The organism is Mycobacterium sp. (assembly GCF_035633495.1).
In the GTDB taxonomy this organism is placed as follows: domain Bacteria; phylum Actinomycetota; class Actinomycetes; order Mycobacteriales; family Mycobacteriaceae; genus Mycobacterium.
The window spans coordinates 1-57083 of record NZ_DASQEU010000058.1; the positions used below are offsets into that span (position 1 = coordinate 1).

Genomic DNA, 57083 nt, shown 5'->3' on the forward strand with positions numbered 1-57083 from the left:
CCCTGTGGGGTACCGGCGTTGTTCTCCCGCAAGACGCGGTCCTCACCGAGGATGCCCGCCTTGAGGAACGCCTTGACCAGGCCCATGACCCGCTTATCCCCGATACGATCCCGCACCCGATCCAGAAGGACGGAATGTGAGATCTCATCGAAGCAGGCTTTGATGTCGCCCTCGACGATCCACTCATAGGAGTGGGACGCCAGGAAACGCACCTCGGCCACCGCGTCATGAGCCCGCCGGTTCGGACGGAACCCGTAGGAACACGGCAGGAAATCCGCCTCGAAAATCGGCTCCAACACCAGTTTCAACGATGCTTGCACCACCCGGTCGGTGACCGTGGCGATTCCCAGACGACGCAGCTTGCCGCCCGCCTTGGGAATCATCCGCTCCCGCACCGGAAGTGGACGGAAGCTGCGGTCCTTCAGCGAGCCCCGCAGCTCGTCGAGAAACTTCTCGACACCCGTGGACTGTGCGATGGACGACGAAGTACGACCGTCGATCCCCGCTGTCCGAGCACCCTTGTTACCCCGTACCCGATCCCACGCGACGAGAAGGAACGCGGGATCGACGACAAGATTGAACAGATCATCGAACCTGCGATGAGGATCATCACCGGCCCAAAGGTGCAGTTTGGTCTGGATCTGCAGTACCCGACGTTCCGCCTCGAACAAGGCGAACGCCAGCTCGTCGGTATTCACCGGCGACACCTCCTGATATTCCAGTTCTTCCACTGCCGACTTGCTGGCCCCCTTCGCCATGCACGTGCCTCTCGCACGCTCGGACTACTACGGGGCCTCCGCCCCATCCCGCGGCCATCAGTCGGCAACGGACCTGCCCACCGTCGGGCTGGATGCCCGACGGGAGGGCGACCGCGGATGGTTCCCACGTTCACCAGAGATCGATCGATGAGGGAGGCGCCCGCCTTTACTCCGACAGCATCGCCACGACTACGCCGCAGGCTTTCGCCGTGACCTCCCCACCGGACCGATGCAACCGGCTTCGGAGTAGGCCGCCCCGCCGAAACGAGACAGCCCCGCGCTGCACACCGGCCCATATCCGTCAGGTTTGAGCCGGCACTGGACTTACGGAGCGTCAGACAGCGGTTCCTTACGTACGCCTTCTCATCACTGCTTGCCGGGCCCGGGCTGTCTGACAGTGCCAACCCGTCCCGTACGTTGTCGGAGGCTGCTCCCGCCTTCCCCGGCGCTCCCCGGATCAGACTGCCTCCCAGCTTCACCGGCCAGCTGCGACTGACCAGCGGCGTGGGCCTTTCACCCCCACTCGATCTCAAGCGCCTCGTGGCGCACGAAGGGCTTCCAGTAATCGCTGGTGGCTTCCATCACGACACACGTGATCTTCTGGGCCACCAAATGCTCACGTAGCGCAAGGATTTGGCGGGTTGTGGCTCCCCAGGTCGTCACGGTCTCGGCCGTTTTACGTCGTCCTGCCCCCGCGATGCGCACACAAACTTTGGCATCCTTTTCGGGCTCTTCCCGGAAGAGCCAAAAAATCTGGTCGAATAATCCGATCGAACGGCTCAACAAGGAGATCAAACGCCGCGCCGATGTCGTGGAGATCTTCCCGAACCCAGCGTCGTTCCTACGGTTGGCGACGGCGGTGGTGATCGAAGCACACGACGAGTGGCAGGTCACCCGCCGCTACGTCTCCGATGTCAGTATGGACGAACTGCGGGTGATCATCGCCGCCAAACAACAAGCAGCTGCAGCCCAGACGACAGTGTCATCGTTGACACCCCAACTCGAAAATGCCTAACATGCAACATGACTCGTTGATCACGAACCAGATGGTTCACCGATCCGAATTACACCACTCCACGGGACGCTATCCGACCTCACCATTACACCCGAGCAGCTCTTCGAGGTACTCGGCGACGCAGAGTCGTGGCCGTGCTGGGCGACCGTGATCACCAACGTGACGTGGACGAGCCCCGAGCCACGCGGAATCGGCACGACGCGCACGGTGGACATGCGCGGCGGCATCACCGGCGCCGAGGAGTTCCTCACCTGGGAGCCCTACTCCCACATGGCCTTCCGCTTCAACGAGAGCACGTCCAATGCCATCATGGCCTTCGCGGAGGACTACCGGGTGGTCGAGACGGCCGACGGCTGTCACCTCACCTGGGTGATGGCGATCAAACCGGCAGGCATCGCAGGCAGGCTCGGCATGGAGATCGGAAGGCCGGTGATGGCCTGGCTGTTTCAGCGATTCCTGCACAACCTCGACCGGTACGCCAAGGAGCGGTTCAGTACAGCCCCTCCCAGGCCGAACGCCTGATTGCGTCGGGGTCGGCGACGGTGTCGTCGCGAGTCGATCTGATGACGCGGGTGCGGCGGGACGCCGCGTCGTACCGCGGCCAGTCGTCGTCGAGGCCCTCCGTCGCGAAGTTCAGCCAAGTTCTCTGCATGCGTCTGCCGACGGCTGGTTGTACCCGCCTGCCCAGCGGGTGAACCTTGCGGCCGAGGTAGGAGCCATAGCTGTGCTGGACGTGCACGATCTCACTGCCGTGCGTGGCACCGAGGCCGAGCAGTCGCAAACTCCAGGCGGCGTGGTCGAAGCGGTAGACGTGGGTCGGCGCATGCACCGAGTAGGCGTCGGCGAACGCCCACGTGGGAGCACCGAACATCGTGTCCGAACCGAAGGCGATGAGGGCACGGCGCCGCGGATAGTCCGGATACGCGGCCAGCACGCGGTCCTTGGCGTCGGGCGCCGTGCGAGCGAAGTACGACTCGACGATCGGCTGCGTGGTCGGCAGCATCGGCGGTTTACCCCACGCGAACATCGACGCCTCGTGGCTGTTGGTGCCGACGATCAACGGAACCGGCGACACCTCGCCGTCCCGCGCGGCGTCGATGGGATGTTTCGGCAGGGAGTCGACGCCGTAGGTCAGGCCGTACGCCAGCGTCGGCGTGTGCGCGGCGCTCTCGCCCTGAAGCTGGCCCGCGGCGCGTCGAAGTGGGCGCTGCGGAAGGGACTTCACCTCGTCGACGGCGACGCCGAGCCGGTCGACGAACGTGCGGGCCTGCCGTGCGCGCGTCTCCCGGTCGGCGATCAGCGGAAGCGCGGGACTCTGCGCGATCGCGCGGCTGAACAACCCGTGGGCGAGCGGGCTGGCCAGCAACGCCAAGACCGAGGTGGCACCCGCTGACTCGCCGAACACGGTGACCTGATCGGGGTCGCCACCGAAGGCGCCGATGTTGTCGCGCACCCACTGCAGGGCCGCCACCTGGTCGCGCAACGCGAGGTTGTCGTCGAAGCCGGCGCCGAGGTCGCCGAGTTCGAAACCACCGAAGACACCGAGCCGGTACGTCACGTTGACGACGACGACGTTGCCGTTGGCGGCCAGCCTGCTGCCGTTGTAGAGCTGCAGCTGACCCGCCCCGTAGACGAAGGCACCGCCGGGCAGCCACACCATCACCGGCAGTGCGCCCCCGGGATCGGGCGACCACACGGTCAGCGTCAGACAGGCTTCGTCGCGGATCTTCGGATCGTCGCGCCCGCCACCGACGAAGGACCGGCCCTGAGGTGGCAGCGGCCCGTGCTCGACGGCATCGCGGACCCCACTCCACGGCGCGGGCGGGGCGGGCGCCCGGAAGCGCCTGTCACCGAGGGGTTGCTCGGCGTAGGCGATCCCGCGCCAGACGTTCACCCCACCTTCGGTGGTGCCTCGCAGCACCCCGTACGCGGTATGCGCGACGGTCGGATCTTCCACGGTTTCGCGCTGGGCGGCCACCGCACGAATCGTAGTGTGGGAAGCTGAACCGGCTGGCGCGGCGCCATCGCCGGTGTCAACGGACGGGGTGAATGATGACCTTCAACGAGGGTATGCGGATCGACACGAGCACCACGTCGACCAGCGGCGGCGGGGGTGGCGGCGGAGGCCGACGCATCGCGGTCGGCGGTGGAATCGGTGGGCTGCTGATCGTCGTGGTCGCCCTGTTCCTCGGCGTCGACCCGGGAACCGTGCTGCCGCAGGACGGCACGGGCCAATACGACTCTCAGGGCGTCGAGGCGCCGGGATTCGACCTGAGCCAGTGCAAGACGGGCAAGGACGCCAACGACGTCGTGGAGTGCCGCGTCGTGGCCACGGGCAACTCGGTGGACGGCGTGTGGTCGCAACTGATGAAGGGTTACACGCGGCCCAACGTGCGGCTCTTCAGCAACCAGGTGCAGACCGGCTGCGGCCCGGCCACCACCGACGTGGGCCCGTTCTACTGCCCGGCCGACGGCACCGCGTACTTCGATACGTCCTTCTTCCAGGTGCTCGTCGACCAGTTCGGTTCCAGCGGTGGCCCGTTGGCGCAGGAGTACGTCGTCGCCCACGAGTTCGGCCATCACGTGCAGAACCTGCAGGGCACCCTGGGCCGCGCGCAGCAGGGGCCCGGCGGCGCTGAAGGCAACTCCGTGCGCACCGAACTGCAAGCCGACTGCTACGGCGGGGTGTGGGCGCACTACGCGGCGATCACCAAGCAGGAGGGCACCGACGTGACGTTCCTGGAGCCGTTGACCGACAAGGACATTCAGGACGCCCTGTCCGCGGCCTCGTCGGTCGGCGATGACCGCATCCAGCAGTCCTCGACGGGGCGGGTGAATCCGGAGTCGTGGACGCACGGTTCATCCGCCGCGCGGCAGTACTGGTTCACCGAGGGCTACCGCACCGGTGACCCGAACAAGTGCGACACCTTCTCCGCGCAGGACCTGCACGAGTAATGACGTCCGGGTCCGACGGCCTCGAAGCCGCCGTCCCACCAGACACCAAGGACTGGACGTGGGTCCTCGGGGAGCCCTGCCCGGACTGCCGCTACGACGCACGGGCGTTGCACCATACGGACCTCGCCGCCCTCATCCGACGCGATGCCGACGACTGGACTGGACGGATGGCGGGACCGTCGGTCACCGTGCCCGGTGCCAGGCGTCTGGTCGGTCCTCGAATACGGCTGCCACGTTCGTGACGTGCACCGAATCTTCGCCCATCGCGTGCAACTCATGCTGAACGAGGACGACCCCCGGTTTCCCAACTGGGACCAGGACGAGACCGCACTCACCGACGACTACCCCTCGCAGAACCCCGTCACCCTCGCCGACGAGTTGCGGCAGGCGGCATCGGCCGTCGCCGACACCTACGAGTCCGTGCCGGCCGACGCCTGGTCGCGACGCGGACTACGCAGCAACGGAAGCGAATTCACCATTGCGACGATTGCGCTGTATCACCTGCACGACATCGTCCACCATGCGTGGGACGTCACGCCGCGCTGAGGGCATTGACCACGTTGAACACATATCGCTAATGTGTGCAAATGCGCGCTGGAGCGGAGACCACCCGTCCCGTGTCCCCGGCGTTACTGGCCGCCACCACGGAGACGTTGCGGCGGCTGGGTGCACGGCAATTCAGCCTCACCGCGGTCGCAGGGGCCGCGGGCGTGTCGCGCGGCACGGTGCACAACGCGCTCGGTCGCCGCGACCACGCCATCAAGGTCGGTCTGGACCATCTCGCGTCGACGTTCTTCGACACGATGGCCGCCGAGGTCGACAAGGCAGACACGCTCGCCGAGCAGGTCGCGGCCGCCGCGGTGCTGATCTGTGCACGCCGCCAGAAGTCCGACGCCGTCGCCCCTCGCGGCATCGACGAGAGCATCCTCCTCCTCCTGCTGCGCAACATCGGCGACGACCTCGTGGGCAGAGCCACCGAGTTGTGGAAGCCGCTGGTGAAGGCCGCACAGAGCAGCGGCGAAGTCGGGCCGACGGTCGATCCCGCGAAAGCCGGCGAGTGGATCGTGCGCATCCTGTTCAGCTTCGAACTGCTGCCGCCGATGGGCGTCAACATCGAGAGTCCACGAGCAGTGAAGCGTTTCGTGACCGCCCACGTCGTGGCCGGTCTGACCGGAGGTGGCACGTGACCGAACCCGACGTCGAAGTCGTCATCATCGGCGCAGGTCCTGGCGGCATTGCCGCAGCACACCTGTTGCAGCGCAAGGGTATCGACGACTTCGTCATCCTCGAACGAGGCGATGACTTCGGCGGCACCTGGCGCGACAACCAATACCCGGGCCTGGCCGTCGACATCCCCACGCTGTGGTACCAACTCTCTTTCGCGCCGAACCCCGACTGGACCCGTCTGTTCGCCCCCGGCCCCGAGATCCATCGGTACCTCCGAGACACTGCGACACGGCTGAACCTCTACCCTCGCCTCCGGACCGGCGCCGAAGTCGTCCGTCAGCAGTGGGACGACGACGCGGGCCTGTGGCGCCTGGACGTCCGTGACCGGCCACAGCTGACGGCGCGCTTCGTGATCAGCTCGGTGGGCGGCTACGTCAACGCCAAGAACACCGTCGACATCGACGGTGTCGAGGACTTCGCGGGCACGATCCTGCGCCCCAACGCCTGGGACGACTCCTACGAGACCCGCGGCAAGCGGGTCGCCGTGATCGGCACCGGGTCCAGCGGCGTACAGATCGCCGCCGCGCTGTCCGCCGAGGCCGCCAATCTCGATGTCTATCAACGCACTCCGGCGTGGGTACTACCCAAGGTCGACTTCGACATCCCACCGTTGATGCGGCGCGCCCTGCGCGTGCCAGGCGTCGTCGCCGCCGTCAACGCCGCAGGCAGGGGCCTGATGGACGTTGCGATGGTCGCACCGATCGTGCATCTGTTCTCCCGACTCCCCGACCGACTACTCGTGCGCCTCATGCCGTGGTACGACGCGTACTGCCGTGCGCTCTACCGGTTGCTCCTGCGCGCCACCGTGCGCGACCCTCGGACTCGCCGGGCGCTGGTGCCCGGCTACGGCATCATGGCCAAGAGACCCGTCATCTCGAGTGCGTTCCTCACCGCGCTCAACGATCCGACCACCCAGCTGATCACCACGCCGATCGAGCGCATCACCCGCGATGGCGTCCGCACCGTCGACGGCGTCGAGCACCCCGCTGACCTGCTGGTGTTGGCGACGGGATACGAACTGTGGACCGATCCCGAGACCTACCGCACCGGAACGGTGTTGGGTGCCAACGGGTTCGACCTCGCAGACTACTACCGGAGCCACGGGCTCCGCGCCTACGCCGGGACGTCGCACCCCCGCCTGCCCAACCGCTGGGAGATCGTCGGGCCACTCGGCTTCGTCGGCTTCGCGTGGCCGGACTTCGTCGAGACCATCGCCGCCCATGCCGTGCGCATCATCGACGAAACGCGTCGGAGCGGCAACCAGGTGGCCGAAGTCAGCCAGGATGCGTTCAACCGGTGGAACACCCTTATGGAGCGCCGCGGGAAGACGGCCCGGCTGTACTTCACCGAGTGCAACCCCACCCTGAATACGTACTTCGTGAACTCGCAACGGGACACCGTCTACCACCGCCCCCAAACCATCACCGCCTCGAGGCGATTCGCACGCCGGTCTCCGCTGACCGATTACGAGATGAGTAGGCGCTCAACGCACTCCGCCACGATTCTGCTACCGAAGGAGCAACCGGCATGACGAGCACCGACCAACCGTTGGCCGGCAAGGTCGCCTACGTCACGGGCGCCGCGCGCGGTCAGGGACGTTCACACTGCGTGCGATTGGCGCGCGCCGGAGCCGACGTCATCGCGATCGACGCGTGCGGTCCCGTCGCCGCGAGCAACGGCTACGAGCCCGCGACACCGGAGGATCTCGCCGAGACCACCAGCCTGGTCGAAGGCGAGGGCCGCAAGATCCTGGCCAAGGAGGTCGACGTCCGCGACGCCGAGGGGCAGCAGCGCGTCGTCGCGGAGGGCATCGAGCAGTTCGGCCGCCTCGACGTCGTGGTGGCGAATGCCGGGGTGCTGAATTGGGGTCGGCTGTGGGAGATCTCGGCGCAACAGTGGCAGGAGACCATCGACACCAACCTCACCGGCGTCTTCAACACCATCAGGGCCGCGGTGCCCGCGATGATCGAGGCGGGCAACGGCGGGTCGATCATCAACGTCAGCTCTGCGGCGGGCATCAAGGCGGTCCCGGGTTGCGGGCACTACTGCGCGTCGAAGTTCGGTGTCGTCGGCCTGACCAATTCGCTTGCAGTCGAGTTGGGCGAGTTCGGGATTCGCGTCAACTCCGTGCATCCCTACGGCACCGACACACCCATGGGCAACGACGTCTCGATGTACGAGATGTTCGCCGCACACCCGAACTTCATCCACAGCTACTCCCCCGGCGCGTTGCCGACCGACTCGCTGGCCGCGCCGAACCTCATCTCCGACGTCGTGGTGTGGTTGGCGAGCGACGCCTCGTCGCTGGTGACGGCCGCCCAGATCCCCGCCGACAAGGGGTATCTGAAGATCTAGAGCCTGGACTCCGCAGCGATCGACGTGTCGGTGGTGCGCAGGGGTCGAATCAGCGCGTCCTGGGCGAACGACGCGAGCAGCTCGCCCTCTTCGGTGTGCACTGTGCCACGAACGTAGGACATCCCCGAGCCCACCTGGGTGCTCTCGTGGGTGTAGAGAATCCAGCCGCCCCAGGTGAACGGTTCGTGAAAGCTCACCGAGATGGTCATCGGCGCCGTGGACACCGTGAGGTGGGCCTGCGCAGTGCCGATCCCTTCGTGCGCGCGCATCGTCGTCGAAATGCCAAGGTGACCGGTGAAGTACGCGATCAACGCCTTGGCCAGCTCGTCGCGACCGGGAATCGGGTCGTAGTGCAACCACGCGTGCAGCTCGGGCGGCCCGACCTCGTCGGGACTGTTGACGTCGACGACGTCGACGAGTCGCAACTGGCGTCCGGCCATCGGCATCTCCGACACGTTCGCCTCGATAGGCGCGGCGACGTCGGGCTTGGGAAGGTGATGACGGATGACGTCCGCCGACGGCACTCGGCGAGCACCGTCACCGTGATGCAACGCCTACCGTTCTGCGACGCCGAGATCACCGCGGTCGCCGTGGTGCGGCCCTCGGCCACGACGTCGACGGTCAACTCCACCGGCGGCCCCACCACGACGGCACGGGCGAATACCGCGTACGCCGACCGCACCGACTTCTCGGGGAACCGCTTGCCCGCCGCGACGATCGCCTGGGCCATCACCTGAGTGCCCTCCACCACCTGACGCTCGTCGGCGCCTACGATGCCCGTCTGACCGATGAAGCGGTCCGCGCCATCGGGTTGCACGTCGAACAGGTCGAGCAGTCCCTCGACCGTCCACTCGGCCTGATCTGAATCAATCGACATGTCATACCTCTCGGACTGAATTGTTATGTGTGACTTGCGATGACGTTCTCGGCGAAGTCGGCGAGGGTGGACGGTTGGGCGAAGTCGGCGAACCAGACATAGAAGCGCTCGACGCCTTGGGCCGACAACCCCGAGAAGTGCTCGGCGAGTTCGCTTGCGTCCCCGCACACCAGACCGCTGCCCAGGTGGCCGAATCGACGGGTGCTGGTCGCCGTCATCTCGTCACGGTCGGCGTCCCGACCGACGAAGCCGACCATCTGCTGCACGGACACGCGAACGTCGCCCACCGTCGGCAGCAGGCCGGGCAGCCGGTCGAGTTGGTGAGACGGCACGTTCCACCAGTCGGCGTACCTGCGCACCAGGTCCATCGTCTTCTTGCCGGTTCCGCCGAGCACCAGCGGAATTCGTCGTTCCGGGCGTGGCTCCTGGATCACGCCGTCGGCGTCTGATTCGCCCCAGTACTGGCGGATCAGCCCGAGGTTGCGGTCCAGGCGCGCGACGCGGGCAGGCGCATCGTCGCCATCGGCCAAGCCGAACCTGTCGAACTCCTGCGGCCAGGAACCCCAGCCGAGCCCGAGCTCGAAGCGGTTTCCCGAGGCCGCCGCCAGCGTCACCACTTCCTTGGCCAGCACGGCGGGCTGGCGAAACGCGTCGCACAGCACCAGGTGCCCGATCGTCAACCGCTCGGTGTGCGCGGCCACCCAGGTCGCGACGGTCATCGCCTCCCAGATTCCCTGGTGCGCAGCCCCGGGCGGCTCGAGGTGGTCGATGAGTGCGATGCCGTCGAAACCAGCCGATTCGGCCGCCCGCGCACGCTCGACGATGTCGGCAATCTCCAGCCGCACCTGGGGCAGGAACAGGAACCATTCGGCCATCGGAGCGTCACCCTATCGGCAATCGCACCGATGCCTCTACCCAACCGGTAACGTCATTCTCGTGACGAAGGCGACTGAACGGCCGTCAGCAGACGCAACGGACGCAGGCACGGTCGACGAGGAATCCCGAGCCAGCCGCTTCATGCGCTCCGCTCTGGCCATCCTTGGCGAGACCGGGCGAACCGACTTCACGGTGCTCGAAGTGGTCGAGCGGTCCAAGACCTCGCTGCGATCCTTCTACCAGCACTTCTCCACCAAGGACGAACTCCTCCTGGCCCTGGTCGACAGGATCACGAGCGAGTCCACGCTTCGCTGGCGGGCCGAGACCGACGCGCTGGACGCCCCGGAGGCGTTGCGCCTGCTGATCGCCAAGATCAGCGCACCGGCCGCGTCCACCACACAGGACAGCATCAACCGCGGCCTGACGTTCTACAACGACCACCTGGCCGAGACGATGCCACGCGAGTACGCCAGGGTGCTCTCACCCGTGAACGTGCTGATCAAGGACATCATCGAGCGCGGGGTGACCGAGGGCTCCTTCGATCCGCGCCTCGACGTCGACCCCACCGCCACGCTGATCATGCAGTCGGCACTCGGTGCGATGCGACTGCGCGTCCTCGGGGCCGAACTCAACGACGCGCCTTTGGAGGGTCACCACATCTACGAGTTCTGCATCAGGGCGCTCAAAGCCTAGGCGCAACGCTCTGAACTGCACGTTCAGCGATTGCCACACAGTTCTCGAACGCTGGTTCACTCTCCGTGGCCAAAGTGGAAACGTCATTACCACTTCCGACATACCAGACTTCTAGGAGACGGATATGCCTTCGCGCACCCTGTCCTATCCCGTGTTCGACGCAGACAACCACTTCTACGAACCCAAGGAAGCGCTGACGCAGTTCCTGCCGGGACATCGCAAGGGCGTCATCGACTACATCGACGTCCGCGGACGCACCAAGATCATGGTTCGCAACGTGGTCAGCGACTACATCCCCAACCCGACGTTCGAGGTCGTCGCCCGGCCCGGCGCACAGGAGGACTACTTCAAGCACGGCAGCGGCGGCAAGACCTACCGCGAAGTGATGGGCAAGCCGATGAAGGCCATCCCCGCCTTCCGCGACCCCGCGGCGCGCCTCGAGGTCCTCGACGGTCTCGGCCTCGACTACACCCTGATGTTCCCCACACTGGCCAGCCTCGTCGAGGAGCGGCTGAAGGACGACCCCGACCTGATCCTCGACATCGTGCATGCGCTGAACCAGTGGATGTACGAGACCTGGCAGTTCAACTACGCCGACCGCATCTTCTCCACCCCGGTCATCAATCTGGGCAACGTCGACCGCGCCCTCGAAGAACTCGAGTGGTGTCTCGAACGCGGCGCCAAGACCGTTCTGGTGCGCCCTGCGCCGGTGCCCGGCCACCGCGGCAGCCGCTCCATGAGCGTGCCCGAGTTCGACCCGTTCTGGGACGCCTGCGTCAAGACCGGCATCCCGGTGTCGATGCATGCCTCGGACAGCGGCTACTCCCAGTACCTCAACGACTGGGAGCCCGGCGACGAGTTCAAGCCGTTCGCGCCCACGTCGTTCCGGATGGTCGCGATGGGCAAGCGACCCATCGAGGACACCATGGCTGCACTGGTCTGCCACGGCGCGCTGACCCGCAACCCGGATCTGCGCATCTTGTCGGTCGAGAACGGCGCATCCTGGGTGCCGTACCTGTTCTACCAGTTCGAAGACGTCTTCAAGAAGATGCCCGACGCGTTCCCGGAGAACCCGATCGAGGCGTTCAAGCGCTGCGTGTACGTCGCGCCGTTCTGGGAGGACGACTTCAAGAAGATGGCCGATCTGTGCGGCATCGACCGCATCATGTTCGGCTCGGACTGGCCGCACCCGGAAGGTCTGTCCGATCCCATCAACCTGGTCGACGACCTCGAACGCCACGGCCTCGACGAGGAAGGTGTGCGGAAGGTGATGGGCGGCAACATGGTCGACCTGTTCAAGGTTCCGAACAAGATCGTCCACAAGCCCGACGTGCCTGCGCTCGTTCTTGCCTGACCACCATTTCTAGTAGCGTAGCGAATCGCGCATGACTGACGTTGCGTCCCCCGAGCGACTGCTCTTCGCATCGACCGCCCGGGCATTCCTGGACAAGGAGGCCTCGATCGGTCGGGTGCGCGAACTGCACGCTTCCGGAACGTCTTTCGACTCCGAGTGGTGGCAGCGTGCTGCCGAACTCGGCTGGGCCAGCCTGCTGGTGCCGGAGCGACTCGGCGGCGGCAGTGTCTCCGGCGACGGAGTCGCCGATCTCGCACTGGTCGCCGAACAGGTCGGCAAGACCGTGGCGCCGGGGCCACTGCACCCGGTGAACGTCGTCTTGGCCGGTCTGGTGGACGCCGACGACGCCGAAACTCACTCCGGCACCATCGAGTCCCTGGTTGCCGGCGAGCTCATCGCGTCGTGGGCCGTCGACGAACCGGGGCGTCCCTGGATGCCCGGTGTCACCACGGTCACCGCCAGTGCCACCGGTTCGGGATACCGCATCGACGGTGTCAAGGACCGGGTGGAGGCAGGCGCCGAGAGCGGACTCTTCCTCGTCGTCGCCGAATGTGACGGCGCGGTGCGCCAGTTCCTGGTCCCCGACGATGCCGCTGGCGTGACGGTCACCCCGCAGAAGTCCATCGACCTCCTGAAGCGTTACGCCCGAATCGAATTCGACGGTGTCGAGGTCGGAGAGGATGCGATCGTCGGTTCGGCCGATCAGACCGCGGCACTCATCGCCCGGCAGAGCCAGATCGCCCAGATCCTTCAGTGCGCCGAGGTGGTCGGCATCCTCGACACGGTGCTGGCCTTCACCATCCAGTGGGCCCTCGACCGACATTCGTTCGGGCGACCACTGGCGTCGTACCAGGCACTCAAGCATCGCTTCGCCGACATGAAGATCTGGTTCGAAGCCAGTCGGGCGACGACCCGCGCCGCAGTCGACGACGTGTCGAGACGCTCCCCCGGCGCCGACGTGACGGTCAGCGTGGCCAAGTCGTACCTCGGTGAACACGCCGCACCCATGCTGCAGCACTGCGTGCAACTGCACGGAGGCATCGGCGTCACGTGGGAGCACGATCTGCACCTGTACCTCAGGCGGGCCACCCTGTACCGCTCCATGTTCGGAACACCCGAGGAACACAATCTCCGCGTCTATGAATTGGAGTCGGCCTCGTGACCGAGACGACATCGGTGCGAACCGACGCAGAAGAGGGATCAGTCGAATCCGTTGCCGAGTTCGCGGCGCGGGCGCGAGACTGGCTCGCGGACAACATGCCACGCATCGACCCAGCGTTTCCGCCGGAAGCCGACCGGGGCGCCGAGGGTCCGTGGCTGCGGGCGCGCGAACTCCAGAAGATGCTGCACAGTGGCGGTTTCGCGGGTATCTGTTTTCCTCGTGAGTACGGCGGTCTGGGCTTGCCCTACGCCTACCAGAAGGCGTTCGACAACGAATCACGCAACTACGAATTGCCGATCATCCTCAACACGCCGACGTTCACCATCTGTGCGGCGACGATCCTCGACACCGGCACCGAAGACCAGAAGTGTCAGCACATCTCGGGCGCCATCCGAGGTGACGAAGTCCTCGTTCAGTTGCTCTCCGAGCCCAGCGGCGGCTCGGATCTGGCCGGTGTCATCACCAGGGCGGACCGCCGCGGCGACAAGTGGATCATCAACGGCGCGAAGACGTGGAGTACCAGTGCCTTCGCGGCGGACTACGGACTGCTGCTCGCCCGCACCAACTGGGACGTACCGAAACACGAAGGCCTCACAATGTTCCTGGTGCCCATCAAGAGTCCGGGCATAACGATGCGGCGAATCCTGCAGGTCGACGGCGGCAATGAGTTCTGCGAGGAGTTCTTCGACGACCTCGAACTGGGTGACGACGCGGTCGTCGGTGCCGTCGACGACGGTTGGGCCGTCGCGTCACGGCAGATGTACCACGAGCGGCGCGCGGTCGGCGGCGGCTCGGAGTTCGCCAGCGGCATCGGCGCCGAAGGCGAAACCGACCAGGACATCGACTATTCCGCACTGATCGAGGCGACCGGCCAGGCCGGCGACGAACGGGTTCGGGAGATGGCGGGCCGGGCGCTGGTGCGTCGGGCCGTGCAGGAGCAACTGATCGACCACGTCTACCACGGCGTGCTCGACGGCTCACTGCCCCCGGCTGCCGGGTCCATCATCCGAATCTCCCATGCCGAGACCATTCAGTTCGAGATCGACACTGCGCTCGCGATCGTCGGCAGCGCGGGCGTCGTCGACGACGGATCCGGCTTGTCCCGCTACGGTGATCGCTTCCTGTCCCGCCAGACCGCGTCCCTCGGCGGCGGCACGAACGAGATCGCCCGGAACATCATCGGCGAACGCATCCTCGGCTTCCCACGCGAGTTCGCCGCCGATCGCGGCGTGCCGTTCAATCAGGTCAAGCGCAGACGCGACTAAGGATTTCGGGTCAGTTTCCGGCCTCGTCGAGGTGGTCGACGATTAGATCGTGCAGGCGGCCCCATGCTCCGCTCGGCAAGTCGTGGCCCATGCCGACGATCGTCTCCAATCGCGCGCCGGGGATGGCGGCGGCGGTAGCGGCACCGCCGGTCGGATGAACCATCCGGTCGCGATCACCGTGGATGACCAGCGTCGGCACGTCGATCTGCCGGAGTTCGGCGGTCCGGTCGCCCGACGCGAAGATGCCCGCCAACTGACGGGTGACGCCCGCCGACGTGGGGTCGCGGTCCCAGGCGATGCCCGCCCTGTCGCGCACCCACTCCTCGTCGAAGGGGAACCCGTGAGATCCGATGTGGCGGAACATCTTCACTGCTGCATCGCATGCCTCGGCCCGGTTGCGCGGTGGCCGTGCGGTCGCCATCTGCAGCCACGTCGAACGAGCCGGCCGCCCGATCCGCGGCGCGCCGGTGTTCGACATGACCGACGTCAGGGTGCGCACACGCCGGGGATGGTGAGCCGCGACGGTCTGGGCGATCATGCCGCCCATCGACACGCCGATCAGATGAGCGTCCCGATACCCCAGGGCATCCAACAACCCGACCGTATCGCGAGCCATGTCGCCGAGGTGATACTGCCGCTTGTCGCCACCGCCGCGAAGGATCGCCAGGGGCTTCGGTGGCGGGAAGTCGGCGTGCGTCGATCGGCCGACGTCGCGGTTGTCGAACCGGACGACCCGATATCCCTTCTCGGCGATCGCGGCGGCGAATTCCGAAGGCCAAGTGTGCTTCTGCTGCCCCAGCCCGGCGATCAGCACGACCGGCGGATCCGCGGGGTCGCCGAATCCGTCGTGGCACAGCTCGATGCCGCGGCCGACGTCCACGACGTGGTCTTCGCGCGAGATCTCCTCGGACGCCGTCACGCCGACACCTGCGCGGCAGCGGCGGGCACGGCGGCCGGCACGCCTGGTGCCCGTCGGTGAACGACCGCCATCCCGCCGTGGCCCGGCGCCGTCGCGACACCGCGAGAGTGCAGGGGCTCGTCGGCGGCATAGGTGCTTCGGAATTCGAACTCGCGCAGCAGGGTCCGCAACGTCACGGCCATCTCCATGTTGGCGAAGGCGGCGCCGATGCACCGCCGAACGCCGCCACCGTAGGGAATCCAGGAGTAGTTGCCCGGCGGGTTGCCGACGAAGCGGTCCGGATCGAAAACCGCCGGGTCGGCGAAGCTCCGCTCGGCGGCATGGGCGAGCGCGATGCTGACCATGACCACGCGACGTTCGGGAATGACCCACTGCCCCAAATTGATCCGCGACTTGGTCAACCTCGCTGTCGCGTTGATGACGGGCCGGGTGCGTTGCACCTCGAAGATGGTGGCCTGCAGCAGCTCCGTATCGCCCGCATCGATTTCGTCCGTGAGGCGGCTGAGCAGACGGGGGTGGCGCCGCAAACGCTCGACCGCCCACGCCAGGGTGGTCGCGGTGGTCTCGTGCCCCGCCGCGAGCAAGGTGAGCAGTTCGTCGGCGACGTGGTCGTCGGCGATGGCCGCGCCGTCGTCGTACCGCGCTCGCAGCAGTAGGGCCAGAACGTCGCTGCGCTCTTCGAACGCGGGGTCGCTGCGCGCGTCGGCGACGAGTCCGGAGATGACCGCGTCGTAGCGACGGCGCAGCTTGGCCGCCCGCCCCGACGGACTCCACGGGCCGTAGTCACGACGCACGGCGGGCGCCAGCACCGCGAGTCGTGATGACTTCAGCACCATCGCCGGCAGCAGTTGCCGCAGTTGTTCTAGCGCGACTCCGTCGGCACCGAAGACCGCTCGCAGGATCGCGTTGAGCGTGATCCGCATCATCGACGGCATGGTGGCGAACTCCTCGCCCTCCGGCCAGGTGGCGACCTCGCGCATCACCTCTTCTTCGACGATCTGCTCGTAGCCCTGCATCCTCTTGCCGTGAAACGGCGGCACCAGCAGCTTGCGGCGCTGCCGGTGCGCGGTGCCTTCGAGGCTGAACGTCGAGCCGGGTCCGAGCACTTCGCCGAGCGTGCCCGCGCGGGCGATGAGGTCGGTGTTCATCGTGAAGAGTTCCTTGACCAGCGCAGGATCACTGATCACCACTGCCTCACCGAAGATCGGGAGGTTGAGGGTGAACTCGGAGCCGTAGCGCCGGGCCACGGTCGCGATGGCCCTGTCGCGGTTGATCATGAAGGCAAGCCCCTGTAGCGCCTTGGGGATCCGCGGCGCGGCGGGTAGCCGCACCGGGTCCGTCGTCGCCTCACCCATGTCCCACCTCCGAGTCGGTACGCAAAGGTACCGGCCCGACGGTACGCCTCGGTACCGATGGACACAACCCTCCCGTAGCGGTCAGAACAAGGTGGGTTGTGGCGCCGTCGCGACGGGCGGCGGCACGGATGCCATGCGGAAGGACCGTTGGCCACCCGTCAACCCATGCCTGAGGAGCAGCGGCGCCGCCCGCTCACGCAACGCGTCGCGGTAGCTCTGCGGCAGGTAGGGCCCCCGCCCGTACAACTGCCGGTAATGCCCCACCAGCTCCGGTCGCGAGCGCGCCAGCCAGGCCATGAACCAGTCTCGCGTCGAACCGCGCAGGTGCAGCCCGAACACCGTCGCACTGCCGGCGCCCGCCGCGACGATCTGCCCCAGCAGTGTATCGAGATGCTCGACAGAGTCGGTCAGCATGGGCAGTACCGGGGCGACCATCACGTGACAATCGAGCCCGGCTGCACTGATCGCCCGGATCAGCTCCAGCCGCGCGCGAGGCGTCGGCGTGCCGGGCTCCACGTCCGCGTGCAGGTCGGGGTCGGCCACTGCCAGGGACACCGCGACGCTGACGTCGACGGCCTGCGCGGCGTCGACGATCCGTGCCAGATCGCGGCGCAGCAGCGTGCCCTTGGTGAGGATCGAGAACGGCGTCCCGGAATCGGCAAGTGCGCCAATGATTCCCGGCATCAGCACGTATCGGCCCTCGGCACGTTGGTAGGGATCGGTGTTGGTTCCGAGGGCAACCGTCTGACGGGTCCACGACCGGCGCGACAACTCTCTGCGCAGCACCCCGACGACGTTGGTCTTCACGACCACCTGGGTGTCGAAGTCGTCGCCGATGTCGAAGTCGAGGTACTCGTGCGTGGGCCTGGCAAAGCAGTACCGGCACGCGTGACTGCAGCCGCGATAGCCGTTGACGGTGTACTGGAACGGCAGGTTGGCGGCGTTTGGCACCTTGTTCAGTGCGGACTTGCACAGCACCTCGTGAAAGGTGATGCCCTCGAACTGCGGCGCACGCACCGAGCGCACGAATCCGATGCGCTGCAGACCGGGCAGAGCTCCGTCATCGACGCCGACTCCCTGGCCGTCCCATCGCATATTTCATGCGAACATATGTTCGATCGAAAGTCAATCCACGTCTATGGCGATCTTTAGTGAGATCAGATGCAGATTGTGCAGTAGACTTTGCGACGGGTGTAAGACACATCCGCTCCTGATGAAAGAAGTAAAAAGGTATGGCACAGGGAACTGTGAAATGGTTCAACAGCGAAAAGGGCTTCGGCTTTATCGCCCCCGACGACGGCTCCCCGGATGTCTTCGTCCACTATTCTGAGATCCAAGGCGGCGGCTACCGCTCGCTGGAAGAGGCTCAGAGGGTTCAGTTCGATGTCGGACAAGGTGCGAAGGGCCCCCAGGCCACCGGAGTTACCGCGATCTAAGAACTTCACGATCTATGGGCTGGCAGGGTTTAAACCTTGCCAGCCCATAGTTCATTTCTGGGCAGGTTCTTCGTGAGCCAGTTGCGTCGGGTTAGACCAGCGACACGATCAGGACGTTGATCAGCGTCCCAGCTGCGAGGTTCGGCCGCCGTCACCGCATCCGCTTCGTCGTTCAAGGCATAGGTGCTATATGCCTTGGCGACGACGCCATTGACGCGGTGCAGCGGAAAACGACAACGCATAGAACACGTGGCGAAGGTTGACGATGAGGGTGGTGGCTGCGACCAGCCCCAGGGGTGCGGCCGCCGCCGCGAGGCTCACCAGGAGAAACTCCAGCGAACCCGCTAGACGACCGCCGTGAAGACCGTCGCCCACCACCACGCGAGCCCGGCGTGGACGACCACCAACCCGAATGCCAGGCCGAGGGAGAACAATCCGAGTCCGACGGGCACCACGATCGCAGGCACCGGGCTGCGTCGCTGCACGACGAATCATCGTAGGGCGCTCGCGGTCGCTGGCCTTACGTGGTCGAAGCCCGGTGGCGGGCTAGGTCCTCGTCACCACTGCCCGAGCTGGCACTGCAGGTTGTAGGGAGCGTCCTGCTGCACGGCCACCTGACCGTCGACGGTGATGTCGCAGTGCGGGTTCGGCGCGGCGCGGCCCCCGTGTGTGGTGCTGCTGACGGTCAAGATCGCCCACTGAGGATCCGCGAGCGTGGTCTCGAACACCCACGGCACACCCGCTGCCAGGGTGATCTCTTCCCTCTTCAGGTACGCGTACGAATCGGCGTTGTACGCCGCCTTGTCCGCCGGTTGATTCACCAGGTAGAAGAGGTCGAAGTCCGCGCCGCCCGCCGAGGTGAGCGTGTAGACCACCTTGTGACCGGCCGGCTCGGCCCCGGCCGTGGCCTGACTGGACGCCACGCCTGCGGACGCCACCAGCGCCGCTACTCCGAGTGCCGCCCCGATCTTGCTTGTCGCTGTTCGCATGATCGTCACATCGCCGAACGGTACCGGATCGTTACCTCGCCCTTCCCTCCGCCGCGAGCGTGCGTGTTTGAGGCCGACACGCCGCGCCGTGATCGGAGGTCACGCACGCTCGCGACTCCCTCTAGAGCTCGAGGAGCACCGTCACCGGACCGTCGTTGACGAGTTCAACGACCATGTCGGCGCCGAACACGCCCGTCTCCACGTGCGCCCCGAGGTGACGCAACGCATCGCCGAAGGCCGTCACCAGCGGCTCGGCGACGGCCCGCGGCGCGGCAGCGTTCAACGACGGTCGGCGACCCTTGACGGTGTTGGCGTAGAGCGTGAACTGGCTCACCACCAGTACGGGGGCGTGGACGTCGGCGGCCGAGCGTTCGTCGTCGAGGATCCGCAGCTGCCACAGCTTCTCGGCCATTCGCCGGGCGGTATCCGCATCGTCATCGTGAGTGACGCCGACGAGCGCCAAGAGTCCCTGACCGTCGGGACGAATTTCACCGACCACGGCACCGTCCACCACGACTCGGGCCGACGTCACCCGCTGCACCAGTACCCGCATGCGCGCCGATGTTGCCATGTGCCTTGACCACCGTGGCAGACTCCCGGGCATGACGGCAGCTGCCGAACCACGCATCGTCGCCGAGCTCGGCGGCTTGGTGGTGGCCGAGCACGGGCCGCTGGTCGTGCTCGTCGATCGTGGCACCGGGCCGTTGGCGATAATCGCATTCGTAATGGCTTTGCAGGCGTTGGTCTTTGGCGGTTTCGGCGCGGTTGCCATGATGTCCCCGGCGACCATGCCGTGGTGGCTGAGCACCATCTTCCTGCTCGTCGGCATCGCCTTGGCCGCCGTCGCCTTGGTCGTGGTCGGCCGGATCCGCAACGCAAGGACGCGGCCGCTGAGCGGTTACCAACCCGTGGCGGTGTTCGACCGTGCCCGCCGGATGTACGTCGATGCCGAGGGCGTCGTCGTGGCGCCGCTCGACCAGGTCAGGTTCCACACCCGCACGCAACTCGCCTCGAGTTCGCCGGCGCTGGTGGCCGTCACCCCGAACGGCGCCCGAGTCCTCAAGCGCGGCAACCCGTTCAACGGCGGGATCGGGAATCTGGAGACCGTGCTGACGGCGGTGGTGTTCGGCTGGCCGCGTTGAGCATCATCACCGCGAGCGTGCGTGCACTCGGGTTGCGGCGCGGCGTGTCGCCCGCCAACACGCACGCTCGCGCAGGGGTAGGTGAAACCCGCGGCTAGATCCCCGCCAAGGACACGCTGATCGACTCCCATTAGGTCAGGCGGGAGAGAACGTCGGCTACGACGGCGTCGCCGGCGACGTCGACCTGCTCTCCCGTCCCAAGTTCCTTGACACCGACGGTGCCCGCCTCGACGTCACGGTCACCCGCCACCAAGGCGAGCCGTGCGCCGGACCGATCAGCCGCCCGGATGGCGCCCTTCAGTCCACGATCCCCGTAGGCGAGGTCGACGCGAACGCCAGAAGCCCGCAACTCGCCCGCCAGCTTCGCCAACACCAGCTTCGCCGCATCACCGAGTGGCACGCAGTACACGTCGACGCGTGAGGTCTCCCCGACGGTCTTGCCCTCGGCCTTGAGTGCCAGCACCGTGCGGTCGACGCCGAGGCCGAAGCCGATGCCCGACAGATCCTGACCGCCAAGCTGCTTCATCAAGCCGTCGTAGCGGCCACCGCCACCAATGCCCGACTGCGCTCCCAGCCCGTCGTGGACGAACTCGAACGTCGTCTTGGTGTAATAGTCCAACCCGCGCACCATCCGCGGATTGATCACGTACGGCACCCCGAGCGTGTCCAGATGCGTCAACACGGTGTCGAAGTGCTGCTTGGCCACATCGGACAGGTGGTCGAGCATCAGGGGCGCGGCGGCCGTCATCTCGCGGACGTGCGGACGCTTGTCGTCGAGCACGCGCAGCGGGTTGATCTCGGCGCGACGACGGGTGTCCTCATCGAGGTCGAGGCCGAACAAGAACTCCTGCAACAACTCCCGGTACTGCAGTCGGCACGTGTCATCACCCAGCGAGGTGAGCTCGAGCCGGAACCCGTCCAACCCCAGCGAGCGGAAACCCGCGTCGGCGATGGCGATCACCTCGGCGTCCAACGCGGGATCGTCCACCCCGATCGCCTCGACGCCGACCTGCTGCAGCTGACGGTATCGACCTGCCTGCGGACGCTCGTAGCGGAAGAACGGGCCCGAGTAGCGCAGCTTCACCGGCAGCTGCCCACGGTCCAGACCGTGTTCGATCACGGCACGCACGACGCCCGCGGTGCCCTCCGGCCGCAGCGTCACCGACCGGTCACCGCGATCGGCGAACGTGTACATCTCCTTGCTGACGACGTCCGTCGACTCGCCCACGCCGCGCGCGAACAACGCGGTGTCCTCGAAGATCGGCAGTTCGACGTGGCCGTAGCCCGCGCGGCGCGCGGCATCCAGCAGTCCGTCACGGACCGCGACGAATTGCGCCGAGTCCGGCGGCAGGTAATCCGGGACGCCCTTGGGCGCCTGAAACTCACTCACTCAGAGTCCTTCGAGGAACGGGTTGGTGCGACGCTCGGCACCGATCGTGGACTTCGGGCCATGCCCAGGTAGTACCACGGTGTCGTCGTCGAGCACCAACAGTTTCGATACGATCGAGGTGAGCAGGTCGCGGCCGCTGCCGCCGAGCAGATCGGTGCGGCCGATCGACTGCTTGAACAACGTGTCGCCGGTGAAAGCCAGCTCCGACGTCCCTTCAGCCACCCTAAAGACCACCGAGCCCCTGGTGTGCCCAGGCGTGTGATCGACGGTGACGGTGATGCCACCCAACTCGATCTTGTCGCCGTCCCGGTCCAATTCGACGACCTGGCGCGGTTCGCGGAACATCGTCGACAGCGCCAGCTGGGCCAGCCGCGGCCCGTAACCCTTGATGGGGTCGGTGAGCATGACGCGATCCTCGGGATGGATGAAAGCCGGGCACCCGTAGGTGTCGGCGACCTTCTGGGCTGACCAGATGTGGTCGATGTGTCCGTGGGTCAGAAGGACGGCCGCCGGGGTCAGCCGGTTCTCGTCGAGGATCCGACGCAGCTGCGCCATCGCCCGCTGGCCGGGATCGACGACGATGGCGTCGGCGCCCTGCTTGGGGGCCAACACATAGCAGTTGCACTGCAGCATGCCGGCCGGAAACCCCGTGATGAACACGTCGACCAGTTTCCCACCCACCCTTCGCGTGGGTCGCGGCACCTCTTCTCAGCCATTGCTGGCACACTCGTTGCCGATCGACGAACACGAGGAGGACCACGCGGTGCCGACCAACGAACAGCGGCGAGAGACCGCCAAGCGCAAACTGGAACGGCAGCTGGAACGCCGCGCCGCTCAGGAGCGCAGGCGTCGTCTCTTCACCATCATCGGTTCCGTCGCTGGCGTGCTCCTGGTCATCGGCGCCGTCGTCGCGACCGTGATCCTGACCAACAAGGGCCCCGACACCAACGCGGCGGCCGAAACCCCCACCCCGACGACCGGCGCTGAACCGACTCAGCCCCCACCCGGCGGCGCAGCCCTCCCGCCGTTTGCCGCCCCGGCCGACCTCGGCGCGAACTGCGAGTACCCGGCGACGCCGGGTGAAGAGGCCAGCAAGAAGAACAACCCGCCCCGCACGGGCAAGGTGCCGACCGATCCCGCCGAGATCAGCGCCAGCATGACGACGTCCCAGGGCAACATCGGGCTGCAGCTCGACAACGCCAAGGCGCCGTGCACGGTCAACAGCTTCGCCAGCCTCGCGCAGCAGGGCTACTTCAACGACACGCCCTGCCACCGGCTGACCACGTCCCCGGGCCTCTCGGTCCTGCAGTGCGGCGATCCGACCGGACAGGGCACCGGCGGACCCGGCTACGGCTTCGTCAACGAGTACCCGACCAACCAGTACCAGCCCGACGACCCGGCCCTGCAGTCGCCCGTGGTGTACCCGCGCGGCACGCTGGCGATGGCCAACACCGGCGCACCCGGCTCCAACGGCAGCCAGTTCTTCCTGGTGTTCAAGGATTCGCAGCTGCCGCCGAACTACACCGCATTCGGCACGATCGACGCGACGGGTCTGGCCACCCTCGACAAGATCGCCGCAGGCGGAGTCGTTCCCGGTGAGCGCGGACCTGACGACGGAGCACCGACGACGCCGGTCCAGATCAAGTCGCTGCAGCTCGACTGACGTTGGACCGGGCCGACCTCCGTGACCATCCCGCCTCCGCCGCCGTACGGGGAGTTCCCGCCGACGCCGCCTCAACCGGGGGCTGACGCGGGCTTTCACGGCTACCCCTGGGGCGGACCGGGCGGGGTGCCGGGGTATCCGCCCTACCCGCCGCCGCAGAACACCAATGGCCTGGCCATCGCGTCGCTGGTCTGCGCGTTCCTGTTCTTCCCCCTGGGCATCGTTTTCGGCCACATGTCGTTGTCCCAGATCAGGAAGACCCGCGAGGGCGGCCACGGTCTCGCGATCGCCGGTCTGGTGATCAGCTACGTGGTGGCGGTGCTGACGGTTCTCGCGGTGGTCGGCACCTTCGTCTTCGCCGCGTTCGTCGTCCGCGTCGCCGAGGACTTCGAAGGGCGTTATCCGTCCACCGGCTCACCCGAGGTGACTGGCTCGCCGCTGCCGGCACCGCCGCTGCCGGCGTTCAAGCCGTCGGCCACCCTTGGCTCCAACTGTCAATACCCGGCCACGACCGAGGTGACCAGCAAGCCCGTCAATCCGCCTCGCACGGGCCGCGTCCCGACCACCCCCGACACCGTCGACGCCACGATCGTCACCAACGCGGGCGCGATCGGTCTGCGCCTCGACAACGGCAAGTCACCCTGCACCGTCAACAACTTCGTCAGCCTGGCTCAGCAGGGCTTCTTCGACGACACGCCGTGTCACCGGCTGACCACGTCCCCGACTCTCGGCGTGCTGCAGTGCGGCGACCCGACGGGTGACGGCACTGGCGGGCCCGGCTACCGATTCCCCAACGAGTACCCGACCAATCAGTACCGCCTCGCCGACCCGGCATTGGAGACGCCGGTGGTGTACCCGCGGGGCACTCTGGCGATGGCGAACGCCGGCCAAGGGACGAACGGCAGCCAGTTCTTCCTGGTCTACGCGGATTCACGACTACCGCCGACGTACACGGTGTTCGGCACCGTTGACGAGACGGGGCTGGCCGTCGTCGACGAGATCGCTGCAGGCGGCGTGCAGGGCGGCGCCGACGACGGCATGCCCAAGACCGGCGTGACGATCGAGTCGGTCCGGCTGGACTAGGAACGGGCGCGCGCCGTCACTTCCCGGTTCGCGCTTTCCACGATCGAGTCCAGGAGGCCGGGCACGGCCACGTCGACCTCGTCGACCCGCAGCCGCTGGTGGGTGTGCCCGTCGATCACCAGTCGCTCGGTGATGCCGGCCTCCCGCAGGGTCTTGAAGTGGTGCGTGGCCGTCGACTTGTTGATCCCGTCGTACAACAGCGCGCACGGCATGGGCGACCGGGTATTCATCAACCGTCGAACCATCTCCAGGCGGACGGGGTCAGCCAGCGCTACCAGCAGCTGCTGCACGCCGGCGACCGGAGTCGTCGGGAAGGCGGGATCCTGTGCATGCTCCCCGACCCGCGGTGGTGTCACGGTCGTGTTCTCCGTCACCGCCGGTTTGATGTTCATCCAACCGAGCGTACTCTCGGTCGGGTTCGACGTTCGTCGAACTGAACGTGGCGAGGAGGGCTCGTGGCAGCGGTCGCAACCGAGCGGCTCATCGACGAGACACAGCGCGGGGCCTACACCCTGTTGTTGGTCCTGAGCGGAGTCGCACTCGGCGTATCGGGACTGCCCGCGCCGCTCTACGGGATGTACGAGGAGCAGTGGCATCTCTCTCCTCTGGCCACCACCGTGGTCTTCGCTGTCTACGCCGTGGCCGCACTCGGCGCGGTGTTGGTGTCGGGCAGGATCTCCGACGTCGTCGGACGCAAACCGGTTCTGCTCGGCGCCTTGGTGGCGATGATCGTCGGACTGGGCGTGTTCATGGTCGCCGACAACATGGCGATGCTGATGGTCGCCCGGATCATTCACGGTGCAGCCGTCGGCTCGATCGTCGTGGCCGGCGCGGCGGCGCTGCTCGACCTGCGTCCCCACCACGGCGTCCGGTCCGGTCAACTCAGCGGCGTGAGCTTCAACATCGGGATGACGGTCGCGATCGTCGGCTCTGCGCTTCTTGCGCAGTACGCCCCGCATCCGATGCGTATGCCGTATGCGATCGTCGCGGTGATCTGCGCCCTCCTCGGCATTGGACTCGTCGCCTTGCGGGAGCCCCACGTGTCGCGAACCCGAGGTCCCATCCGCATCGCCAAGCCTGCGGTTCCTGCCGAGATTCGCGGTGACTTCTGGTTCGCCGCGCTCGGCGTGACGGCGTCGTGGTCGGTGTTTGGTGTGTTGCTCTCGCTCTACCCGTCGCTGGCCACCCAGCAGACGCACGTCCACAACCTGGTGTTCGGCGGGGCCGTGGTCGGGACGACGGCGTTCTCCGCCGCGATGGCCCAGCTCTTCTCGACGCGGGTGCCGGCCCGCCGGTCGGCGATCGTCGGCGACGTTGGCATGGCGCTCGCGCTCATCCTCACGGTGCCGGTGTTGGCAACGCACAGTTGGCCTTTGGTGCTCGCGGCCGCGGCCGTCCTCGGCGCGGCGTTCGGCCTGGGCTTCGGCGGCTCGTTACGGCACCTGTCGCACGTCGTCCCCTCCGACCGGCGCGGTGAGACGATGTCGGCCTTCTATCTCATCGCGTACGCGGCCATGGCGGTGCCCACCATCGTGGCTGGCTGGGCGGCAACGCGCTGGCCGCTCGGCGCGGTGTTCCCGTGGTTCGCCTACGCGGTGGCCGTCGCCTGCCTGATTGCCGCGGGCGTCGGCGCGATCACCACGCGCACCAAGTCCGCCTAACCCCTCTTCCGCGAGCGTGCGTGTCTGCGCACGACACGCCGATGGTGGATCCGAGTCTGCGCACGCTCGCCGCAGCTGCGGGTCGCCGATTGACGACGCGAGCGTGCGCAATGTCGGCCTCTGCGCCGCGTGTCGCGCCGCAGACACGCACGCTCGCGGAGTGGGGTGGGGTGAGTGGGGAGGTGGGGTGGGGCGCGTGGGGGCGAAAGCCTAGGCCGCGGACGTCACCCGGTACACGTCGTAGACGCCCTCGACGTTGCGCACCACGTTCAGCACGTGGCCGAGGTGCTTCGGGTCACCCATCTCGAAGGTGAAACGACTGATCGCCACCCGATCGTTGGACGTCGCCACCGACGCCGACAGGATGTTGACCTTCTCGTCGGCCAGCACGCGCGTCACGTCGGACAGCAGTCGGTGCCGGTCGAGGGCCTCCACCTGAATCGCGACGAGGAACACCGACGACGAGGATGGCGCCCACTTGACGTCGATGATGCGTTCCGACTGTTGCTGCAGCGACGTCGCATTGGTGCAGTCGGTGCGGTGCACGCTGACCCCACCACCACGCGTGACGAAGCCCATGATGTTGTCACCGGGCACCGGCGTGCAGCACTTGGCCAGCTTGGTCAGGACACCCGGCGCGCCGGGCACCGCGACACCTACGTCGTCACTGGTGCGCTGACGCACCGGCATCGTCGCTGGTGTCGACCGCTCGGCGATCTCGTCCTCGGCCTCGTCGTCTCCGCCGAGTTGGGCGACCAACCGCTGGACGACGTGACGCGCCGAGACGTGCCCCTCGCCGACCGCGGTATAGAGCGACGACACGTCGACGTAGCGCAACTCTCGCGCCAACGCGGCCATCGACTCACCATTCATCACGCGCTGCAACGGAATTCCGCCACGACGGACCTCGCGGGCGATCGAGTCCTTGCCCGACTCGAGCGCTTCCTCGCGCCGCTCCTTCGCGAACCACTGCCGGATCTTGGCCTTGGCCCGCGGGGACACGACGAACGTCTGCCAGTCCCGTGACGGGCCCGCATTCAACGCCTTCGAGGTGAAGACCTCCACCACTTCGCCGTTCTCGAGTTTGCGTTCCAGCGCCACCAGTCGCCCGTTGACGCGTGCCCCGATACAGCGGTGGCCGACCTCCGTGTGCACGGCGTAGGCGAAGTCCACCGGGCACGACCCCGTCGGCAGCGTGATGACGTCACCCTTGGGCGTGAAGACGAAGATCTCCTGCACGGCGAGGTCGTAGCGGAGCGACTCGAGGAACTCGCCGGGGTCCGCGGCTTCCCGCTGCCAGTCGAGGAGCTGACGCATCCACGCCATGTCGTCGAGCTCGGCGGCGGCGTTGTTGGCCGGAATTCCGTTGCGGCCCTTGGCTTCCTTGTAACGCCAGTGCGCGGCGATGCCGTACTCGGCGGTGCGGTGCATGTCGCGGGTGCGGATCTGCACCTCCAGCGGCTTGCCCTCGGGTCCGACGACGGTGGTGTGCAGCGACTGGTACACGCCGTACCTCGGCTGGGCGATGTAGTCCTTGAACCGGCCCGCCATCGGCTGCCACAGCGAGTGCACCGCGCCGACGGCCGCGTAGCAGTCCCGGATCTCGTCGCACAGAATGCGGACGCCGACCAGGTCGTGGATCTCGTCGAAGTCGCGGCCCTTGACGATCATCTTCTGGTATATCGACCAGTAGTGTTTCGGCCTGCCCTCGACGGTCGCATTGATCTTCGAGGAGGTGACGGTGTTGGCGATCTCGGCGCGCACCTTGGCCAGGTAGGTATCCCGCGACGGCGCGCGGTCGGCGACCAGTCGCACGATCTCTTCGTACTTCTTCGGATGCAGGATGGCGAACGACAGGTCCTCGAGCTCCCACTTGACCGTCGCCATGCCCAGCCGGTGGGCAAGTGGGGCAATGACTTCCAGCGTCTCGCGAGCCTTGCGCGCCTGCTTCTCCGGCGGCAGGAAGCGCATGGTGCGCATGTTGTGAAGCCGGTCCGCCACCTTGATGACGAGCACCCGGGGATCGCGCGCCATCGCGATGATCATCTTGCGTATGGTCTCGCCCTCGGCGGCGTTGCCCAGAACCACCTTGTCGAGCTTGGTGACGCCGTCCACCAGATGGCCGACCTCGACGCCGAAGTCGTTGGTGAGCGCCTCCAGCGTGTAGCCGGTGTCCTCCACCGTGTCGTGCAGGAGCGCGGCGACGAGTGTCGTGGTGTCCATGCCGAGTTCGGCGAGGATGTTGGCCACCGCCAACGGATGGGTGATGTAGGGGTCACCGGAACGGCGCAACTGCTCGGCGTGACGCTGCTCGGCCACCTCGTAGGCGCGCTGCAGGAGTGTCAGGTCGGCCTTCGGATAGACCTCTCTGTGGACCGCCACCAGCGGCTCGAGGACCGGGTTCACCGCGCTGCGCTGTGACGTCATCCGCCGTGCAAGCCGCGCCCGCACCCGTCGGGACGCGCTCGACGAGCTCTTGGTGCTCTCGGGTGCCACCGCGTCAGGGGTGATGACCGGCATCGGCTGCGTTTGCGTCAACGCCTGATCGTCCGCCACCGTGCTCACCTCCTGACCCGCTCGGACACACTCAGCTGAGGATATCCCTCACACCACGTACAGGCTGGTGACCGCCAAGTCCGTTAGCTTTGCCCGTCCACCCAGCGCCGCCAGTTCCAGGACGACCGCGGAACCCGTGACCGTCGCGCCGCCGGTCCTGAGCAACTTGGCCGCAGCCTCCAACGTCCCTCCGGTGGCCAGCACGTCGTCGATCAGCAGAACGCGCAGCCCGGCCAATTCCATTCCGTCTGCCGGGATCTCCAGCGTCGCCGTGCCGTACTCCAGGGCGTAGGTCTCACCGTGCACCGGGGGCGGCAGCTTGCCTCCCTTGCGCACCGCCAGCACGCCCGTGCCGAGCCGCGTCGCGACGGCTGCCCCCAGCAGGAAGCCGCGCGCATCGATGCCCGCGACCAGATCCACATCCTCGGCGACGGCGGCCAGCGCGTCGGTCATTGCCGCGAGTCCCCGCGCGTCGGCGAGCACCGGGGTGAGGTCCTTGAACTGGATTCCCGGTTCCGGGAAGTCGGGCACCTCGCGCATCAGCGATTCGATCAGCGCGGCTACGTCGGGCGGTTCCCCCTGGTCGTTGCGCGTCATCGAGCCAGCGCCCAACGGTCCATGTTCCAACCTGCACCCCAACGCGTCGGATTGCTGCTCACGGCAGTCATCTTCGTCGACACGAGGAGAGTTCGCTGCTGGCGGTAGAGCGGAAGGGTGGGCATGTCGCCCCACAGTACGGGTGCACCCTCCCCCAGCAACCGGGCCAGCTCCTTCGGGTCCGCCGTCACCGCCAGTGCTCCGATGACACCGTCGACCTGTTCGTTCGCATAGCCGGACAGGTTGTTCCCGTTGCCGCTGTACAGGTCATAGGCATCCATCGCCGACGATCCCGTCGATCCGCTGCCCGCCGCCCCGCCGGTGCTCGCGAGAAGCACGTCGATCTGGTTGTCGCGCAACGTCTGTGGGCCGACCGTATCCGACGACGCATCCTGAACCGTGATGCCCGCCGGTTCGCACGCCCGGACGATCGTGCCTACGGTGGCGGCCAAGCGCGCGTTGGGGCTCTGGTACCCGATGCGGACGGTCAGCGGATTCCCTCCGAGGGCGTCACGCGCCGCCACCGGGTTGGACGTACTGAACTGGCCGCCTTCGGCCGGGCTCTCGGCGGCCGTGATCGAATCCTCGCCCGTGGGGTTCAGTCGACTGTTCGCGATCGGCACCTCCGCGTTCTGCGCGATCTGGTCTCGCGGCGTGCACAGCGCCAGGGCGCGTCGGGCTGCCGGGTTCAGCAGCGGCCCGCTGGGCGCGAAGATGAGTTGTTCGATGCCGGCTGACGGGCTGTCGGACCGGACGTAGTCGTCGGGAAGGCTCAACGTTCCCGACGAACCCGCCGCCACGTCGACGACGTCGTAGTCACCTGCATTCACGCGTTCCTGGACGTCCGCGCCGCGCGGCCACACCGTGATCTTCCCGGTAACCGGCTTGGCACCCCACCACTTGTCGTTGGCCACCAGCACGACGGCGCCGTCCTCGCTCACCGAGCTCAGCTTGTAGGGCCCCGACGACGGGAACCGCTTCAGATCCAGATCCGGGGTCAGGCTCCACATGGTGTTCCACAGTTGCGCGATGCGACTGATCGTCGGCAGGTCACCCGCCTGCAGGGCGGCGGTGACGGCGCCGTCGCCTGCGGCGATCTCGTCGGCGATCACGTGCGACGGCATCAGCGTCGTCGCGGCGAACAACTGCCCGAAGTCGACGAATCCGCGGTCCTGGGCGAACGACACGCGAGCCTTCTTCCGCCCCGGCGCACAGTCGACGCTTGCCACGTCGCCGTAGCCCGCCCGGCTGGCGGCGTCGAATCCCGGGAATCGGCCCGACTGTGCGGCCCACGCGAGAACCATGTCGTCACACGTGACCGGTTTGCCGTCCGAGTACACGGCGTTGTCGCTGATCTGGTAGTCGAGGACCAGGGGCGCACGGCCCACCACGGAGATGGTGCCGAAGTCACGGTCGCCGATGACCTGCCCCTCGGGACCGTGGTAGTTGAAGCCCGTCAGCACACGGGCGAAGGCCTGCGGACCGGCCGAGGCGGCGCCCGCCACGGTGCTGGTGTTGTAGGTGACCAGCGTCCCGTCGACGGCGTAGTCGATCTCGTCGGCAGGCCCGCCCGCGCACGCGGACAGACCGAGAACGCCGACCAGAGAGATCACGGCCGCGAGGATGGCGGCCCGCCGGGGTCGGGCAATCATCGAGGCTTACCGCCTGGTGTTCCGCTTACCCGACGGCCTACCGGTGGGACGGACCGGCTTCGCACCCGGCGCCGGCTTCTCCGGGGCCGGGGTGGCCGCAACCGACACCTTCTCCGGCTCGGCATCGGAGTCGGTCAGCGAGTGCTTCGCCGTGTCCGATCCGGAGTTCGCGGCCTTCGCCGACGAACCCTTGCGCCGGTTGTTGACGCGACGGGTATGGGTGCGCACCAGCTCGGTTCGCTCCCGCATGGCGACCAGCAGGGGCGTGGCGAAGAAGATCGACGAATAGGTGCCGACGATGACGCCGACGAGCTGCACCAGAGCGAGATCCTGCAGCTTGCCCACGCCGAGCAGCCATACCGCGACGACGATGAGCGCGATGATCGGCAGCACCGAGATCAAGCTGGTGTTGATGGATCGCATGAACGTCTGGTTGATCGCTAGGTTGGCCTGTTCGGCGAACGTCCTGCGCGTGGTGTGTTCGAACCCGTGCACGTTCTCCTCGACCTTGTCGAACACGATGACCGTGTCGTAGAGCGAGAAGCCCAGAATCGTCAGCAGACCGATCACCGTGGCCGGCGTGACCTCGAACCCGACGAGGGAGTACACCCCCGCCGTGGTCAACAGGTCGAAGACCAGCGCAGCCAGTGCTGCGGCGGCCATGTACCGCTCGTACCGCACCGCGATGTACGCCGAAACGAGCACCAGGAAGACCACCAGGGCGATGAGCGCCTTCTGGGTGATCTGGCCGCCCCACGTCTCCGACACCGCCGAGTCGCTGACGGCCGACTTGCTCGGCTGGCCGTCCGCGCCCTTGGGCTGGAACGAGTCGAACAGCGCCGTCCGCAGTTTCTCGGTGTCGGGGTTGCTCAGTGTCTCGGAGCGGATCTGGATGGTGGCCGAGCCGCCGTTGCCGACCTGCACCACCGCTTCGGGGGCCCGGCCGAGCGTCTTGGAGAAGACGTCCTCGACCTGCTGGGTCGTCACCTGGCCCTGCGCACCCGCCGCGGGCATCGACACCTTGGTGCCGCCCTCGAAGTCGATGCCGAAGGTGAAGCCGCGCAACAGGATGCTGGCGAGCGCGATTACGACGATCGCACCGCTGATGCCGAACCAGAACTTGCGCTTGCCGACGACGTCGAAGGCGCCGGTGCCCGTGTAGAGCCGAATGAAGAAGCCGTGCTGCGGCGCCCCAGCGCTCGAGGTGCCCAGCTCCTCGGCGGTCGAGGCGTCGTCGAGTTCGACTGCCTGACCCTCGTCGGTCACGTCGTCGACGTCGTCCGTGGACTCGTGCTTGGCCATCGCGCTACCTCCCTACCGCTGACGAAGCGGCGGCTCGGCGTTCGCGCGCGATCTGCTGCACCGCGCCGAGCCCGTTGAATGCCGGCTTGGACAACATCGCCGACTTGGACGCCAGGTACACCAGTGGCCACGTCACCAGGAACACCACGACCACGTCGAGGACGGTGGTCAAACCCAGGGTGAATGCGAAGCCCTTGACCTGTCCGATGGCGAGGACGTACAGCACCGCGGCAGCCAGGAAGCTGACCGCGTTGCCGGACAGGATCGTCTTGCGCGCCCGTGCCCAGCCCCGCGGAACGGCCGACCGGAACGAGCGTCCCTCGCGAATCTCGTCCTTGATGCGTTCGAAGAACACCACGAACGAGTCCGCCGTGGTGCCGATGCCGATGATCAGACCGGCGATGCCCGCCAGGTCGAGCGTGTAGCCGATGTACCTGCCGAGCAGGACCAGAATCGCGAAGACCATCGCACCCGAGGCAACCAGCGACAGCGCCGTCAGCAGGCCCAGCACGCGGTAGTAGAGCAGTGAGTACACCAGCACCAGGGCGAGGCCGATCGCGCCTGCGATCAGACCGGCCCGCAGCGACGTCAAACCGAGTGTGGCCGAGACGGTTTCGGCCTCGGACGACTCGAATGACAACGGCAGTGAGCCGTACTTCAGCACGTTGGCGAGTTCGCGGGCCGAATCCTGGGTGAACTGACCCGTGATCTGTGTGCGGCCGCCGGGGATCGCCTCGTTGATCTGCGGGGCGCTGACCACCTGCGAGTCGAGGGTGAACGCCGTCTGGGTGCCGACGTTGGCGGCGGTGTAGTTCGCCCAGATGTCGGCGCCCTCGCTCTTGAACTGCAGGTCGACGACGTACTCGCCGCGCTGCTGATCAAGGCCCGAGGAGGCACTTTCGATCTGCTCACCGCTGATGATCGACTTGTCGAGCAGATACACCTGCTGGTGATCCTGCGAGCAGGTCACCAGAGGCAGGTTCGGATCGTCGTTGCCGGCCAGGACGTCTTCGTCGTTGCAACGGGTGGCCTGGAACTGCAGGGCCAGCAGTTGGATCTGCTGATCTGCGCTCTGCCGGAGCGCCTTCTCATCCGAGATGCGCTGAGCCAGATTGGCCTGCGGCTTGGGCGGTGCGGGCGGCCCTGGTGCGGGCGTGGGGGCCGGTGCGGGCGTGGGGGCTGGCTCCTCGGGGTAGGGCCGTGGCTGGGGAGCCGGTGCACCCGGAGCAGGCGCCCCGGAGTCGGGCGGCACGATCGGCGCGTCGGGCGCGGCGGGCGCGATGAGCGGCGGCATGCCAGGCATTCCGGGTGGTGCACCTGGCATTCCGGGTGGTGCGCCGGCGGGCGCCTGACCCGCGGGCGGTTGCTGGCCCGCCGCCGGGATGGCGTGGATCACGGGCCGGATGTATAGCCGCGCCGTCTGCCCGAGGTTGCGTGCCTCGTTGCCATCGTTGCCGGGCACGGTGATGACGAGGTTGTCGCCGTCGACGACGACTTCCGAGCCGGACACCCCGAGTCCGTCGACACGGGAGCTGATGATCTCCTGCGCCTGGGCCAGGGATTCACGCGTCGGAGGCGAACCGTCCGGGGTGCGGGCGGTGAGGGTTACGCGGGTGCCGCCCTGCAGGTCGATACCCAGCTTGGGCTTGGCTTGCTTGTCTCCGGTCAGGAACATCAGCAGGTAAGTACCGATGAGTAGGACCAGAAAAAGCGTCAGGTAGCGGTAGGGATGCACCGGCGCCGAAGGCGATGCCACGTTCTTGGTTCTCCTCAGATCGGTACGTCAACCCGCAAAGAGTACGTGGTTGCGTTGGGTGCTCAGCCGTCAGTCTTTGGTGAGCCGGTCTGGGTCGGACTTCACCTCGGTCCCGGCGCCGGGCCGGTCGAGTTCCTGCGCCGTCGACTCCTCGATGGCGCCATCGTCGTCGTCCTCGTATTCGTCGTCATCGAAGTCATCGTCGTCGACCATGGTCTTTTCCTTGACCGCCAGCTTCAGCATGGTGACGACGACGCCCGGGGCGAGCTCGACGTCGACCTTCGAGTCGGAGACGTCGGTGATGGTCCCGAAGAGGCCGGCCGTGGTCATGATCTCGTCGCCGACGGCCAGCGAATCGTGCAGGTTGATCGTCGCCTGCATGGCCTTCTTCTGCCGGCGCGACGCGAAGAACATGAACGCGCCCATGATGACGAGCAGTGGTACGAAGATGGCGAGATCCATGGCAGCTCTGACTTTCGTATCGATATTTCGGTCATGGCGCCCCGGGACGGATGCGGTCACGCGGGGGCCTCGTCTTGGACCAGTGTGCCATCACTGCGGCGGGTCGCCGACCGGCCCTATCTCGAAGTCGTGGCCCTTGGCGTCCCAAATTGCCTGCTTGCGTAGCCGTCGACGTCGAGACTGAAGACCGTGGCGTCGGTTCCGTCGAGCCGCCGCGACCGAAAGCGTAGGAGAACTCGCCCTGCAACGCCGCAATCCGCCGTCGGAGGCCGAACATACCGACGTTAACGGTCGCGTCGTCCGCCACGGCGACTAGGCTCCGAGGGGACGTAACGCCGTCCTCTCCCCTGGCATTGCCACCCTTCGCAGGAGTCATGACGTGAGCACCATCGAACTCAGCACCATCGAACAGAGCCGCCACCTCGCCACCGCGATCCCCGGCCCGAAGTCGTCCGCATTGATCGCGCGCAAGGCCGGTGCGGTCGCACGCGGTGTCGGCAACACGATGCAGGTGTACGCGGCACGCGCAGGTGGCGGCATCGTCGAAGACGTCGACGGCAACCGACTCATCGACCTGGGCTCTGGAATCGCGGTGACCACGATCGGCAACGCCTCTCCGCGGGTGGTCGACGCCGTCGCCGCCCAGGCTGCGCAGTTCACCCATACCTGCTTCATGGTCACCCCCTACGAGGGTTACGTGGCGGTGTGCGAGCACCTGAACCGGCTGACCCCCGTTCCGGGCGAGACTCGCTCTGCTCTATTCAACTCGGGTTCCGAGGCCGTCGAGAACGCCATCAAGATAGCGCGCACCTACACCCGCAAGCAGGCGGTCGTCGCGTTCGACCACGCATACCACGGTCGCACCAACCTCACGATGGCCCTGACCGCCAAGTCGATGCCCTACAAGCACGGCTTCGGACCGTTTGCCCCCGAGATATATCGCGCACCCATGTCCTACCCGTTCCGCGACGCGGAGTTCGGCAAGGAACTCGCCACCGACGGGGAACTGGCCGCCAAGCGGGCGCTCAGCGTGATCGACAAGCAGGTGGGCGCCGACAATCTGGCCGCGGTCATCATCGAACCGGTCCAGGGCGAGGGTGGCTTCATCGTTCCCGCCGAGGGCTTCCTGCCGACCCTGCTCGACTGGTGCAGGAAGAACGACGTGATCTTCATCGCCGACGAGGTGCAGTCCGGATTCGCCCGCACCGGTGCGATGTTCGCCTGCGAGCACGACGGCATCGAGCCGGACCTCATCGTCACCGCCAAGGGCATCGCCGACGGACTGCCGCTGGCGGGCGTGACGGGCCGCGCCGAGATCATGGACGCCCCCCACGTGGGCGGCCTCGGTGGCACGTACGGCGGGAATCCGATCGCCTGCGCCGCCGCGCTGGCGACCATCGAGACCATCGAGACCGACGGGATGGTGGCTCGGGCCCGCGAGATCGAGACGTTCATGAAGGAACGCCTGGGCCGCATGCAGGCCGACGACGACCGCATCGGCGACGTCCGTGGCCGCGGCGCGATGATCGCCATCGAACTCGTCAAGCCCGGCACCACCGAACCCGACGCCGACCTGACCAAGGCGCTGTGCGCGGGCGCTCACGCCGCGGGCGTGATCGTGTTGTCCTGCGGCACCTTTGGGAACGTGCTGCGCTTCCTTCCGCCACTGACCATCAGCGACGAGTTGCTCGAGGAAGGCCTCGACGTCCTCGCCCTCGTCCTCAAGGACCTCTGACCGTGACGACCGTCAAGAACTTCATCGGCGGCGAACTGGTCGACTCGGTGAGTGGCGCGACGATGGCCTTGGTCGACCCCACCACCGGTGAGCGGTACGGCACCGCGCCCGTGTCCAACGAACAAGACGTCGACAACGCCTACGCCGCCGCGGCCAAGGCGTTCAAGGATTGGAAGCGCACCACGCCGTCTGTCCGCCAGAAGGCTCTGCTCGACTTCGCCGACGAAGTGGAGAAGGCAGCCGACGAACTGGTGGCCGCCGAGGGCCGCAACACCGGCAAGCCGAACCACGTCACCATGGCCGAGGAGATCCCGCCGATGGTGGACCAGATCCGGTTCTTCGCCGGTGCCGCAAGGGTTCTCGAGGGTAAGTCGGCCGGCGAGTACATGGAGAACCACACGTCGTGGATCCGCCGCGAACCGGTCGGCGTCGTCGGCCAGGTGGCCCCGTGGAACTACCCAATGATGATGGCGATCTGGAAGTTCTGTCCCGCCGTCGCCGCGGGCAACGCCGTCGTCATCAAACCCAGCGACACGACGCCCGTGACCACGGTCATGCTCGCCGAACTGGCGGCCAAGCACTTTCCGCCCGGCGTGCTCAACGTCGTCACCGGCGACCGGGTGACCGGTGTGTCCGTGGTGGCACATCCCACGCCTCAGATGGTGTCGATCACCGGATCGGTGGCCGCAGGCCGCGCGGTCGCCGTCAGCGCGGGCGGACACCTCAAGCGCACCCACCTCGAACTGGGCGGCAAGGCCCCGGTCATCGTGTTCGGTGACGCCGACATCGCTGCAACAGCCGAAGGCATCGCCACCGCCGGATACTTCAACGCCGGGCAGGACTGCACGGCGGCCACCAGGGTGCTCGCGCATGCATCGGTGGTGGACGAACTCACGGCCGCCCTGGCCGAGCAGGCCAAGGGCGCGCAGACGACGTTCGGCAGGGCCGCCGACGACGAAGATGCCTGGGTGCCGCCGGTGAACAACGTCGATCAGATGGACCGGGTGCTCGGCTACTTCGACGACGTCCCCGACCACGCCACCATTGCCGCCGGCGGACATCGGCAGGGCGACAAGGGCTTCTACGTGGAACCCACCGTCATCGGCGGCTTGCGGCAGCACGACCGGCTGATCCAAACCGAGGTCTTCGGGCCGGTCATCACGGTGCAGTCCTTCACCGACGAGGACGACGCGCTCGAAAAGGCCAACGGGGTGGAGTTCGCCCTCGCCTCATCGGTCTGGACGAAGGACGTCTCGACCGCCGTCCGGGTGTCCAACGCACTGGACTTCGGCTGCGTGTGGATCAACACGCACATCCCGCTCGTCGCCGAGATGCCGCACGGCGGCTTCAAGTCCTCGGGCCACGGCAAGGACCTGTCGATGTACGGCCTCGAGGACTACACGCGCATCAAGCACGTGATGGTCTACACGGGATAGGGACGTTTCGAGCTGGTCTACTGACCGACCGGGGTGGTCTTGTTCCGACGCCCGGGGAGCCGATTGCGCCAGGAACGCCGCGGACGCTCCGTCACCATGGTGCGATTCCCGTCCTCCTGGACCGGCGTCGACCCGGTGAGGGGACCGCTGGGCACCGTCGACCGCTCGTCGACTTCGTCACCGTGTCGGGCCGCCACCGTGCGGTGGGCGTAGTCGACGTCGCGCACGCTACGGACCGACAGCCGACCCAGTGCCATCGCTCCGAAGAACACGATCAGCGCGCCGAGTCCGTGAAAGTAGGTGAGTTCCAGCCACGCGGCCTTGGTTTCGCTCTCCGCGACCGGTCGACCGATCTCCCCAATGGTCAGCGTGGTGGCCATGACGCGACCGATGACGAACCACGCGCCGGCGACGACGCTGAGCCATCCGCCCAGCATTGCCGTCGCGCGGTTGCGGGAACGCACCAGAAGGAATCCGCCGACCACCGCTACGACCCCCGGCAATACCTCCAACCAGCCGCGGGCTGCGCTCCACGCCGAACCCTGATCGGCGTCGTACGCGAAGTCGAACGCCGGTCCCAGGAACGGGACGAGTGCACCCCACAACCCCAGCAGGATCACCAGTAATCCACTGGCGGCACCACGACTGCGCGCAATGCGCAACCTTCCGCCCTCTACGCGTTCACCTGACACGGCTTGAGTCATGATGCCTCCTAAGTTTGGGGAGTGAGTACCCAACTTCGGCACGCCCCTAACGATGCGGCGATCCACTGCGCCATCGCGTTGGTCGTCAGCATCCTCGCGGTGCCGTTCTGTGTGCAGGTGCTGGTGCACACCCTGGGTCTCGACGCGCTCAAGTCGGACATCGATCCCTTGACGGATCTACCGAACCGGCGGGCCTTCCAACGATCGGTCCGCTTGCTGGCGGCCGAGTCGAGCCGGGACAGTGCGGTCCACTTCACGGGCGTGATGGTCGACTTGGACGACTTGGACGACTTCAAGCGGGTCAACGACACCGCAGGGCACGCGGCGGGCGATCAGACGTTGATCGCGGTGGGCGACATCCTCCGCCACATTCGGCGCGGGGACTCGGTCGTCGCGCGAATCGGTGGCGAAGAGTTCGTGGTCGCCGTGTCGGGCGACCGCCGAGACGCCGTCGGACTCGCCGAGCGGATACGCCGTGAGATCGCCCAGGCCCCGTCGCGGGTCACCGCCAGCATCGGCGTGGCGAGCGCATCGCTGTTCCGGGTGGTCGCACGCGAAATTAACATGCACGTCGATCATCTGGTCGAATCGGCGGACCGGGCGATGTACAGGGCCAAGCGTTCGGGCGGTGATCGCGTTCACGTGGTCGGCCACCCCAGCGAGTCCTACGTCGAGAAGCCGATGGCGAGCAACACCACCGCCACGAGGGGCAGTGCACCCTGGATCACTGCCGAACGCGCCTTGTCGGGGGCAGACGAAAACAGCACTGCGGCGGCGGCCAGCATCGATCCGACGCCGGCGAACAGCAGCGCCGCGCCGACGCGGGTGCCGCCCGAGATCGTGAACGCAATGCCCACCACGGTCACGACCGCCAAGAAGAGGTTGTAGAAGCCCTGGTTGAAAGCCAACAGCTTGGTGGTCTCGGCTTCCTCGGGCGTGGTGCCGAACGTCGCGCGCGTGCGCGCGGACGTCCACTGGAACGACTCGAGTACCCAGATGTAGACGTGCAGGGCGGCAGCCAACGCCGCGAATATCAAACCGGCAGTGGTCATTTCACGCTCTCCGTCGACGCTACTCGAACAAGCCCTGTTGCCCCAGGCCAGCCACACCGCTGGGTGGCGTCATGCCAAGATGCGTCCACGCCTGGCCGGTGGCCACCCGGCCGCGCGGGGTGCGGGCGATCATCCCTGCGCGCACCAGGAAAGGTTCGCACACCTCTTCGACGGTCGTGGCCTCTTCGCCCACGGCTACCGCAAGGGTCGACACACCGACCGGACCGCCGCCGAAACTGCGGGTGAGCGCGGAGAGCACTGCCCGGTCCAGGCGGTCGAGACCCAGCTCGTCGACGTCGTAGACCGCGAGTGCGGACTTCGCGATGTCGCGGGTGACGACGCCGTCAGCGCGCACCTCGGCATAGTCGCGGACGCGGCGCAGCAGACGGTTGGCGATGCGCGGCGTGCCGCGCGAGCGCCGGGCGATCTCGGCAGCGGCGTCCGCTCCGACCTCTATGCCGAGGATTCCCGCCGAGCGGGCCAGTACCCGTTCCAGTTCGGCGGGTTCGTAGAAGTCCATGTGGGCGGTGAACCCGAAGCGGTCGCGAAGCGGACCAGTCAGAGCCCCGGATCTGGTCGTCGCCCCGACGAGGGTGAACGGCGCGACCTCCAGGGGAATCGACGTCGCCCCGGGACCCTTCCCGACGAAGACGTCGACGCGGAAGTCCTCCATGGCGAGGTACAGCATCTCCTCGGCTGGTCGGGCGATGCGGTGGATCTCGTCGATGAACAACACGTCGTGTTCGACCAGGTTGGACAGCATGGCAGCCAGATCCCCGGCGCGCTCGAGGGCGGGACCCGAGGTGAGCCGCAGCGACGTCCCGAGTTCGGCGGCGATGATCATGGCCAGTGACGTCTTGCCGAGCCCGGGCGGGCCGGACAGCAGGATGTGATCTGGTGTGCCACCGCGGTTCTTGGCCCCTTCGAGGACCAGCTGAAGTTGCTCGCGCACCCGCGGTTGGCCGATGAACTCCTTGAGCGAGCGGGGACGCAGGCTGGCGTCGACGTCGCCCTCACCCACCGTCAGTGCCGCCGACACCTCGCGATCGGTGGTGTCGTCCTGCTCGTCGTCGTCGAAGCGGCCCATACGTGCTTACTTCTTCCCCAGCATCGACAGCGCGGCCCGCAGCGCACTCGACGTCGTCGCCTCGGAGTCCTCCGCGAGGACCTTGTCAGCGGCCTCCTCGGCTTGCTTGGCCGCAAAGCCAAGTCCGACAAGGGCTTCCACGACCAGGCCGCGTACCGCGTGCCCACCGACCACCCCGCTCGTGCCGGACGAGACCGTGGAGCCGATCTTGTCCCTCAGCTCGAGGACCAAGCGCTCGGCACCGCGCTTGCCGATGCCCGGCACACGGGTGAGCGCGGTGACGTCGCCGTCGGCAAGCGCCTGACGAAGGGTTTTGGCGTCGTACACGGAGAGGGTGGCCAGCCCGATCTTCGGGCCTACGCCGGAGACCGAGAGCAGCGTGGTGAACAGGTCGCGCGATTCTGCGTCGGCGAACCCGTACAGCGTCATCGAGTCCTCGCGGACGATCATCGCGGTGATGAGCCGGGCCTCCGTGCCGCGCCGCAGCGTCGCCAACGTCGTCGGCGTCGTCATTACCTTGTAGCCGACGCCCGCCGCCTCGATCACGGCGTGGTCGAGGGCGATGTCGAGCACCTCACCGCGCACCGACGCGATCACGTCGCCGCCTTGAGTTTGGCCCGGTACTTGCGGCGCTGCTCGGCGGCCATGGCCTCGGCCTCGGCCATCCGGGCGATCATCGGCGCCCGCCAACAGTGGCAGATGGCCAGCGCCAAGGCGTCCGCGGCATCGGCCGGCGTCGGTTTGGTCTGCAGCGCAAGGATTCTGGTGACCATCTCGGTGACCTGAGCCTTGTCGGCGCGACCGTTGCCCGTCACGGCGGCCTTCACCTCGCTGGGGGTGTGGAAGTGCACGTCGATGTCACGCCTGGCGGCGGCGAGGGCGATGACACCGCCCGCCTGCGCGGTGCCCATGGCGGTGTTCGCGTTCTGGTTGGCGAACACCCGCTCGATCGCGAGCACGTCCGGATGGTGCGTGTCCAGCCAATGCTCGACGGTGTCGCTGATGATGAGCAAGCGCTTGTGTAGTGACTGGTCCGAGGGAGTCCGGACGACGTCGACGTCCAACGCGATCACCTGACGACCACGGCCGCTTTCGATGATTGACAGTCCGCATCGCGTCAGCCCAGGATCGACGCCCATCACCCGCACGTTGGCTCCTCAGTCCCGAACAGTTGTTCGATACCTTAATGGCCCGCGGTGACGTCGCCGGGTAGGGACACGCCCGTCAGTGCCGTTCCCCGGTAACGCGGCGCGAGAGCTCTTCCCATCGCGAGCAACGGTTCGACGTCGCGCAGGCTCCGCGACAGCACGAACGCGCCTTCGAGTCCACCGATGAGCGCGACCGTGACATCGCGGGCGGTGCGAAATGGCAGCCCACGGGAGACGAAGTACGCGGTGCCGCCGTCGAGCCAGCCGGTGAAGATGGCCGTCGGCCCCGATCGTCTCATAGGGGGCTCGGTCTAATGACAGGATTCTGGCCGCTGAGCCCGTTGATCATGGGATTGGACGGTCTCGCGGCGGTCTGACCGGCAAGATCCACCTGGTGGTGGACGGGCGCGGGCTGCCGTTGGGCGTGATCCTGACGCCCGGCCAGGGACAACCCGCAGCTGCTACCGGCGCAGGACGCGATCCGGGTCCCCCGCCAGGGTCCGGGCCGACCACGTAGCCGACCTGACGAGGTGCTGGCCCACCAGCCGTACTCCCACCCCTCGACCCGCGCCGCGCTGCGCTCCCGCGGGATCCGGTTCACCTCAGCGGAGCGCAGCGACCAACTGGCCCGGCGAGCCGCTCGTGGCTCCACGGGCGGGCGCCCCCCGCGCTTCGACGCCGAGACCTACAAGGGCCGCAACGTCGTCGAACGCTGCTTCAACCGGCTCAAGCAATGGCGCGGCATCGCCACCCGCTACGACAAGACCGCCCGCAACCACCGCGGCGGCCTCCTGCTGACCTCGCTGATCCTCTGCACCCGAGACCAAGATTCAGGAGTCTCCTAGTCGCCGCGGTTGATGAGCGAGAGCAAGCGCTTGGGAGCCACCCGCGCCCCGATCTGCGAGACACGTCCAAGCCCGATCGGGATCTCGTCCTTACCTGCGTCCAGGCCCCGCATGGCCCGGTCGAGGAAGCGTTCCAACGGCATGGCCATGGGGGGCGCTGATGGCATGTCGCGGTGCAGTGGCGTGTCGACGACCGGAGGGATGATCTCGACGACCTGGACGGTCGACCCGGCCAGCTGCCGTCGCAGGCTCACCGTGAAGGAATGGACCGCGGCCTTCGTCGCGGAGTAGACGGGGGCCTTGGCATACGGCACGAACCCGAGACCTGAGCCGACGTGGACCACGCGCGAACGAGGAGCCCGACGTAGCAGCGGAAGTGCCGCCGCGGTGACGTTGATGAGCCCGGCGAAGTTGGTGGCGATCTCGGAGGCGATGTCGGCGGGTCCGGGCGGCTCGGCGGCAGTGAAGTCGAGCAGCCGCTGAATCCCCGCATTGTTGACGAGTGTGGTCAGATGCGGGGCTCCCGCCGCCACGTCCGCCAGCCCTCGTGTGACGGACTCCGGGTCGGCGACGTCCATCACGACCACAGACATCCCGGGATGTCGAGCCGCCACCGACTCCAGCCGTGCCCGGTCCCGGCCCGAGATGATGACGCGGGCCCCCCGCGCATGAAGGCGCGCGGCGATACCCGCGCCGATGCCCGAGCTGGCTCCGGTGACGAGGACCACCCCGTCCACGACGCGCTGCGCCACTTCGTCGACCTCCTTTCAGGACGTCAGAACGTCAGGCCAGGGACCCGGCGACAATCTGCCAGGCCAGAGCGGACTTCGCCGCCAGGCTCAGCACCAGGTAGACCGACTCCCCGAAGCCGTAGTCGCGCCACGGGCCGATCTGCCGGTACTGCAGCCACTGGTTGACCGCGAAGCTCATGAAGAACGCGAACAGCGAGAAGAAGATGACGTAGACGAACGTCGGGACGTAGCCGGAGCCGACCAGGTTGACGGTGATCGCCACCCAGGGAGCCGCGCCGGCCACACAACCGAACCAGAACGGTGCGAGGTCGGCGGGTCGGCGCCCCGGGGGGTTGCTGCGCTCCTGCACCCAGCCGAACAGGATCATCGCGACGTTGGCGCCGATGATCGCGATGATCGCGCTCACCTGGGTGATGCCCGCGTACATGGCGACCAGGACGACCATGATGGTCGAGCTCAGGCTGTACTCCAGCCACCGGAATGGGTTGACGCCCCGCGCCAGGCTGCGTTCGTAGGTGCCGCGGAGCACCACACCGGTCAGCAGGTGGTCCAGCGCCGCGAGCGCCAGGAAGACTGCGATGGCCGGTCCGATCTGAACCGCGAACGCCGGCTCCGCCTGCGGCACCGCCGTACCCGGTGGGCCGGCCGGGTAGGCCGTGGTCAGGTCGATGACGAAGTCGCTGGCGATGACGAACACGGCGACGGCCTGGGCGGCGTGCAGCACGGTCAGGGCGATGTTCCAGGTCCGCAGACGGCGAAGCCGGGGCGCCGCCAGGTCGTGCATGGCAGCACCGTCGGACGCCGGTCGTTCGTCGAGGGGTGTGGCATGGTCGGAGGGGGTCGACATGACTCAACCTTTACAGATTGTAAGGCAACTCGCAAGGGGTTGTTCAGCCCAGGGAGGCCGACGTGGACACCGTTCCACCGACCGCTCGCGACCGCATCATGGTCGCCGCGGTCGAGCTGGCCGGACAGGACGGCGTCCACCGGGTCACCATGTCCGCAGTCGCGGCGCGGGCGAAGGTGTCACGTCCCACCCTGTACGGCTACTTCCCCGACGTCGCCCACGTGCTGCAGGCCTGGGTGGACCGCGAGGTGTCGCAGGTGCAGGCCCGGTTGCAGGACGTGCTGGACACCGACGCCGACCCGATCGAGGTGCTCTCGGCCTACATCGACCTGCAGCTGGAGTACTTCGCCGATTCACCGACTCGCGCCCTGATCACGGTGGCCGCCCTGGGATCACCGCCGCAGTCCGTCGCGCGCCACATCGAGGTCTTCCAGACGGACGTCCGAGGACTGCTGGTGGACCTGCAGACGCGTGCCCGACTGCGCCCGGAGGTGGACGTCGACCTGCTGGCAGGACTGGTGGTCGCCGGCATCACCGCGGTGGCACCGCACGTGGTGAGCAGGCGGCTGACCGCGCTCGAGGCGCGCGAGGGCTTGCTCGGCCTGCTGCTGCACGGGGCACTGCCGGGCGATCGCGGCTGATCGTCCGGTCGGCCCGCGACGCCGCGTCGCAGCCGCCCGGTGCGGCGATGGCCCGGTCGACCGCGGCTCGCGCCAGTCGCATGGCGCGACCTCTGACGGCACCGTGCTCGACGACCGTGACCTGAGGCGGGTAGGCCGTCGCGACGGGCAGGGCTGCTCGGCCGTCGTTTCGGTGTCCGCGGCGACCAGCGCCTCGTTGCGCCGGACCGACCGCTGTAGCCGTTCGCGCGCGCGTCCACGGAGCTCGAGCAGGCCATCTATGCGCCCGATCGGCATGCGCACAGCTTGGCCGACCTGACCGGTGGCATGGCGCGCTACGTCGACGATGCCCACGTGCTGATCATGCTCGACCAGCCCGAGCAGACCGCCCGCCAGATCGGCGCCTTCCTCGAGTCGCGATAGTTTGGAAGGGTGACCGTCCTCGACTCCCCCATCCCACGGTTCCATCTGGCCATACCCGTCGACGACCTCGACGCGGCACGCCACTTCTACGGCACGGTGCTGGGACTGCCGCAGGGCCGCAGCGCAAAATCGTGGGTCGACTGGAACCTGCAGGGGCATCAGCTCGTCACCCATCTGGCCTCAAGCGGATCCACGCTCGCACTCAATCCGGTCGACGGCCACGACGTCCCTGTGCCGCACTTCGGCCTGTTGCTCGACGTCGCCGAGTTTCACCGGCTCGCCGAGCGGCTACGCAGCAGCGGCACAGAGTTCGTCATCGAGCCCTACCTGCGCTTCGAGAGCCAGGCTGGCGAACAGTGGACCATGTTCCTGCTCGATCCCGCCGGAAATGCCTTGGAGTTCAAGGCCTTCGCGGATGATTCCCAGGTGTTCGCAATCGACGGGAGACAGTGATGCGCGTCGTCATCGCAGGCGGGCACGGCAAGATCGCGCTCATCCTCGAGAAGTTGCTCGCCGACCGTGGCGACTCGGTGGCAGGGCTGATCCGAAACCCCGACCAGAGTGCGGATCTGCGGCGCGCGGGCGCCGAGGCCGTCGTCCTCGACCTGGAGAATTCCTCGGTGGATCGGGTCGCCGGCCTGCTCGCGAATGCCGACGCGGTGGTATTCGCGGCGGGCGCGGGCCCGGGCAGCGGGATCGACAGGAAGAGGACCGTCGATCGCGACGCCGCGATCCTGCTCGCCGATGCCGCCGAAGCGGCGGGAGTGAGCCGCTACCTGATGGTCTCCGCGATGGGTGCCGACGACCGGTCACCGCAGGACGTGGGTGACCCGGTGTTCGCGGCCTATCTCAAGGCCAAGGCGGCAGCCGACGATGCGATCCGAGCACTGAGCGGTCTGAACTCCACGATCGTGCGGCCTGGAGCGCTCACCGACGACGCGGGCACGGGGCGGGTGCGCGTCGCCAAGTCGACCGGGCGCGGGAGCATCCCGCGTGCCGATGTGGCGGCAGTGTTGGTCGCACTCCTCGACGCACCGGCCACCGGTGGGGTGACGTTCGAGCTGATCTCGGGCGACACCCCGATCGACGACGCGGTGTCCCCGCTCGGACGCTAGTCCTCGTCGAGCTGGGCGGCGACTTCGTCCGAGATGTCCACGTTGGTCCAGACATCCTGCACGTCGTCGCTGTCTTCGAGGGCATCGACCAGCTTGAGCACCTTGCGCGCACCCTCGAGGTCGACGGGCACCGACACTGACGGCTGGAAGCTGGCCTCGGCGGACTCGTAGTCGATGCGCGCATCCTGCAACGCGGTTCGGACGGCGACCAGGTCGGTGGGTTCGGAGATCACCTCGAAGCTGTCACCAAGGTCGTTGACGTCGTCGGCCCCCGCCTCTAGCACGGCGCTGAGCACGTCGTCCTCGGACAGACCGTTCTTCTCCAGCGTGACGACGCCCTTGCGAGTGAACAGATAGGACACCGAACCGGGATCGGCCATGTTGCCGCCGTTGCGCGTCATCGCGATGCGCACCTCGCTGGCAGCGCGGTTGCGGTTGTCGGTGAGGCACTCGATCAGCACGGCGACGCCGTTCGGTCCGTAGCCCTCGTAGGTGATGGGCTGCCAGTCCGCGCCGCCCGCCTCTTCACCACCACCGCGCTTGCGGGCGCGTTCGATGTTGTCGTTGGGTACCGAGGTCTTCTTGGCCTTCTGGATGGCGTCGTACAGCGTCGGGTTGCCCGACGGGTCACCGCCGCCGGTCCGGGCCGCGACCTCGATGTTCTTGATCAGCCTGGCGAATTCCTTGCCGCGGCGCGCGTCCTTGACGGCCTTCTGGTGCTTGGTGGTGGCCCACTTGGAATGGCCGCTCATGCAGGTACTGCTCGCTTTCGTTCAACTCCGAAGTCTGATCGTCGAGTCTACGTGGAGGGTAGTCCCCCGAGGTCGCCCTCGATGTAGTGCTGCAGATTCGGGGCGATGGCCGCGACGATCTCGTCATCACTCATGGAAGCGACCGGCTCGATCCTCCACACGTAGCGCATCATCGCCAGGCCCATGATCTGTGAGGAGATCAGGCCACTGCGCACCATACGTTCATGCTCGTCAGCACCGAGCTGCGAAACCCCGATCAGGCTGCGTTCGACGACGAGGCGCAGCTTCTCGCGCGTCGTCGGTTCGTGCGCGGCAGTGAGAAGCACTGCTCGCAGGAAGGGACCGATCTCCTCGTCGGCCCAGGCGCCCAACATCAGCCGCAACAAGGCGGTGCCCAGCTCGGACGGTGGCGCCGTCCAGGTCTTGGCGACACCTTCAAGCCAGCGCTGCGGCGGCGTGGTCGCCGCGTCGAGCAGGGCTTCCTTGGAGCCGTAGTAGTGATACACCAGCGCGGGGTCGACGTCGGCCGTCCGGGCTACGGCGCGCATCGTCGTTCCGGCCCAACCGGTTTCGGCGAAGGCATCGCGGCCGGCGGCCAGAATCCGGGCCGACAGCACGCCCCTCTCGTCGCGGGGTCCGGGCGGCGTCTTCTTCGGCATGCGTCGAGGATAGCAATAGTTTCACCTTGCGTTGAGACTAGTCTCAACGTACCGTGAGACTCATGACGCGCAATCAATTGAACGGACCGCAGACGACGGGCCGCGACTACCGCAATCTAAGTGCGGCCGAGCACCGCAGCCACCGGGAGAACAACGTCGGGATCACCGTCCGCGACGGCGTCACGCTGCTCGCCGACGTGTTCCGCCCGGACACTGACGGACGGTTCCCCGCACTCATCGCCGCATCGCCCTATCCGCGCCAGATTCAGAATCTCGGCGCCCCGATGGGGTTCATCGAGGCCGGCGTCACCGACTTCTGGGTCCCCCGCGGCTACGTCCACGTGATTGCGAACGTGCGCGGTACGTGCGGATCGGGTGGGACGTTCGGCTTCTTCGATGAACGAGAACGCCAGGACATGTACGACCTCGTCGAGTGGGCCGCTGCACAACCGTGGTGCGACGGCAATGTCGGCATGATCGGCATCAGCTACTTCGCGATGACCCAACTCGAGGCCGCCGTCGAACGCCCGCCCCACCTCAAGGCGATCTTTCCGGTCGCGGTCACCGCCGATCTGTACGAGGCTGCCACCCACCACGGGCTGGTCAGCTCGTCGTTCGTCACGCCGTTCCTGTCGATGGCGGGCATGACGTCGGACCGCAGCGACGGGTTCTGGCGCAGCCGGCCCGTCGAAATGGCCCGCAAGGTGCTCAACACGCCGCCGCTGCATCGCAAGTTCGGCACCATGAACGGCGAGGCAGCAGTGACCATGTTGCGTCAACTGCTCAAGCTCCCCCACGACCCCCATCCGTGGGACGACCTGTGGCTCGACGTCACCGTCAAACACCCCACCCGTGACGAATGGTGGGACGAAAGGAATCTCACACCGCTGTTGAGCCGCATCGACATTCCCGTCTACCTGGGGTGCGACTGGGAGAACGTGCCCCTGCACCTGCCGTCGACGTTCGCGGCGTGGAAGGCGTTGGCGGACAACCCGAACGTTCGAGTGGCGATGCTCGGCCAGTACGGCCTGACCTGGCCGTGGGAAAGCCTTCACACCGAGGCGCTGGCCTGGTTCGACCACTGGCTCAAGGGTCGGGAGACCGGAATCATGGATGGTCCACCGATCCGTTACGTGCTGCCGGGCACCGAGGACTGGCATACCGCCGACCAGTGGCCGCCCGCGGGAACGTCACTGTCGGAGTGGGCGCTGCGCGCCGACGGCACGCTCGACGGCGATGAGGGCACCCCTGGTGCACGGGAGTTGATGGCGCTCGGCGGCGGTCTTGGCCGCCTGAAGCCCAGCGCCATCGACGCGCCTGCGATGCTGACCTGGACCAGTTCACCGGTGACCACGCCGATGGATGTCGTCGGCGACATCGAGCTGCGGTTGATCGCGTCGACCACCGCCCTCGACACGGCCTGGATCGCGACCCTGGAGCACGTCGCTGCCGACGGCTCCGCGTCCGACGTGACCGCGGGGTGGCTGCGCGCCAGCCTTCGCGAGGTCGACGAAGACGCCAGCCGGCCAGGCGCGCCGGTGCTACGGTGCCGGACGGCGGAAGCAGTGCCCATCGGCGAGGACGTCGAGTACCGAATTCCCATGGTGGCCAACGCCCGTCGCTTCGAGGCTGGAGATCGCATCCGACTGACCATCACCAGCGACGATCAGAATCCCGAGACGCCTGCCATCATGAACTTCCGGCACGCCAGTGTCGGCACCAGCAGCCTCAACACGATTCGCTCGTCGTCACGGCTACTGCTCCCCACGCTCCCCTCACCCGCGATTTCGGCGCGAATACGTTCGATCAGCGACAGTTAGCGCGCCGAAACCGCTACAGCGAGTCGACGAAGAGGCGGTGCACGCGACGATCGCCCGTCATCTCTGGGTGAAACGCCGTCGCCAACGTCCTGCCCTGGCGCACCGCGACCGGATGCCCGGCGGCGCGCGCCAACACCTCGACCGACGGCCCGACGCGCTCGACCCACGGCGCACGGATGAACACCGCGTGCACGCCGCCGGGGAGCCCTTCGAACTCGATGTCACCCTCGAACGAATCGACCTGCCTGCCAAACGCATTGCGCCGCACGGTCATGTCGATACCGCCCAGTGGCAACGCCTCCCGGCCGGGGACGCCGGCGTCGACGATCTCGGTCGCCAGCAGGATCATGCCCGCGCACGACCCATAGGCCGGCATGCCGTCCGCCAGTCGCGCGCGCAACGGGTCCAGCAACTCGAACTCACGCAGCAGCTTGCTCATGGCCGTCGATTCCCCGCCGGGAATCACCAGGGCGTCCACGGAGTCCAACTCGGCACGCCGTCGCACGGTGACGGCCTCGGCACCGGCTTCGGTCAGTGCCGCCATATGTTCCCGGGTATCTCCCTGAAGTGCGAGGACACCGACGCGTGCCGTCACTTGGCGGGCGGGGTGAAGTCGCGCTGGTAGCGGGTTAGGCCCTCCTGCATCACCGACGCCACCATCTCGCCGTACTGATTGAAGAGCTTGCCCTCCGTCAGTGCCCTGCCGCCGCAGGCCGACGGAGAAGCCTGGTCGTACAGCAGCCACTCGTCGGCGCGGAACGGTCGCATGAACCACATGGCGTGATCCAGCGACGCCACCATCAGGTGCTTGCGCTCGTCGGGGTAATTGACCTGTGCCGAACCCAACAGCGTGAGATCGCTGAGGTAGGCCAACGCACAGATGTGCAGCACCGGGTCGTCGGGAAGCGGGTCGGTGTGGCGGAACCACACCTGCTGTTGAGATGCCTTGCCGGGCAGCACCGCGACCTGCTCGCGAGGGACGATGCGGACGTCCCATTCCGCGAACTGGGCGAACCCGGCGTCGTCGAAGGCACCACCGGATCGGAAGCTGGGCAGGTCGTCGGGCGGCGGCGCCGAAGGCATGACGTCCTGGTGCTCGATGCCGCTCTGATCGGTCTGGAACGACGCCGACATCGAGAAGATCGTCTCGCCGTGCTGCACCGCGTTGACCCGCCGCGTGGCGAACGAGCCACCGTCGCGGAGCCGTTCCACCAGATACACCGTCGGCGCCCTGGCGTCACCGGGCCGCAGGAAGTAGCCGTGCAGCGAGTGCACCTGATAACGCGGGTCAACGGTACGCACCGCCGAGACCAACGACTGGCCTGCCACGTGACCGCCGAACGTTCGCTGCAGGAAACCGGATTCCGGGCTGAAGACACCACCGCGGTAGATGTTGACCTCGAGTTGCTCGAGATCGAGGATCTCTTCGATCGACATGTGCCCGTTTCTTACCAGCCGCGCTCGGCGAGCCGGTGAGGCTGCGCGATCTCCTCCACGTTGATTCCGACCATGGCCTCCCCCAGCCCGCGCGACACCTTGGCCAGCACGTCGGGGTCGTCGTAGAAGGTCGTGGCCTTGACGATGGCGGCGCCACGCTCCTCGGGGTTGCCCGACTTGAAGATGCCCGATCCCACGAATACGCCTTCGGCACCGAGCTGCATCATCATCGCGGCGTCGGCCGGGGTGGCGATACCGCCCGCCGTGAACAACGTCACGGGCAACTTGCCCGCCCGCGCCACCTCGACCACGAGATCGTAGGGCGCCTGCAATTCCTTTGCGGCGACGAACAACTCGTCCTCCGACAGCGAGGTCAACCGGCGGATCTCGCCACCGATCTTGCGCATGTGGGTGGTCGCATTGGAGACGTCCCCGGTGCCCGCCTCGCCCTTGGAGCGAATCATGGCGGCACCCTCGCTGATGCGACGCAGTGCCTCGCCCAGGTTGGTGGCGCCGCAGACGAACGGCACCGTGAACTTCCACTTGTCGATGTGGTTGGCGTAGTCGGCGGGCGTGAGCACCTCGGACTCGTCCACGTAGTCGACGCCGAGGCTCTGCAGGATCTGCGCTTCAACGAAGTGACCGATGCGCGCCTTGGCCATCACCGGGATGGTCACCGCGGAGATGATGCCCTCGATCATGTCGGGGTCGCTCATCCGCGACACACCGCCTTGAGCGCGGATGTCGGCGGGCACGCGCTCGAGTGCCATCACGGCAACGGCCCCGGCACTCTCGGCGATGCGGGCCTGCTCGGGTGTGACGACGTCCATGATGACGCCGCCCTTGAGCATCTCGGCCATGCCGCGCTTGACACGTGCGGTGCCAGTCAGCGGGGTATCGGGGGAATCCACGTCAATCTCCTCCAAATCAGTACGGATCCAGTCTAGTGGCCGGGCCAAATCGATGTGATCCGCAGCTTGTCCCGACGACTAGCGAATCGATTGCAACTCCCGGGCCGGCCCAGTGGACCCAGGGGCGACCAGCGCGTTGGCCTCGGCAAGGAGCTCGCCGAGCTGCAACGGGTAGACCGTCTCGCCGCCGTCCACCAGCGCCGCGATGGTGGCCTCGTCACACCAACGGTGCCCGTGGATGGTGCGGTTCTCCAACGAGGTGAAGCCGGCCGTCGACGGTTCGAACCGCAACGTCCGGTAGACGAAGAACATCTCCGCGCTGCGGATCACCGAGCCGTTGAAGTCGAAGACGGCCTCGCGCTTCCACACCGGTCCGACGAGATCGGCTCTGCTGACGCGCAAACCCGTCTCCTCTGCCAGCTCGCGAACGGCCGCATCGGGAAGCGTCTCGCCCGGCTCCACGGCGCCACCCACGGTGAACCACCACCGCGGTGCGGTATCGCTCGCCGGATCGGATCCACAGAACAGCAACACGTATCCGAGCTCGTCGAGCAGGACGACGCGGGCGGACGTGCGTTTGTAGACCTGCTGGCCGACGGAGCGTTGCGCAGCCCGTTCGGCGATTTCGAAATAGCTGGGCATCGGCGCAGTTCCGCCGAGGTGCAGCCAGCGGACCAGGGGTCGTTCACGCAGGGCAAGGGTGTCGCGCACGGCGTCGTTGTGAAAGCGGCGACCCAGCAGCACGCGCGCCTCCGCATCCGCCATCTCCGCGACCAACGCCACCGGCAGCGACGCGGGATCCACCGCGGCGAGTGCGGTCGACAGCTCGTTCTCGGCTGCCTCGCGCGCAGTGCGCGGGGCCCGCTCGGCGGCGTCGGCCAGCGCGGCCAGCCGCCTGCCCGCGGCACCGTTGCCGTAGGCATCGGTGGCGACGGCGCGGGCGACGACGGCGCGCCGCGCCAGGATGCCGTCGAGCGCCTGCCAGGAGAGGTCGTATCGGACGTGCAGGCGGTCCAGTCGATGGGCCGTCTGGAACGACCAGATTCCGCCGATCAACAGCACCGCCGCCAGGACTACGAGCCCCACGACCACGATCCACGTGATCACGCCATCTCTCCTGCGGCTTCCCTGTCGTCGGCCTGCCGGCTCGCGCGCGTCGCCTTCTTGCCCTTACTCGAGGGTCGCCGGGGCACGGCCGATGGTCGGGCGCCTGCCGTGCCCGCCACGCGAACCTTGGCGCCCGCACCCGCGACCGTCTCGTACACGCGCAGGATCTCACGCGCCACCACGGACCAGTCGTACTTGCGCACTGCCTTGGTCGCCGCCTCTACGTACCGCCGGCGGGCGACGTCGTCACCAAGCACCTCGATCAGTGCGGCAGCCAGCGCGGCGGAGTCGTCGACCGGCACCAGCCGACCTGCGGAGCCGTCTTCGAGCACCCGGCGGAAGGCATCGAGGTCGCTCGCCACCACCGCCGTTCCAGCCGCCATCGCCTCCACGAGGACGATGCCGAAGCTCTCCCCTCCGGTGTTCGGCGCGCAGTACACGTCGGCGCTGGCCATCGCCGACGCCTTCTCGGCGTCGTCCACCAGACCGAGGAAGCGCAGGTGTGAGGCCAGGTCGCCGGCCTCGGACATCAACTCCTCCTCGTCACCGCGGCCGACGACGAGCACCTCGACGTCGGGAAAGGACTCGACCAGCTCGGGTAGCGCGCCCAGAAGGACGGCCATGCCCTTGCGGGGTTCGTCGAACCGGCCGAGGAACAGCACCGACCTGCCGGGCCTCGGGTAACCGTCCAGCGTGGGCGCCGACGCGAACGACTCGACGTCGACGCCGTTGGGGATCTCTACGGCGTCGGAGCCCAGCGCCTCCATCTGCCAGCGCCTGGCCAGGTCGGAGACCGCGATCCGGCCGACGATCTTCTCGTGCCAGGGCCGGAGAATGCCCTGAAAGACACTGAGCGTCAACGACTTCGTGGTCGACGTGTGGAACGTCGCGACGATCGGCCCCTCCGCGATCATCAAGGCCAGCATCGACAGGCTGGGCGCGTTCGGCTCGTGGATGTGCAGCACGTCGAAGTCACCCTCGATGAGCCACTTCTTGACCTTGCGGTGAGTGGCCGGACCGAACCGCAGCCGTGCCACGGAGCCGTTGTACGGGATGGGGACCGCCTTGCCACCGGATACGACGTAGTCGGGCAACTGTGCCTCCGGCGACGACGGCGCCAGGACGCTGACGTCGTGCCCGTAGCTGCGCATCACCTCGGCGAGCTGCAGAACGTGCGCCTGCACGCCGCCCGGTACGTCGAACGAGTACGGACACACCATCCCGATCCGCATCAGCTCGATCCCCCCCCGACTTCATCCAGCCGGGCGCGGCGCTCGTCCGACAGGTCGGCGATCCACTGGGGCTGCAGCATGTGCCAGTCGGCGGGATGGGCTGCGATGTTCGTGCCGAACCGGTCGGCCAGCGACTGGGTGATGGTGGCGACGTCTCCCGACGAGGTGTCCAGCCGCGGGCTGATGGCGGTCGCCGCGATGTCGGGTTCGTAGTACGAGTGCGCGGGCAGCAGCGCGGCGCCCGTCGCCAGAGCCAACTTGGCTGGCCCCGCGGGCAGCATCGTCGGCTCGCCGAACAGGTTCACCCGCACGCCCGACTTGGTGAGGTCGCGGTCGGACATCAGGCAGACGAGACCGTTTCCGCGGAGCCGCTCAGCCATGATGTCGAACGGTGGCCGGGAACCACCGGTCAGCGGAAGCACCTCGAATCCCAGGCTCTCGCGATAGTCGAGGAATCTCTTGTACAACGACTCGGGCTTGAGCCGTTCGGCGACCGTGGCGAATCGGCCGTGGGTATTGGTCAACCACACCCCTGACATGTCCCAGTTGCCGCTGTGCGGCACCGCCAGGATCGCACCGCGGCCTGCATCCAATGCCGCGGCCACGTGCTCGCCTCCGAGGGCCGCCTCGTCGAGTCGACGGGCCAGTACCTGGTGATTCATCGACGGCAACCGAAACGCCTCCCGCCAATAGCGTGCGTAGGAGGCCAGCGAAGCACGAATCAGGCTGCCTGGCACGTCGGCGGGCGCTACGCCGAGTACCCGAGCGAGGTTCTTGCGCAGCTGTTCTGGTCCACCGCCGCGCGATGCGTACATAGCGCCCGCCTCGAAGGCGTTGCGGGCGGCGAACTCTGGCATCGCGCGCACCACTCGCCAACCCGCGGCGTAACCGAGGTCGGACAGTTGGCCACCGAGGGGAAGCCGAAATCCGCGCACGCTCGGCAGACCCGCCGACGGCGTGCTCACGGCCCGCTCGCTTCCTCTTCGGAATCGTTGGGCGGCTGCGGCTTGGTCTCCATCGGATCGGTCGCGCCCGGCGAGGTGCGGACCGAGTGCAGCCGCTGCCCCAGCGTGACGAGGCTGGCCAGCGCCAACGCCCACATCGCCACGGGCAGCAACCACGGCACGTGCAGGAACGAGACTCCCGAAAGTCCTGAGCCGAGGAGGACGATGATCAGCCGCTCCGGCCGTTCGATGAACCCGCCGTCGCCCTTGAGCCCGTTGGCCTCGGCCCTGGCCTTGATGTAGGAGATCACCTGCGAGGTGACCAGCGAGATCATCGTCGCGACCGCCAGCGAGGCGCTGTGCATCCCGAAGGCGGCCCACCACAGCAGGCCGCAGAAGACGGCACCGTCCGCGATTCGGTCGCACGTCGCGTCCAGCACGCCGCCGAAGGGCGTGCTGAACCCGCGCTCGCGCGCCATCGCCCCGTCGAGCATGTCCGCGAGGACGAACACGAACACCGCGAAGGCGCCCCACCAGAGTTGCCCGATCGGGAACAGCGTGAGCGCCGCGATCACCGTTCCCGCTGTCCCGATGATGGTGATGCTGTCCGGGGTGAGTCCCATGCGCAGCGAGGCCTTCGCCACCGGACGGCTCAGCTTGGCGTACGCCGCCCGCGTCATCAGGTAGAAGTCGCTCACGTTTGCGCCACCCACTCCGTCGCCAGCAGCTGGCGGGTGTCACGCAGCAACTGTGGGATCACCTTCGAGTCGCCGATGATGGTGATGAAGTTCGCGTCACCGCCCCAACGCGGCACGACGTGCATGTGCAGGTGCTCGGCCAGACTCCCGCCCGCCGAGTGCCCCAGGTTCAGCCCGACGTTGAAGCCGTGTGGCCGGGAGACGGCCTTGATCACCCGGATCGACTTCTGCGCGAACGCCATCAGCTCGGCGCTCTCCGCGTCGGTGAGGTCTTCGAGTTCCGAGACCCTCCGGTACGGGACCACCATGAGGTGTCCGGGGTTGTACGGGTACAGGTTCAGCACGGCGTAGACGAGTTCGCCGCGCGCAACGACCAGCCCGTCCTCGTCCGACATCGTCGGGATGTCGCTGAACGGTTCCGACGACGCCGCCGACCCGCCATCCACCTTGGCCTCGGCGATGTAGTTCATCCGATGCGGCGTCCACAGCCTCTGCAGGTGATCGGGATCGCCGATACCCCGGTCGGTGATCGTGTTCTCCGGATCCACCGTCACACCGTGACCAGTTCTGCTGTGGGAGCAGCGTTCTCGCGTCGGGTGATCCAGTCCACGATGGCATCGACGGCAGCGTCGCGCGGAATGCCGTTGATCTGGGTGCGGTCACCGAACCGGAAGCTCACCGCGCCCGCTTCGACGTCGCGGTCACCCGCGAGCAGCATGAACGGCACCTTCTGGTTGGTCTGGTGGACGATCTTCTTGGCCATCCGGTCGTCACTGGCGTCGACGTCGACGCGAATGCCGCGTGCCTTCAGTTGCGCGGCAACGTCTTCGAGGTGCGGAATGTGCGCGTCGGCCACGGGTATGCCGACCACCTGAACCGGCGCCAGCCACGCGGGGAAGGCACCGGCGTAATGCTCGGTCAGGATGCCGAAGAACCGCTCGATCGACCCGAAAAGGGCGCGGTGGATCATCACCGGGCGCTGGCGGCTGCCGTCGGCTGCCGTGTATTCCAGCTCGAACCGCTCGGGGAAGTTGAAGTCCAGCTGGATCGTGGACATCTGCCAACTGCGGCCGAGCGCATCCCTGGCCTGTACCGAGATCTTCGGCCCGTAGAACGCGGCGCCGCCGGGATCGGGCATCAGCTCGAGGCCCGATTCGGCGGCCACCTCGGCGAGCGTGTTGGTGGCCTCTTCCCAGATCTCTTCCGAGCCGACGAACTTCTTCGGGTCCTTGGTGGACAGCTCGAGGTAGAAGTCGTCC

The 57083-nt window shown here is 67.2% G+C and carries 59 protein-coding genes and 5 pseudogenes (1 of these 64 running past the window's edge); 24 read left to right on the plus strand and 40 right to left on the minus strand.

Features of this window, described 5'->3' with window-relative positions:
* Together VET27_RS09615 and VET27_RS09620 are read right to left on the minus strand one after the other, a co-directional pair.
* The coding region (locus tag VET27_RS09615; protein WP_526517544.1) for a reverse transcriptase domain-containing protein at positions 1-698 on the minus strand (698 nt) is incomplete at its 3' end.
* A 609-nt stretch (positions 699-1307) separates the two neighbouring features.
* Positions 1308-1511: pseudogene (locus VET27_RS09620) on the minus strand (hypothetical protein); the annotation flags it as partial.
* On the opposite strand from VET27_RS09620, the pseudogene VET27_RS09625 reads away from it, so the two are divergent.
* Positions 1477-1773: pseudogene (locus VET27_RS09625) on the plus strand (transposase); the annotation flags it as partial. The pseudogenes VET27_RS09620 and VET27_RS09625 sit on opposite strands and share 35 nt — an antisense overlap.
* A 42-nt stretch (positions 1774-1815) precedes the next feature.
* Positions 1816-2295 (plus strand): SRPBCC family protein, encoded by a 480-nt coding sequence (locus tag VET27_RS09630; protein WP_526517546.1) that lies wholly within the window; start codon positions 1816-1818, stop codon positions 2293-2295.
* Here the strand turns inward: VET27_RS09630 and VET27_RS09635 are convergent.
* The gene (locus VET27_RS09635) at positions 2264-3751 is read right to left on the minus strand and encodes a carboxylesterase/lipase family protein (protein WP_526517433.1); all 1488 of its coding nucleotides are present in this window, start codon (positions 3749-3751) and stop codon (positions 2264-2266) included. The two genes, VET27_RS09630 and VET27_RS09635, sit on opposite strands and share 32 nt — an antisense overlap.
* A gap of 74 nt (positions 3752-3825) precedes the next feature.
* Here VET27_RS09635 and ypfJ point away from each other — a divergent pair, with 74 nt between their 5' ends.
* The 5 genes and pseudogenes from ypfJ (at position 3826) to VET27_RS09660 (ending at position 8310) form a co-directional block, all read left to right on the plus strand.
* Entirely contained in the window at positions 3826-4728 is a 903-nt protein-coding gene (gene ypfJ / locus VET27_RS09640; protein ID WP_526517435.1) for a KPN_02809 family neutral zinc metallopeptidase, read from the plus strand.
* Positions 4728-5274, plus strand: a pseudogene (locus VET27_RS09645) (DinB family protein). The gene ypfJ and the pseudogene VET27_RS09645 overlap by 1 nt, the downstream one beginning before the upstream one ends.
* Positions 5275-5315: 41 nt before the next feature.
* Positions 5316-5915, plus strand: coding sequence for a TetR/AcrR family transcriptional regulator (locus VET27_RS09650; protein ID WP_526517437.1), 600 nt, complete (start codon positions 5316-5318; stop codon positions 5913-5915).
* Positions 5912-7486: a flavin-containing monooxygenase gene (locus VET27_RS09655; RefSeq protein WP_526517439.1), complete on the plus strand. Its 1575-nt coding sequence runs from the start codon at positions 5912-5914 to the stop codon at positions 7484-7486. Before VET27_RS09650 ends, VET27_RS09655 begins: the two co-directional genes overlap by 4 nt.
* On the plus strand, positions 7483-8310 hold the full coding sequence (locus VET27_RS09660; RefSeq protein ID WP_526517441.1) for a mycofactocin-coupled SDR family oxidoreductase: 828 nt from the start codon (positions 7483-7485) through the stop codon (positions 8308-8310). The genes VET27_RS09655 and VET27_RS09660 overlap by 4 nt, the downstream gene beginning before the upstream one ends.
* Here the strand turns inward: VET27_RS09660 and VET27_RS09665 are convergent.
* Both VET27_RS09665 and VET27_RS09670 read right to left on the minus strand, forming a co-directional pair.
* Positions 8307-9187, minus strand: a pseudogene (locus tag VET27_RS09665) (acyl-CoA thioesterase). The gene VET27_RS09660 and the pseudogene VET27_RS09665 overlap by 4 nt on opposite strands.
* 23 nt (positions 9188-9210) lie before the next feature.
* The gene (locus tag VET27_RS09670) at positions 9211-10062 is read right to left on the minus strand and encodes an LLM class flavin-dependent oxidoreductase (RefSeq protein ID WP_526517443.1); all 852 of its coding nucleotides are present in this window, start codon (positions 10060-10062) and stop codon (positions 9211-9213) included.
* Positions 10063-10123: 61 nt separating this feature from the next.
* On the opposite strand from VET27_RS09670, the gene VET27_RS09675 reads away from it, so the two are divergent.
* The 4 genes from VET27_RS09675 (at position 10124) to VET27_RS09690 (ending at position 14537) form a co-directional block, all read left to right on the plus strand.
* Positions 10124-10756, plus strand: a complete 633-nt coding sequence (locus tag VET27_RS09675) for a TetR/AcrR family transcriptional regulator (RefSeq protein WP_526517445.1) — start codon at positions 10124-10126, stop codon at positions 10754-10756.
* 124 nt (positions 10757-10880) lie between these two features.
* Positions 10881-12110, plus strand: coding sequence for an amidohydrolase family protein (locus tag VET27_RS09680; protein WP_526517447.1), 1230 nt, complete (start codon positions 10881-10883; stop codon positions 12108-12110).
* Between the two features lie 31 nt (positions 12111-12141).
* Complete coding sequence (locus VET27_RS09685; protein WP_526517449.1) at positions 12142-13272, plus strand: acyl-CoA dehydrogenase family protein; 1131 nt, start codon at positions 12142-12144, stop codon at positions 13270-13272.
* Entirely contained in the window at positions 13269-14537 is a 1269-nt protein-coding gene (locus VET27_RS09690) for an acyl-CoA dehydrogenase family protein (protein ID WP_526517451.1), read from the plus strand. Before VET27_RS09685 ends, VET27_RS09690 begins: the two co-directional genes overlap by 4 nt.
* Positions 14538-14547: 10 nt before the next feature.
* On the opposite strand, the gene VET27_RS09695 is transcribed toward VET27_RS09690, so the two are convergent.
* From VET27_RS09695 to VET27_RS09705, 3 genes are all read right to left on the minus strand, one after another.
* Positions 14548-15456, minus strand: a complete 909-nt coding sequence (locus VET27_RS09695) for an alpha/beta fold hydrolase (protein WP_526517453.1) — start codon at positions 15454-15456, stop codon at positions 14548-14550.
* The gene (locus VET27_RS09700) at positions 15453-16811 is read right to left on the minus strand and encodes a cytochrome P450 (protein ID WP_526517455.1); all 1359 of its coding nucleotides are present in this window, start codon (positions 16809-16811) and stop codon (positions 15453-15455) included. The genes VET27_RS09695 and VET27_RS09700 overlap by 4 nt, the downstream gene beginning before the upstream one ends.
* Positions 16812-16892: 81 nt before the next feature.
* Positions 16893-17906 carry an Rv2578c family radical SAM protein gene (locus VET27_RS09705; RefSeq protein ID WP_526517457.1) on the minus strand — a complete coding sequence of 338 codons (1014 nt, stop codon included), beginning with the start codon at positions 17904-17906 and terminating at the stop codon, positions 16893-16895.
* A gap of 137 nt (positions 17907-18043) precedes the next feature.
* On the opposite strand from VET27_RS09705, the gene VET27_RS09710 reads away from it, so the two are divergent.
* Positions 18044-18247 carry a cold-shock protein gene (locus tag VET27_RS09710; protein WP_056548397.1) on the plus strand — a complete coding sequence of 68 codons (204 nt, stop codon included), beginning with the start codon at positions 18044-18046 and terminating at the stop codon, positions 18245-18247.
* 186 nt (positions 18248-18433) lie between these two features.
* Here VET27_RS09710 and VET27_RS09715 read toward each other — a convergent pair whose 3' ends face one another.
* The 4 genes from VET27_RS09715 to dtd all read right to left on the minus strand — a co-directional run bounded on the left by VET27_RS09715 (position 18434) and on the right by dtd (position 19789).
* Positions 18434-18628 (minus strand): AzlC family ABC transporter permease, encoded by a 195-nt coding sequence (locus tag VET27_RS09715; RefSeq protein ID WP_526517459.1) that lies wholly within the window; start codon positions 18626-18628, stop codon positions 18434-18436.
* A complete protein-coding gene (locus VET27_RS09720) occupies positions 18592-18732 on the minus strand; it encodes a hypothetical protein (RefSeq protein WP_526517461.1) in 141 nt (46 codons plus the stop codon). Before VET27_RS09720 ends, VET27_RS09715 begins: the two co-directional genes overlap by 37 nt.
* Before the next feature lie 72 nt (positions 18733-18804).
* On the minus strand, positions 18805-19236 hold the full coding sequence (locus VET27_RS09725; RefSeq protein WP_526517463.1) for an Rv2576c family protein: 432 nt from the start codon (positions 19234-19236) through the stop codon (positions 18805-18807).
* Positions 19237-19357: 121 nt separating this feature from the next.
* Positions 19358-19789, minus strand: a complete 432-nt coding sequence (dtd, locus tag VET27_RS09730) for a D-aminoacyl-tRNA deacylase (protein WP_526517548.1) — start codon at positions 19787-19789, stop codon at positions 19358-19360.
* 49 nt (positions 19790-19838) lie between these two features.
* Here dtd and VET27_RS09735 point away from each other — a divergent pair, with 49 nt between their 5' ends.
* Positions 19839-20378, plus strand: a complete 540-nt coding sequence (locus VET27_RS09735) for a hypothetical protein (protein ID WP_526517465.1) — start codon at positions 19839-19841, stop codon at positions 20376-20378.
* A gap of 130 nt (positions 20379-20508) precedes the next feature.
* Here VET27_RS09735 and hisS read toward each other — a convergent pair whose 3' ends face one another.
* Together hisS and VET27_RS09745 are read right to left on the minus strand one after the other, a co-directional pair.
* Positions 20509-21768: a histidine--tRNA ligase gene (gene hisS / locus VET27_RS09740; RefSeq protein WP_526517467.1), complete on the minus strand. Its 1260-nt coding sequence runs from the start codon at positions 21766-21768 to the stop codon at positions 20509-20511.
* Positions 21769-22428 (minus strand): MBL fold metallo-hydrolase, encoded by a 660-nt coding sequence (locus VET27_RS09745; RefSeq protein WP_526517550.1) that lies wholly within the window; start codon positions 22426-22428, stop codon positions 21769-21771.
* A gap of 103 nt (positions 22429-22531) precedes the next feature.
* On the opposite strand from VET27_RS09745, the gene VET27_RS09750 reads away from it, so the two are divergent.
* Both VET27_RS09750 and VET27_RS09755 read left to right on the plus strand, forming a co-directional pair.
* Positions 22532-23431 (plus strand): peptidylprolyl isomerase, encoded by a 900-nt coding sequence (locus VET27_RS09750; RefSeq protein WP_526517552.1) that lies wholly within the window; start codon positions 22532-22534, stop codon positions 23429-23431.
* A 27-nt stretch (positions 23432-23458) separates the two neighbouring features.
* Positions 23459-24514, plus strand: a complete 1056-nt coding sequence (locus VET27_RS09755; RefSeq protein ID WP_526517554.1) for a peptidylprolyl isomerase — start codon at positions 23459-23461, stop codon at positions 24512-24514.
* Here the strand turns inward: VET27_RS09755 and VET27_RS09760 are convergent.
* Positions 24511-24906, minus strand: coding sequence for an ArsR/SmtB family transcription factor (locus tag VET27_RS09760; RefSeq protein WP_526517469.1), 396 nt, complete (start codon positions 24904-24906; stop codon positions 24511-24513). The two genes, VET27_RS09755 and VET27_RS09760, sit on opposite strands and share 4 nt — an antisense overlap.
* 63 nt (positions 24907-24969) lie before the next feature.
* Here VET27_RS09760 and VET27_RS09765 point away from each other — a divergent pair, with 63 nt between their 5' ends.
* Positions 24970-26175, plus strand: a complete 1206-nt coding sequence (locus tag VET27_RS09765; RefSeq protein ID WP_526517471.1) for an MFS transporter — start codon at positions 24970-24972, stop codon at positions 26173-26175.
* 210 nt (positions 26176-26385) lie between these two features.
* On the opposite strand, the gene VET27_RS09770 is transcribed toward VET27_RS09765, so the two are convergent.
* The 6 genes from VET27_RS09770 to yajC all read right to left on the minus strand — a co-directional run bounded on the left by VET27_RS09770 (position 26386) and on the right by yajC (position 34500).
* A complete protein-coding gene (locus tag VET27_RS09770; RefSeq protein WP_526517556.1) occupies positions 26386-28695 on the minus strand; it encodes a RelA/SpoT family protein in 2310 nt (769 codons plus the stop codon).
* 84 nt (positions 28696-28779) lie between these two features.
* A complete protein-coding gene (locus VET27_RS09775; protein WP_526517473.1) occupies positions 28780-29328 on the minus strand; it encodes an adenine phosphoribosyltransferase in 549 nt (182 codons plus the stop codon).
* Positions 29325-30980 (minus strand): ABC transporter substrate-binding protein, encoded by a 1656-nt coding sequence (locus tag VET27_RS09780; protein WP_526517475.1) that lies wholly within the window; start codon positions 30978-30980, stop codon positions 29325-29327. The genes VET27_RS09775 and VET27_RS09780 overlap by 4 nt, the downstream gene beginning before the upstream one ends.
* Positions 30981-30986: 6 nt before the next feature.
* Positions 30987-32282, minus strand: coding sequence for a protein translocase subunit SecF (gene secF / locus VET27_RS09785; RefSeq protein ID WP_526517477.1), 1296 nt, complete (start codon positions 32280-32282; stop codon positions 30987-30989).
* Positions 32283-32286: 4 nt separating this feature from the next.
* Complete coding sequence (secD, locus tag VET27_RS09790) at positions 32287-34038, minus strand: protein translocase subunit SecD (protein ID WP_526517479.1); 1752 nt, start codon at positions 34036-34038, stop codon at positions 32287-32289.
* Between the two features lie 69 nt (positions 34039-34107).
* A complete protein-coding gene (gene yajC, locus VET27_RS09795) occupies positions 34108-34500 on the minus strand; it encodes a preprotein translocase subunit YajC (RefSeq protein WP_526517481.1) in 393 nt (130 codons plus the stop codon).
* A 388-nt stretch (positions 34501-34888) separates the two neighbouring features.
* Between yajC and gabT the strand changes: the two genes are divergently transcribed.
* Entirely contained in the window at positions 34889-36235 is a 1347-nt protein-coding gene (gene gabT, locus VET27_RS09800; protein ID WP_526517558.1) for a 4-aminobutyrate--2-oxoglutarate transaminase, read from the plus strand.
* 2 nt (positions 36236-36237) lie between these two features.
* Entirely contained in the window at positions 36238-37671 is a 1434-nt protein-coding gene (locus tag VET27_RS09805; protein ID WP_526517483.1) for a gamma-aminobutyraldehyde dehydrogenase, read from the plus strand.
* A gap of 17 nt (positions 37672-37688) precedes the next feature.
* Here VET27_RS09805 and VET27_RS09810 read toward each other — a convergent pair whose 3' ends face one another.
* Entirely contained in the window at positions 37689-38375 is a 687-nt protein-coding gene (locus tag VET27_RS09810) for a hypothetical protein (RefSeq protein WP_526517485.1), read from the minus strand.
* A 123-nt stretch (positions 38376-38498) separates the two neighbouring features.
* Here VET27_RS09810 and VET27_RS09815 point away from each other — a divergent pair.
* Positions 38499-39008 (plus strand): annotated as a pseudogene (locus VET27_RS09815) (GGDEF domain-containing protein); the annotation flags it as partial.
* A gap of 32 nt (positions 39009-39040) precedes the next feature.
* Here the strand turns inward: VET27_RS09815 and VET27_RS09820 are convergent.
* From VET27_RS09820 to VET27_RS09840, 5 genes are read right to left on the minus strand one after another with little or no spacing between them, the layout of a single operon-like run.
* The gene (locus VET27_RS09820) at positions 39041-39427 is read right to left on the minus strand and encodes a DUF1304 domain-containing protein (protein WP_526517487.1); all 387 of its coding nucleotides are present in this window, start codon (positions 39425-39427) and stop codon (positions 39041-39043) included.
* Between the two features lie 19 nt (positions 39428-39446).
* Complete coding sequence (gene ruvB, locus VET27_RS09825; protein ID WP_526517489.1) at positions 39447-40514, minus strand: Holliday junction branch migration DNA helicase RuvB; 1068 nt, start codon at positions 40512-40514, stop codon at positions 39447-39449.
* 6 nt (positions 40515-40520) lie between these two features.
* Entirely contained in the window at positions 40521-41111 is a 591-nt protein-coding gene (ruvA, locus tag VET27_RS09830) for a Holliday junction branch migration protein RuvA (RefSeq protein WP_526517491.1), read from the minus strand.
* Entirely contained in the window at positions 41108-41662 is a 555-nt protein-coding gene (gene ruvC / locus VET27_RS09835; protein WP_526517493.1) for a crossover junction endodeoxyribonuclease RuvC, read from the minus strand. Before ruvC ends, ruvA begins: the two co-directional genes overlap by 4 nt.
* A 35-nt stretch (positions 41663-41697) precedes the next feature.
* Positions 41698-41961: an LmrA/YxaF family transcription factor gene (locus VET27_RS09840; RefSeq protein WP_526517495.1), complete on the minus strand. Its 264-nt coding sequence runs from the start codon at positions 41959-41961 to the stop codon at positions 41698-41700.
* Positions 41962-42192: 231 nt separating this feature from the next.
* Here VET27_RS09840 and VET27_RS09845 point away from each other — a divergent pair, with 231 nt between their 5' ends.
* A complete protein-coding gene (locus VET27_RS09845) occupies positions 42193-42507 on the plus strand; it encodes a transposase (RefSeq protein WP_526517497.1) in 315 nt (104 codons plus the stop codon).
* Here the strand turns inward: VET27_RS09845 and VET27_RS09850 are convergent.
* On the minus strand, positions 42504-43259 hold the full coding sequence (locus tag VET27_RS09850) for an SDR family oxidoreductase (protein ID WP_526517499.1): 756 nt from the start codon (positions 43257-43259) through the stop codon (positions 42504-42506). The two genes, VET27_RS09845 and VET27_RS09850, sit on opposite strands and share 4 nt — an antisense overlap.
* A gap of 31 nt (positions 43260-43290) precedes the next feature.
* The gene (heR, locus tag VET27_RS09855) at positions 43291-44106 is read right to left on the minus strand and encodes a heliorhodopsin HeR (protein WP_526517501.1); all 816 of its coding nucleotides are present in this window, start codon (positions 44104-44106) and stop codon (positions 43291-43293) included.
* A 62-nt stretch (positions 44107-44168) separates the two neighbouring features.
* On the opposite strand from heR, the gene VET27_RS09860 reads away from it, so the two are divergent.
* From VET27_RS09860 to VET27_RS09870, 3 genes are all read left to right on the plus strand, one after another.
* Positions 44169-44747: a TetR/AcrR family transcriptional regulator gene (locus tag VET27_RS09860; protein ID WP_526517503.1), complete on the plus strand. Its 579-nt coding sequence runs from the start codon at positions 44169-44171 to the stop codon at positions 44745-44747.
* Between the two features lie 411 nt (positions 44748-45158).
* The gene (locus VET27_RS09865; RefSeq protein WP_526517505.1) at positions 45159-45602 is read left to right on the plus strand and encodes a VOC family protein; all 444 of its coding nucleotides are present in this window, start codon (positions 45159-45161) and stop codon (positions 45600-45602) included.
* Positions 45602-46264 carry an NAD(P)H-binding protein gene (locus VET27_RS09870; protein WP_526517507.1) on the plus strand — a complete coding sequence of 221 codons (663 nt, stop codon included), beginning with the start codon at positions 45602-45604 and terminating at the stop codon, positions 46262-46264. Before VET27_RS09865 ends, VET27_RS09870 begins: the two co-directional genes overlap by 1 nt.
* Here VET27_RS09870 and VET27_RS09875 read toward each other — a convergent pair.
* Complete coding sequence (locus tag VET27_RS09875) at positions 46261-47016, minus strand: YebC/PmpR family DNA-binding transcriptional regulator (protein ID WP_526517509.1); 756 nt, start codon at positions 47014-47016, stop codon at positions 46261-46263. The two genes, VET27_RS09870 and VET27_RS09875, sit on opposite strands and share 4 nt — an antisense overlap.
* Positions 47017-47063: 47 nt before the next feature.
* Positions 47064-47675 carry a TetR/AcrR family transcriptional regulator gene (locus VET27_RS09880; RefSeq protein WP_526517511.1) on the minus strand — a complete coding sequence of 204 codons (612 nt, stop codon included), beginning with the start codon at positions 47673-47675 and terminating at the stop codon, positions 47064-47066.
* A 62-nt stretch (positions 47676-47737) separates the two neighbouring features.
* Here VET27_RS09880 and VET27_RS09885 point away from each other — a divergent pair, with 62 nt between their 5' ends.
* A complete protein-coding gene (locus VET27_RS09885; RefSeq protein ID WP_526517513.1) occupies positions 47738-49495 on the plus strand; it encodes a CocE/NonD family hydrolase in 1758 nt (585 codons plus the stop codon).
* A gap of 13 nt (positions 49496-49508) precedes the next feature.
* Here VET27_RS09885 and pdxT read toward each other — a convergent pair whose 3' ends face one another.
* The 9 genes from pdxT to thrS all read right to left on the minus strand — a co-directional run.
* Positions 49509-50090 carry a pyridoxal 5'-phosphate synthase glutaminase subunit PdxT gene (gene pdxT / locus VET27_RS09890; RefSeq protein WP_526517515.1) on the minus strand — a complete coding sequence of 194 codons (582 nt, stop codon included), beginning with the start codon at positions 50088-50090 and terminating at the stop codon, positions 49509-49511.
* On the minus strand, positions 50087-50932 hold the full coding sequence (gene tesB, locus VET27_RS09895) for an acyl-CoA thioesterase II (RefSeq protein WP_526517517.1): 846 nt from the start codon (positions 50930-50932) through the stop codon (positions 50087-50089). Before tesB ends, pdxT begins: the two co-directional genes overlap by 4 nt.
* 11 nt (positions 50933-50943) lie before the next feature.
* Positions 50944-51843 carry a pyridoxal 5'-phosphate synthase lyase subunit PdxS gene (gene pdxS / locus VET27_RS09900; protein ID WP_526517519.1) on the minus strand — a complete coding sequence of 300 codons (900 nt, stop codon included), beginning with the start codon at positions 51841-51843 and terminating at the stop codon, positions 50944-50946.
* A gap of 78 nt (positions 51844-51921) precedes the next feature.
* Positions 51922-52947, minus strand: a complete 1026-nt coding sequence (locus VET27_RS09905) for an NUDIX hydrolase (RefSeq protein WP_526517560.1) — start codon at positions 52945-52947, stop codon at positions 51922-51924.
* A complete protein-coding gene (locus tag VET27_RS09910; protein WP_526517521.1) occupies positions 52947-54182 on the minus strand; it encodes a glycosyltransferase family 4 protein in 1236 nt (411 codons plus the stop codon). The genes VET27_RS09905 and VET27_RS09910 overlap by 1 nt, the downstream gene beginning before the upstream one ends.
* Entirely contained in the window at positions 54182-55147 is a 966-nt protein-coding gene (locus VET27_RS09915) for a phosphatidylinositol mannoside acyltransferase (RefSeq protein WP_526517523.1), read from the minus strand. The genes VET27_RS09910 and VET27_RS09915 overlap by 1 nt, the downstream gene beginning before the upstream one ends.
* The gene (gene pgsA / locus VET27_RS09920; protein ID WP_526517525.1) at positions 55144-55824 is read right to left on the minus strand and encodes a phosphatidylinositol phosphate synthase; all 681 of its coding nucleotides are present in this window, start codon (positions 55822-55824) and stop codon (positions 55144-55146) included. The genes VET27_RS09915 and pgsA overlap by 4 nt, the downstream gene beginning before the upstream one ends.
* On the minus strand, positions 55821-56372 hold the full coding sequence (locus tag VET27_RS09925) for an ATP adenylyltransferase (protein ID WP_526517527.1): 552 nt from the start codon (positions 56370-56372) through the stop codon (positions 55821-55823). Before VET27_RS09925 ends, pgsA begins: the two co-directional genes overlap by 4 nt.
* 2 nt (positions 56373-56374) lie before the next feature.
* A protein-coding gene (gene thrS / locus VET27_RS09930) for a threonine--tRNA ligase (protein WP_526517529.1) crosses the window boundary here: on the minus strand, positions 56375-57083 show its final stretch. Its footprint extends 1334 nt past the window's final position; the window shows 709 of its 2043 coding nt (coding positions 1335-2043); its start codon lies beyond the right edge, outside the window; the stop codon is at positions 56375-56377.

What these genes read in the sequence shown, in the direction of transcription:
- ypfJ (WP_526517435.1), top strand. Translation starts at nt 3,826, where the DNA reads ATGACCTTCAACGAGGGTATGCGGATCGACACGAGCACCACGTCGACC.
- VET27_RS09650 (WP_526517437.1), top strand. Translation starts at nt 5,316, where the DNA reads ATGCGCGCTGGAGCGGAGACCACCCGTCCCGTGTCCCCGGCGTTACTG.
- VET27_RS09660 (WP_526517441.1), top strand. Translation starts at nt 7,483, where the DNA reads ATGACGAGCACCGACCAACCGTTGGCCGGCAAGGTCGCCTACGTCACG.
- VET27_RS09670 (WP_526517443.1), bottom strand. Translation starts at nt 10,062, where the DNA reads ATGGCCGAATGGTTCCTGTTCCTGCCCCAGGTGCGGCTGGAGATTGCC.
- VET27_RS09680 (WP_526517447.1), top strand. Translation starts at nt 10,881, where the DNA reads ATGCCTTCGCGCACCCTGTCCTATCCCGTGTTCGACGCAGACAACCAC.
- VET27_RS09685 (WP_526517449.1), top strand. Translation starts at nt 12,142, where the DNA reads ATGACTGACGTTGCGTCCCCCGAGCGACTGCTCTTCGCATCGACCGCC.
- VET27_RS09700 (WP_526517455.1), bottom strand. Translation starts at nt 16,811, where the DNA reads ATGGGTGAGGCGACGACGGACCCGGTGCGGCTACCCGCCGCGCCGCGG.
- VET27_RS09705 (WP_526517457.1), bottom strand. Translation starts at nt 17,906, where the DNA reads ATGCGATGGGACGGCCAGGGAGTCGGCGTCGATGACGGAGCTCTGCCC.
- VET27_RS09710 (WP_056548397.1), top strand. Translation starts at nt 18,044, where the DNA reads ATGGCACAGGGAACTGTGAAATGGTTCAACAGCGAAAAGGGCTTCGGC.
- VET27_RS09725 (WP_526517463.1), bottom strand. Translation starts at nt 19,236, where the DNA reads ATGCGAACAGCGACAAGCAAGATCGGGGCGGCACTCGGAGTAGCGGCG.
- dtd (WP_526517548.1), bottom strand. Translation starts at nt 19,789, where the DNA reads ATGCGGGTACTGGTGCAGCGGGTGACGTCGGCCCGAGTCGTGGTGGAC.
- VET27_RS09735 (WP_526517465.1), top strand. Translation starts at nt 19,839, where the DNA reads ATGACGGCAGCTGCCGAACCACGCATCGTCGCCGAGCTCGGCGGCTTG.
- VET27_RS09760 (WP_526517469.1), bottom strand. Translation starts at nt 24,906, where the DNA reads ATGAACATCAAACCGGCGGTGACGGAGAACACGACCGTGACACCACCG.
- VET27_RS09770 (WP_526517556.1), bottom strand. Translation starts at nt 28,695, where the DNA reads ATGCCGGTCATCACCCCTGACGCGGTGGCACCCGAGAGCACCAAGAGC.
- VET27_RS09775 (WP_526517473.1), bottom strand. Translation starts at nt 29,328, where the DNA reads ATGACGCGCAACGACCAGGGGGAACCGCCCGACGTAGCCGCGCTGATC.
- VET27_RS09780 (WP_526517475.1), bottom strand. Translation starts at nt 30,980, where the DNA reads ATGATTGCCCGACCCCGGCGGGCCGCCATCCTCGCGGCCGTGATCTCT.
- secF (WP_526517477.1), bottom strand. Translation starts at nt 32,282, where the DNA reads ATGGCCAAGCACGAGTCCACGGACGACGTCGACGACGTGACCGACGAG.
- yajC (WP_526517481.1), bottom strand. Translation starts at nt 34,500, where the DNA reads ATGGATCTCGCCATCTTCGTACCACTGCTCGTCATCATGGGCGCGTTC.
- VET27_RS09810 (WP_526517485.1), bottom strand. Translation starts at nt 38,375, where the DNA reads ATGACTCAAGCCGTGTCAGGTGAACGCGTAGAGGGCGGAAGGTTGCGC.
- VET27_RS09820 (WP_526517487.1), bottom strand. Translation starts at nt 39,427, where the DNA reads ATGACCACTGCCGGTTTGATATTCGCGGCGTTGGCTGCCGCCCTGCAC.
- ruvB (WP_526517489.1), bottom strand. Translation starts at nt 40,514, where the DNA reads ATGGGCCGCTTCGACGACGACGAGCAGGACGACACCACCGATCGCGAG.
- VET27_RS09840 (WP_526517495.1), bottom strand. Translation starts at nt 41,961, where the DNA reads ATGAGACGATCGGGGCCGACGGCCATCTTCACCGGCTGGCTCGACGGC.
- heR (WP_526517501.1), bottom strand. Translation starts at nt 44,106, where the DNA reads ATGTCGACCCCCTCCGACCATGCCACACCCCTCGACGAACGACCGGCG.
- VET27_RS09870 (WP_526517507.1), top strand. Translation starts at nt 45,602, where the DNA reads ATGCGCGTCGTCATCGCAGGCGGGCACGGCAAGATCGCGCTCATCCTC.
- VET27_RS09875 (WP_526517509.1), bottom strand. Translation starts at nt 47,016, where the DNA reads ATGAGCGGCCATTCCAAGTGGGCCACCACCAAGCACCAGAAGGCCGTC.
- VET27_RS09880 (WP_526517511.1), bottom strand. Translation starts at nt 47,675, where the DNA reads ATGCCGAAGAAGACGCCGCCCGGACCCCGCGACGAGAGGGGCGTGCTG.
- VET27_RS09885 (WP_526517513.1), top strand. Translation starts at nt 47,738, where the DNA reads ATGACGCGCAATCAATTGAACGGACCGCAGACGACGGGCCGCGACTAC.
- tesB (WP_526517517.1), bottom strand. Translation starts at nt 50,932, where the DNA reads ATGTCGATCGAAGAGATCCTCGATCTCGAGCAACTCGAGGTCAACATC.
- VET27_RS09910 (WP_526517521.1), bottom strand. Translation starts at nt 54,182, where the DNA reads ATGCGGATCGGGATGGTGTGTCCGTACTCGTTCGACGTACCGGGCGGC.